Here is a 57671-nt window from a genome sequence, read left to right as displayed (position 1 = left end):
GCCGAAGAGGTTGTCCACCACCAGGAACACCAGCTTCGGGTCGAACACGAAGAGGGCCGTGCCGCGCAGCGGCTTCAGGTGGATCATGTTGATGTTCGCGGGCACCGGCAGGTGCCGCACGAACTCGCCGTACTGCTGGATCTGGACCGGCCCCACCGAGATGTCGGGGCTGCGGCGCATGAAGTTCAGCAGCGCGCTGCGCAGGCCGCGCGCGAAGCGGTCGTTGATGACCTCCAGCGTGTGCATGCGGTTGCGCACCACGCGGTCGGGCGCGCCGAGGTCGTACGCCGGCAGGCCGTCCTTGGGAGGCACGGGCGCGGCCGTCTGGTCGATGTCCCCGCCGGTGACGCCCTGCAGGAGCGCATCGACCTCGTCCTGGGAAAGCACCTGTTCATAGGCCATGGGTCGCTGGTCCGAAGGAGAAGGTCACTGCACCACGAAGGTGTTGAACGACACGTTGGAGATGCCCAGGGGCGCCTGGCCGGCCGCCAGCGGCGCGTTCAGCGTCGTGCGGATTTCCTCGGCCAGCTTGGCCTTGCCTTCCGGCGTGACCAGGGTGTCGGGGACGCGGTTCGAAAGCAGCATCAGCAGGCGGCTGCGCAGCTCGGGCATGAACTCGACGATCTGCGCCTTGGTGTGTTCGTCGGGCACGCGCAGCGCCATGCCGACCTGCAGGAAGCGCGGGCGGCCTTCGGACTGCAGGTTGACGGTCAGCGGCTCGAGCGCCAGGAAGATCGGCTTTTCAGGCACGGGCGCCTTCGCCGTTTCAGGCGCGGAGGCCGCGTTCATGAAGCGGGGAACGAAGGTGTACGCGGCCGCGCCGGCGGCGGCGAGGCCGACGGCGACGATGAGCCCGATCACGAGCTTCGACGAGCGCTTGGAGGCTGGCGCGCCGGGGAGGGCGGTTGCTGCAGGAGAGGAGGTAGCCATGGTGGAGCGGTTGGAGGGGTCCGGTCTATTCTTTGCGAAGTCCCTCTCTGACGAACGGCCGAACAAGCGCACAAAGGCGTGTCATATCCGTTCATTGCCGGGCGCCGTCGGGGCGCCCGAGAGGGGAAGAGGGGCCGTGGCCCGGCGGCGTCAGGCGAAGGTGTCGACCCCCGCGCCCGCGGTGCCGGCAGTGCTCTGGCGCACGGGCGCCACGGGGGCGGCCTGCGCGGCGGGCGCGGTGCGGCCGGCGCCGGGGTAGCTCGAGGCCTGCTGGCGGCCGCCGTTTTGCTGCTGTTGCTGCTGCGCGAAGGCGGCGTCGTTGCCGAAGGGCTGGCGCGTGTCCGCGCCGACCGAGGCCTGGCCCAGGGTGATGCCCTGTTCCGACAGCGAGGTGCGCAGCTGCGGCAGCGCGGCCTCGACGGCCTTGCGCACGCTCTCGTGGGCCGACACGAACATCGCCTGGGCCTGGTTGTCGCCCAGCGACAGCGTGACCTTCAGCGGGCCGAGGCCGGCGGGGTTGAGGCTGAGTTCGGCCGTGTGCTGGCCGCTGGTGCTCATGCGGGCCAGCTGCTGGCCGAGAGCAGGCGCCCACTTGTCGCTGCCGACTTCGGGCGCGACGGTGTGCACCGGCGTGCGGGCGGCGGCGGTTTCGGTGGTGCGGTCCGCCGGCGCGGCGGTGGCGCCGGCCTGCTGCAGCACGAACGGCGTGGCCGTGTCCTGCGTGCCGGTTTCGTTGGCGCCGGGCTGGGCGGCCGTGGTGGCCGGCACGGCGGCGGCGGTGACCGATGCGCCGGTGTCGTCGGCGGGCTTGGACTGGGCGGCGCTCGCGAGCTGCTCGGCCGTGGTGGCGCTCACGGCGCGCGGCGCGGCACGGCCGCTGGCGGCGGTGCCGGTGGCCGGGCCGGCGGACGCGGCGGCAGGCCGGTTGGCCACGCCGGCGGTCTGTGCGGCGACGGCGGCGCGCACCACGTCCTGCAGCGCGGCGATCGGCGCAGTGGCCGTGGCAGCGGTGGTGTCCGCATTGGCGGCGCTCGGGAGGTCGGGCCTGGCGGCGGCCGGCCGGGTGCCGTCCTTGGCCGCGAGCGCGGCGTCGGGCGCGGCCTTGGCGTCGGCGGCCGTGGCGCCGGCCCCTGCGGCTGCCGCGTCGGGCATCAGCTTGGCGAGGGCGTCCTGCAGGGCCGGGTCGGCCGGGATGTCGGTGGCGGCGCCAGCGCCAGCGGCCGTGGCCACGCCGGTGGCCGCGGCCGTGCCGTCACCCTGGGCGTCCACGCGACCGGCGCGACCGGCGCGGCCCGCGAGGGTCAGCGCATGCAGCGGCGTGTTGGGCGGGGCCAGGAAGGCCAGGTTCGGCGCGGGCGGCAGCGCGTCTTTCGTGTCTTCGTCGGCGGCGGACTTGCGCCCGGGCTTGCGCTCGGCGGTGGCGGCGCCCGAGGCGGCGTCGGCCGTCTTCGTTTCCTGGCGGTTGCCGTGGCGCGAGCGCTCCAGGGCCGCGCCGAAGCCGCGGCCCTGCGCTTCGTCGGCGTCGCTGCGGCTGCGCGCGCCCGCTTGCGAGACGGCCTGGCCGCCGGCGTTCGGCGCGACGGGGGGCATGATCATGGGTGGCATGTCGGTTCCTGGAAAGTCAAAGGGTCGTGTGCGAGCTGCGGTCGAAGAACTTGCGCGCGGCGCGTTCGTCGCTGTCGCGCTGCTCGCGCTTGTTCGCGGCCATCGTTTCCTGCGCGCGCACGCGCTCGGCCAGGGTGTCGAAGGAGCTCAGGCGGCGCTTCTGCTGCTGCCAGTCGACGCGGCCGTTGTCCAGCCGGGTCTCGGTCTGCGCGGCAATGGCGCGCTGCTGCTCGATAGCGCCGTCCAGCGTGCCCAGGAAGTTGCGGTAGTTGCGCCACTGCGAGGAGGGCAGGCCGTCGCGCATCAGCGCGTCGAGCTGGTCGTGGTAGTCCTGGCGGTACTGCAGCAGCAGCTCGAGCTTCTGGTTGGCGTTCAGGTGCGCGCTCTGCAGCGCGCCGAGGCGGCGCGCCGCGTCGTCGGTCTGCGTGTGGGCCAGGTCGATCAGCATGCCGAGGGGGAGCTTGCGGGTCATGGAAGAAATCCTTGCGTGGTATCTCTGGAATCGGGTGGGCGGCGCGCGCCTCAGTGGCGGCGCTCGGCCGTGAACAGGCCTTCGAGCTGCGCGATGGCCTCGGCATAGGCCGTGGGCTCGTGCATCGACTGCTGCAGGAAGGCCTCGATGCGCGGGTACATCGCAATCGCCTGGTCCAGCTGCGTGTCATGACCGGGCGCGTAGGCGCCGACGCTGATCAGGTCGCGGTTGCGCTGGTAGCGCGAGAGCATCTGCTTGAAGCGGCGCACCGTTTCGAACTGCGTGGACGGGATCAGCGCGGTCATGGCGCGGCTGATGGAGGCCTCGATGTCGATGGCGGGGTAGTGCCCGGCCTCGGCCAGCGTGCGCGACAGCACCACGTGGCCGTCCAGGATGGCGCGCGCCGAGTCGGCAATCGGGTCCTGCTGGTCGTCGCCCTCGGACAGCACCGTATAGAAGGCGGTGATGGAGCCGCCGCGGCCCTGTGCGTCGCGCGCGCCGTTGCCCGCGCGTTCCACCAGCGCGGGCAGCTTGGCGAACACCGACGGCGGATAGCCCTTGGTGGCCGGCGGCTCGCCCACGGCCAGCGCGATCTCGCGCTGCGCCATGGCGTAGCGGGTGAGCGAGTCCATGATGAGCAGCACGTCCTTGCCCAGGTCGCGGAAGTACTCGGCCAGGCAGGTGGCATAGGCCGCGCCCTGCAGGCGCAGCAGCGGCGAGTTGTCGGCCGGGGCCGCCACCACCACGGCGCGGGCCAGGCCTTCCTCGCCCAGCGTGTTCTCGATGAAGTCCTTCACCTCGCGCCCGCGTTCGCCGATCAGGCCGACCACGATGACCTCGGCGCTCGTGTAGCGCGCCATCATGCCCAGCAGCACGCTCTTGCCCACGCCGGAGCCGGCGAACAGGCCCATGCGCTGGCCGCGCCCGACGGTGAGCATGGCGTTGATGGCGCGCACGCCCACGTCGAGCACCGAGTCGATGGGCGCGCGCGTGAGCGGGTTGACGGGCGGCGAGCTCAGCGGCACCTTGCGCGCGATGTCCAGCGGGCCGAGCCCGTCCAGCGGGCGGCCGGCCGCATCGACCACGCGCCCGAGCATGCCTTCGCCCACGGGCAGGCGCTTGGTGTGGGCGTTGCCCGCGCCGCTCATGCCCGGCTCGATGGTGACGGGCCGCGCGAACACGCGCGCGCCGGGCACCAGGCCGGCCACTTCGGTCTGCGACATCAAAAACAGGCGGTCGCCGGCGAAGCCGACCACTTCGGCCTCGGCGTAGCGCTGCGCGTTGCCCGCCGGCAGTTCGATCAGGCAGTCGCTGCCCACGGGCAGCTGCAGGCCCACCGCCTCGAGCACCAGCCCCACGGCGCGCGTGAGGCGGCCCGAGGCAGTGGTGGTGGTGACGTGGGCGACGCTGCCGCGCGCCTTGTCGAGCGCGGCGCGCACGGTCTGCAGGTGGGGGTTGGGGGCGACGGTCTGCATCGGGAGGGAAATGGGTGTCTGGAGCGTCCGGGGTGGCTGGGCGGGTTCAGGCGAATTCAGGCGGATTCGGTGCCGTCGCGCAGCGCCGAGGAGACGCGCTTCCAGCGGGTCTCCAGCGTGCCGTCGAGTTCGCCGTTGGCGGACTGCACGCGGCAGCCGCCGCGCGTCAGGGTGTCGTCGGCGCGCACCTGCCAGCCGGCGGCCTCGATCTCGTGGCCCAGGCTGTTCTTCACCAGCGCCACGTCTTCCGGGTGCAGCAGCAGGCGCGGTTCGCCGCGCAGGGCCGGCTCGGTGTTCAGCAGGTCGCGCACCAGCGGCAGCACCCAGGCGGGCTCGGCCGTGAGCGTGCGGTGCACCACCTGGCGCGCCACGTCGAGTGCCAGTGCGAGCACGGTGTCGGCCAGCTCGCCTTCGGCCCGGCGCAGGGCGTCGGGGAAGGAGCGGGTCAGCGCGCGCAGGCGCTCGGCGTGCACGGTGGCGGCGGCCAGGCCGGTGGCCAGGCCTTCGGTGTGGCCGGCCTTGCGGCCTTCGGCGAGGCCGTCGGCCCGGCCTTCGGCTTCACCGGCGGCGCGGGCGTCCTTGCGGATGCGGGCGAGCTCGGCGAGGTCGATCTTCGGTGCGGGGGGCGCGGGCGGCGGCACGGGCACGGCGGTGCGGGCGGCGCTGGCGGCCTTGCGGCTCGCGGACGGCGGCCTGCCGTCGAGCGTGCCCATCTCCCAGCGTTCCCAGGCAGACAGCACGGGCTTGGGGCCGGCCGCGGCCTGGCGGGCCGCGGCGTGGATGGCGGCCAGGCGTTCCGGCGAGCCGCCGAAGAGCGCCGAGGCGTCGTTGACGTTGGCGTTGGTGCCGTTGGCACCGCCGTAGGAGCGGGGGTCAGACAAAGTCATCGGTGCCAGGCGCCGCAATCACGATTTCGCCGGATTCCGCAAGGCGGCGTGCCACCTGCAGGATCGCCTTCTGTTCGGTCTCGACCTGCGACACGCGCACGGGACCGCGCAGCTCCATGTCCTCGCGAAGCGTTTCCGCGGCGCGCTGCGACATGTTGTTGAGGAACTTGTCGCGCAGCTCCATCGGCGCGCCCTTGAGCGCGATGATGAGCGAGTCGCTCTCGATGTCCTTGAGCAGGCGCTGGATGCTGCGGTCTTCCAGGCCCAGCAGGTTCTCGAACACGAACATCTCGTCGACGATGCGCTGGGCCAGCGCCTCGTCCTGTTCGCGCACATGGGCGATGGCTTCCTCTTCCTGCGTGGTGCTCATCAGGTTGACGATTTCCGCCGCCGTGCGCACGCCGCCCAGTCGGCTGCGGCGCAGGCCCTGGCCGGCCAGCATCTCGCTGAGCACGTCGGTCAGTTCGTTCAGCGCCGAAGGCTGCACGCCGCCGAAGGTGGCCACGCGCATGATGACGTCGTGGCGCAGGCGCGTGGGCAGCTTCTCGAGCACCTCGGAGGCCTTCATGCGGTCCAGGTGCACCAGCAGCGTGGCAAGGATCTGCGGATGCTCGTCGCGGATGAGCTCGGCCACTTCGCCGGCTTCCAGCTCGTTGAGCCGCTCGATGCCGCCGCGCGGCTCGTCGGGCTGCAGGATGTCTTCCAGCAGGTTGCTGGCGCGGTCTTCGCCCAGCGCCTTCTTCAGCACCGCGCGGATGTAGCTGGTCGAGCCCAGGTGCAGGGCCGACAGCTGCTCGGTTTCCTGGCGGAACTCCGACAGCACGGCGGCCAGCTCTTCCTTGGAGACCGAGGTCAGCTTGGACATCGCGAGGCCCAGCGCCTGCACCTCGGAGGTGGGCAGCTGGTGCAGCGCGGCGGCGGCGCGGTCTTCACCGAGCGCCATCAGCAGGATGGCGCTCTTGCGGGTTCCCGATTCACTGTTCATTGTTGTTCATCCAGTGTTGGATCAGGGCTGCGACCAGCTTGGGATCCTTGTCGGCGATCTGCTGCGCGTACTCCATGTCGGCCTTCTTGCGGTTGGCCTCGCGTTCACGCAGGGCTTCTTCCTGCGACGGGCCCGAGGCTTCCGGCGCGGCGGCGGGGGCGGTTTCGTCGGGTTCCGGTGCCAGCGCGGGCGCCGGCGGCGGCGGTGCATGGCGGCGCACCAGCGGACGGATCACGGCGAGCCAGGCGAACAGTGCGAGCAGCGCGTACAGCAGGTACTGGCCGAGCGACTTGCCGATCTCGATGTTCTCGCGGTCCTTCCAGAACGGCACCTCGGGGCCGGGGCCGCTGTCGGCGTCGCGGGCGAAGGCGCTGTTGACCACGTTGAGCGAGTCGCCGCGGTCCTGGCTGAAGCCCATGGCTTCCTTCGCGAGGTTGCGGATCTGGTCGAGCTCGGCCGGCGTCAGCGCGCGGCTGGTGTTCTTGCCGGCACCGTCCACGCTGTCGCGGTTGTTCACCACCACGGCCACCGACAGGCGCTTCACGCCGCCGGCGGCTTGCTGCACGTGGCGGATGGTGCGGTCGAGTTCGTAGTTGGTGGTGGTGTCCTTGCGGGTGCTGCTCGGGCCGGTGGCGGCGGTCGAGGCCGTGGACGCCGTCGTGCCGGGAGCGGCACCGGGCGTTCCCGGTGCGCCCGGGGTTCCGGGTGGCGGGGTGCCGGGGGCGTTCGGGGCGCGCGGGCCGACGATCGGCGCGGTCGGGTTCACCGGCGGCTGGTTCGACAGCGCGCCCGGCACGCCGCCCGGAGGCCCGCTGCCGTGCTGGGCCGACTCGCTGCTCTGCTGGCTGCGCACGGCGGCCTGCGAGGGGTCCTGGTTGGGCTTGTATTTCTCGTCGGTGTGCTCGACCACCGAGAAGTCGATGTCGGCCGCCACCTGGGCGCGCACGTTGCTCGCGCCCACCAGCGGCTGCAGGATGGCCTCGATGCGGCGGATGTAGCCGGCCTCGATCTCCTGCGCATATTTGAGCTGGCTCACGTCCAGGCCGCGGTCGGCGCCGCGCGCCGACGACAGCAGGTTGCCGCGCTGGTCGACCACCGTGACGCTCTTGGCGTCCAGGTCGGGCACGCTGCTGGACACCATGTGCACGATGGCGCTGACCTGGCCTTCGTCGATGCTGCGACCGCGCATGAGCGTGAGCACCACCGACGCCGAGGGCTTCTTCTGCTCGCGCACGAAGAGCGACGGCTTGGGCAGCGCCAGGTGCACGCGCGCCGCCTCGATGGTGCCGATCGACTCGATGGAGCGCGCCAGCTCGCCTTCGAGGCCGCGCTGGTAGTTCACCTGCTCGGCGAACTGGCTGGTGCCGAACTTCTGGTTGTCCATCAGTTCGAAACCGACCCCGCCGGCCTTGGGCAGGCCCTGCGCCGCGAGCTTCAGGCGCGTTTCCGCCACCTTGTCGCCCGCGATCAGGATCGCGCCGCCGCCTTCGGCGAACTTGTAGGGCACGTTCATCTGCTGCAGCGACGCGATGATCGCGCCGCCGTCGCGGTCCGACACATTGGTGTAGAGCACCTTGTAGTCGGGCGCGCGGCTCCAGAGCATGAACGCGGCCGCCGCGGCCACCACGGCCGCGGCGCCGACGATCATCGGCAGCTTGGGCTGGGCGCGCATGCGTTCCAGGATCGGCGGCAGGCCGTTGCCGGAACCGTTGCCAGCTGTCGCCATGTCGCCCGTGGGCACGGCTGTGCTCATGGGTGCACCTTCGTCAGGGCTTGGCGGCCACCAGGGGCCGATGCCGGGTTTGGAGAGGAGATTCGGTGTTGAGAGTTCATTCCGGAGGGCCGGTCGAGTCGTCCACGGCCTGTTCGTTTGGCGACGATTGTCAACAGTCAAATGGAATTCGAATGGCCGAACAGCCGGGGTTTTCTGCCTCAGTTGCACCCTTGAATCGGGGTCTTCCCTTGATACGCTGCGGGCCAGCCGGAGGACTTGCGTCCTCCTTGTCAAGTCACGCAGAAGTGTTCACACAGGAAGAAGAGATCCCATGTCGATCAGCGCCATCGAATCCGTCTTGCAACAGATGCGCGTCACCGCGCTCAACACCGGCATCGCCCCCTCGACGGGTGCGGCGGGTGCGCCGGCCGAGGCCGGCGGTTTCGCCGCCGAGCTCAAGCGCTCGCTCGCCAACATCAGCGGCGCCCAGCAAAACGCCTATGCCCAGGCCGAGTCGTTCGAACTGGGCAAGCCCGGCGTCGCCCTGAACGACGTCATGGTCGACCTGCAGAAGGCCAACGTGGCGTTCCAGACCGGGCTGCAGGTGCGCAACCGCCTGGTCACCGCCTATCAGGAAGTGATGAACCTGCAGGCCTGACGCCGGCCGACGGGGTATTTCGAGGCGATGTCAAAAATTCTTGCGGACTGCCTAAAGTTTTCCGGGGGGGCGTCGATAACTGATTCAACGACGGCTTGTGTCCCGAATCGGACCTGGTAGGCGTTGAAGGCTTCGGCCGGATTTCCCACAACTTTGTCATCTGGAGTTTTCATGGCATCCGTCATCAATACCAACTCGCTTTCCCTGGTCACGCAAAACAACCTCAACAAGTCGCAATCGGCGTTGAGCACGGCCATCACGCGCCTGTCTTCGGGCATGCGCATCAACAGCGCCAAGGACGACGCTGCCGGCCAAGCCATTGCCAACCGTTTCACGGCCAACATCAAGGGCCTGACGCAAGCAACGCGCAACGCCAACGACGGCATCTCGATCGCTCAAACGACCGAAGGCGCACTGACCGAAGTCAACAACAACCTGCAACGCGTTCGTGAACTGTCGGTGCAAGCCGCCACCGGCACCAACTCGGCCAGCGACCTGGACTCGATCCAGTCGGAAATCGGCCAGCGCCTGGACGAAATCAACCGCGTGTCGGAACAGACCCAGTTCAACGGCGTGAAGGTCCTGTCGGCCAACGCTGGCAAGCTGACCGTGCAAGTCGGCGCGAACGATGGCGAAACCATCGACATCGACCTGCAGGAAATCAGCGCCAAGACCCTGGGTCTGGACGGCTTCAACGTCAACAACACCGGTTCGAAGAACAAGGGTGCCACCGCTTCCGACCTGCTGGTCGCCGGCTTCGCCGCAGGCACGACCGCCAACGGCGTCACGCCTTACACCCGCACGCTGACCACGGCCGCCAACGGCGCCACCGCCAACGACGTGCTGGCCAAGATGCAAGACACCGGCACGGTCGCGATGACCGGCGGCGCAACGTACACGTACAGCGCAGCGACCAAGAGCTACACGGCCACGGAAGCTGCTCGCAGCCAAGCCAACACGCTCGCCTCGCTGACCCCGGCAGCTGGCACCAGCGTGACCGCCACGGTCAAGCTCGGCACCCACTCGATGGACGTCAAGATCGACAGCAACGGCACCCTGACCGACGCTGCCGACGGCTCGGCTCTGTACCTCGACACTTCGAAGAACCTGACCAAGACGGGCACCGGCACGACGACCGCCGCCACGCTGTCGGCAGTGCTCGAGCAAGCCACCGGCATGTCCGCTGCTGGCGACTCGATCACCATCGGCGCAACCGGCGCTTCCTACACCGTGGTGACGGCTGCTGCCGGCGCCAGCACCTTCAAGGTTGCCGGTGAAAAGGCCACGGCCGACGAAGTGACCGCCAAGATCAACGCTGGCGCTGGCGCCATCGACATCGACGGCGCAGGTGCTACCACGGCCTACGCAGTGGCAGCCGCTGGCGGTGCAGTGACCGGCGCCTACATGGGCGTGAGCGGCCTGACCACCACCGCCGCCGAATCGATCAACCTGAACGCCAACGGCGTGGTGACCGACGCGCAAGGCAGCACGGTGTACGCCGACTCGGCCAAGGCCGGCAAGCTGACGACCAACGCCGTCAGCGACGCAAAGTCGACGGTCGACCCGCTGAAGGCACTCGACGCCGCTCTGTCGAAGGTCGACAAGCTGCGCAGCTCGCTGGGCGCGGTGCAGAACCGTTTCGACTCGGTGATCGCCAACCTGGGCACCACGGTGACCAACCTGTCGTCGTCGCGTTCGCGCATCGAAGACGCTGACTACGCCGTTGAAGTGTCGAACATGACGCGCGCTCAGATCCTGCAACAAGCTGGTACCTCGGTGCTGTCGCAAGCCAACCAGACGACGCAAGGCGTGCTCTCCCTCCTGCGTTAATCCACAACCTCCAGTTAGCGAAAAGGAAAGCCGGATCCCCTTTGCAAGGGGGGATCCGGCAGGCGCAGGTTCCGGGAGCAAGCCCGGGGTTGCCTGCGCTGTGCTCTGTGGCCATGCCCGAAGGCGAGGCCCCAGAGCACAGCGAAACCGCCAGACCACAAGGTAGCAAACGATGTCGAACCCCGTGCCCTCCATTCCCGCGAAGGAAAGCCCCTGGACGCAGCTGCTCGCCGGCCGCGCCGGCGGCGCGGGTGCGAGCGCGGCGGCGTCGTCCGCCGCGGCGGAAGGTGCCGTGGACGAGGCCACGCCGGTGCAGGTCGAGCGGGCCGTGCACGAGGTGAACGCGGCGCTGGTGCTGCGCGAGGTCGGCCTGCAGTTCGAGGTCGACAAGGACACCGACAAGCTCATCGTGAAGGTGGTCGACCGCGCCAGCGGCGAAGTCATCCGCCAGATCCCGAACGAAGAGGTCGTGCGCATCGCCAAGCTCATGCGCGAAGGCAACGGCCTGCTGGTCGACCAGTCGGCCTGAGGCCGCGCGCGAGACCTTCATCCCCGGCAGAACAAGCAATACAGGAACACATCCAAATGGCAACGATCAGCAGCCTCGGCGTTGGCGCCAACCTCGACCTTGCGAGCTTGCTCACGCAGCTCCAGACCGCCGAGAGCCAGCCGCTCGTGGCACTCCAGGCCAAGGCCAAGAGCTACACCAGCAAGCTGTCGGCCTACGGCACGATCCAGAGCGCGCTCAGCACGCTGCAGACCGCCGCCAAGAAGCTGGGCGACCCGGCGCTGTTCCAGAGCGTGACCGGCACGCCGACCGTCAGCGGCATCCTGGCCGCATCGGCCACCGACGTCAGCGCCGCGGGCAACTACACCATCGACGTGCAGCAGCTCGCGCAGGCGCAGACCGTCATCAGCGCCGGCCAGGTGGACACCAAGACCCCCATCGGCAACGGCAAGATCACGATCGACTTCGGCCAGATCGCAGGCGGCACGCTCAACGCCACCACCGGGCAGTACACCGGCGCCACCTTCACGGCGGACGCCAGCCAGCCCGCCAAGTCGATCACCATCGACCCGACCAACAACACGCTCGAAGGCATCCGCAACGCCATCAACGGCGCCAGCGCCGGCGTGACGGCCTCCATCGTGAACGACGGCAGCGGCACGCCCAACCGCCTGGTGCTGACGTCCTCGACGACCGGCGAGAAGTCGAGCATGCGCATCTCGGTGGCCGGCGACGCCACGCTGCAGAACCTGGTGGGCAACGACCCGGCCGGCACGCAGAACCTCAAGCAGACCTCGGTGGCGCAGAACGCCAAGCTGAACGTGAACGGCATCGACGTCACCAGCGCGACCAACACCGTGAAGGAAGCCATCCAGGGCGCCACGCTCACGCTGGTGAACACCGGTAAGACCGGCCTGTCGATGAAGGAAAACACGGCCGGCGTGAAGACGGCGATCACCGATTTCGTGAACGCCTACAACGCGCTGCAGAGCACCGCCAAGTCGCTGACGTCCTACGACCCCGACACCAAGACCGGTGCGGCCCTGGTGGGCGACAGCACGCTGCGCAACCTGCAGACGCGCATCCGCCAGGCGCTCACCACGCCGCAGGCCGGCGGCGCCAACGACATGAAGGTGCTCACCGAGATCGGCGTGGCCTTCCAGAAGGACGGCACGATCGCCATCGATTCCACCAAGCTCGACAAGGCCCTGTCCACCAACCTGAAGGGCGTGGCGAACCTGTTCTCCAGCGCCACCGGCAGCACCGGCGGCTACGGCAAGCAGATCGACGCGATCGTGACCGACCTGAACACCGGCGCCCTGAAGGTCGCCAGCGACGGCGTGACCTCCACCATCAAGGAGCTGGACACCCAGTACGACGCCGTGCAGACGCGCGTGGACTCCACGGTTGCCCGCTACAAGGCGCAGTTCACGCAGCTGGACGTGCTGATCAACAGCATGAACAACACCAAGACCTACCTCACGCAGCAGTTCGACGCGATGTCGAACAGCAGCAGCAAGTAAGCACACCCCGCCAGACCAGCGACACGGAGCAGCCGATGTACACACCTCACAACCTTCGCACCGGCGCCGGTGCCTATGCGCGCGTCGGCGTGGAAACCAGCGTGATGAGCGCGTCGCCGCACCAGCTCATCGTGATGCTGTTCGACGGCGCGAAGTCCGCCATCGGCATGGCCCGCTTTCACATGACGGCCGGCGAGACGCAGGCCAAGGGGCAGGCGATCTCCAAGGCCATCGGCATCGTGGAAAACGGCCTGAAGGCCGCGCTCGACGCCACGGCCGGCGGCGAAGCCGGTGCCGAACTCGTGGGCAACCTCTCTTCGCTGTACGACTACGTCGTGCGGCGACTGTTCCAGGCGAACCTGCACAACGACGTGCAGGCGCTGGACGAAGCAGGACAACTGCTTGAAAACGTCGCTTCCGCCTGGCGGGAGATCGATGACGGAAGCCACGGCTGAGCCGCGGCTGCATTACATGACTACAAAGACAGGGAACAACATGGCAGTCCGGAGTGAGGTCGTTCATTGTTATGAGGAGCTTGCAACCCACATCGCGCAGATGCTGGCGTTGGCTCGCGCCAAGGATTGGGGCAAGTTGCCCGAGCTCGAGGCGCGCTGCGCTGCATTGGTCGAACGGCTGCGGGCCATCGAGCCGCTGGAGACGCTGGACGCCATCCAGGTCGAGCGCGTGCTCAGTCTGCTGGACCGCATCCGCGTGGACCAGGCCGAAGTGTCGGGCCTGATCAAGCCGCAGATCGAGGACCTCGTCAGCCGCATGGGCAGCCTGCACAGGCAGAAGAGCCTGGGCCGCGCATACGGGCCCACGCACTGAGCCGTCCCTGACGGACCGCACGGCCTCCCGCATCTCCTGACCCTTCACCCGAACCACCACTCCCATGACTGCACTCGCCGGACTGATCGACGCACTGCTGGCCGCAAGGCTCGCACCGCGCCTCGACGTGCTGGGCATCAAGGGCGAGGCGGCCATCGGTGCGCCGGGACCGGCAGTCCCGGTCGCCAGGGTCGAGAACGATGTGCGGCTGCCTTCGAACGCCGCGCTCGATCGCCAGATCCCGGGCGCGCTGCTGGGCGGCACTGCCCACCTGGGCGGCGGCGCGCCGGCGTCCGTGGCCACGCGGCTGTCGGTGGCGGCACGCGTCATCGGCGCGGTGCTGGCCGACCTGCAGGCGGAGCCGGGCCCGGTGCGCGGCGCGTCGCCGCTCATGGCGTCGCGCCAGCAACCCGCCAACGCCGCGGCGCTGGCCGGTGCGCTGGCGAGCACGGTGGCCGACAGCGGTCTCTTCTATGAATCGCATCTGGCGGAGTTCGCGGCCGGTGGCCGCTCGCTCGCACAGATGGCACTGGAGCCGCAGGCGCGCTGGGCCGGGCCCGTGGTCGCGAAGCCGGTGGTGACGACGGCGAACCCGTCGGGCACGGCGAATGCAGCGGTTGCCGCGGCTGTGCCCGGCGCAGCCGATGCACCGCAGGCCGCTGCCGCAGTGGCGACGGCTGTTGTGTCACAAGGCGATGCGACGCTTGCCGCAATGCCCGACACCAGCGCTTTCACAGGCAACACCAGCCAGGGCGGCGCCCCGGCGAACGCATCCGCAACGCAGGCAGCGCCCGCCAACACCGGTGCGCCGCATGGCGCCGCGCCGGCCGCCGAACCGGCGGCGCCCGCCGCGGCGGTCGAGGCCTCGCGCCTGCAGGCGGCCTACCGCCAGGGCGAAGGCGTGCCCGCGGGCAGCACCTTCGACAGCGCCTCGCCCGCGCACCGCGCCGGCGAAGCCGCGCGGCAGTCGGACATCTCCGCGGTGGCGCAGGCCGCGCGCGGCAACGAAGTCATTCATCCGCAAGCCGTCACGCTCGTGCACCAGCAGCTCGACCTGCTGGCCGGCGCCGTGTTCCGCTGGAGCGGCCAGGCCTGGCCCGACGTGCCGATGACCTGGTCGATCCAGGCAGAACAAGAGCAGGCGAAGTCCGACGCGCGCGAAGGCGCGGGCGCGGACGAAGAGGGCGCGCGCCGCTGGTCGACCACCGTGTCGCTGCAGCTGCCGCGCCTGGGCGAAGTCGACCTGCGCGTGAGCGTGGCCGGCCCCTCGGTGCAGGCGCACCTGTCGGCGCGCGAGACGGCCACGATGGCACGGCTGCGCGGCGACGCGGGCCAGCTCGCGCGGCGCTTCGAGGCCGCGGGCCTCCAGCTCCAGCAGTTGCAGGTCACGGCGAAAGCCGGGACCGAGGCCGTGGCGCAGGCGGAGGCCGCATGAGCGGCGCGCTGAACCAGGGCATGGACAACCGCAACAGCGCGGTGGCCCTGTCGTACGCCGACAAGGGCAAGGCGCCGGTCGTCGTGGCCAAGGGCTACGGCGTGGTGGCCGAATCGATCATGCGCGAGGCGCGCGAGAACGGGCTGTATGTGCACTCGTCCGCGGACCTCGTGAAGCTGCTGATGCAGGTCGACCTCGACCAGCAGATCCCGCCGCAGCTGTACCTGGCGGTGGCCGAGCTGATGGCCTGGATCCATGGTCTGGAAAGCCATGAAGCGAATTAAATCTTCCCGTGGTCAATGCAAAGTCATGAGCATTTCATTTGAATCGGCAATTACGCCGTCCAGTGAATCCATGAATGCTCATAGTCTTTATTTATGTGTAATTGGTCATGAATAAATTATTGCTGATAAGCGATGTTTGTAACGACTGGTTGCACGATTGCCACGCCGCCGTTTTTCGCGAAAAGCAGCACTCCTCAGAGGGAACGTGTCGCTTTCGTGTCAGACACGTCCTACTTTTTTTGTCGCGATTTCCTACAAAGTTCGTCGAAGTGTAAAACTTTGTGTATATAATGTATACACGATTGATTAGAACCAAAGTGGACTGGAAATCGGAAATGGAACAAGACGTGGAAAACATCAATTTCAGTGCTGGCGGCGTAATGTCGAAAGAAATCGGCGAGATAAATCTGGCCTATATGCTGCTCGCGCAGAAGCTGGTCAAGCAGGACCGCGCGGAGGCCATGTTTCGCCTCGGCGTCGGGCGCGAGCTCGCAGATCTGCTGGCGAACATGTCGCTCAGCCAGATCGTGAAGCTGGCGGCTTCCAACTTCCTGCTGTGCAGCTTCCGGCTGGACGACCAGCCGATGTTCGCGGTGGTCGGTGAAGGCAAGGAGCCCGCGCTTCAGCAGGCCCACATGTCGATCCTCATGGCGGCACGCCAGGCCCAGGCGCAGACCCCGATGCGTGGCGTGAGCGCGGCGGCCGCATGATCCGCAAGAGCGTCCTTGGCGAGGTCCGGGAAGTGCAGCTCGCTGTCGAGCTGATCGGACTGGGTGCGCGGCTGCAGTTTCTCGAGGCGGCGGTTGCGCTGAGCCGGGAGCGGTTGATCCGCCTGTACAAGGAACTCAAGGGTGTTTCGCCACCCAAGGGCCTGTTGCCCTTCTCTACCGACTGGTACATGACGTGGCTGGCCAACATCCACTCGTCGATGTTCTACAACATCTACCGCTTCATGCTCGATGAGGCCGACGAGAACGAACTGCCCGCGCTCATCAAGGCTTACCGGCTCTACGTGGAGCAGATCGGTTCGCACGGCGGCGAGGTGGTGCTCGACTTCACGCGCGCCGAAACCATGGTGCGCTTCTTCGACAGCGACATGCTGCAGCTCAGTACCTGCAGCCGGTGCGGCGGCCACTTCGTGGCGCACGCGCATGACAACAAGAACGGATATGTGTGTGTTCTGTGCCGTCCGCCTTCGCGTGCGGGCAAGGCGCGCAAGCCCAAGGTCGCGGAAGTGCGCCGGGCAGGCCTGACGGTCGCTGCGCCCCTGATGGATCTCGGCGGCGCGGTGTAGGAAAAGCGCTCCGCGTCCGCTTGCGGACGTTCGGAGTTTGTTGATATGAAGCCTTCGGGCGATGAGGGGTAGCGCGTGCTGATTCTGGCTGGATATATCGTGGTGATCGGTGCCGTCTTCGGCGGCTACGGCCTCATGGGCGGGCACTTCGGCGTCCTCTTCCAGCCGGTGGAGTTGCTCATGATCGGCGGCTCCGCGCTGGGCGCGTTCATTGCCGGCAACAACGGCAAGACCATCAAGGCGACCATCAAGGAACTGCCGCTGCTGCTGCGCTCCTCCAAGCACAACCGCCAGCTCTACATGGACCTGCTCGCGCTCCTGTACGAGCTGCTGGCCAAGGCCCGCAAGGAAGGCATGATGAAGCTGGAGTCCGACGTCGAGGACCCCACCAAGAGCGAGATCTTCGCGCGCTATCCGAACATCCTGGCGCACGACGGCATCACCGTCTTCCTGTGCGACTACCTGCGCCTGGTCATCAGCGGCAACACCGATGCGCACGAGATCGAGGCGCTGATGGACCACGAGATCGAGACCATCCGCCACGAAGCCGAAGTGCCGGGCCACAGCCTGTCCCGCGTGGCCGACGCACTGCCCGCGCTGGGCATCGTTGCCGCCGTGATGGGCGTGGTGCACGCGCTGGCCTCGGCCAACCTGCCGCCCTCGGAGATGGGCGCGCTCATCGCCCACGCCATGGTGGGGACCTTCCTGGGCGTGCTGCTGGCGTACGGCTTCGTCTCGCCGCTGGCCTCGCTGATCGAGCAGAAGGTCGAAGAGGGCATGAAGATCTTCCAGTGCGCCAAGGTGACGCTGCTGGCCAACCTCAACGGCTACGCGCCGCAGCTCGCGGTGGAATTCGGCCGCAAGGTGCTGTTCTCGACCGAACGCCCGTCGTTCACCGAGCTGGACGACCACGTCCGCGGCGTCAAGGCGCGCTGACGCCCCTGGCGCAGACACAGCGAACGAGCAACGACCATGAGCGACGGCAAGCCCCAGATCATCATCAAGCACGTCCACAAGGGCGGGGGCGCCGCGCACCATGGCGGCGGCTGGAAGATCGCGTACGCCGACTTCATGACGGCCATGATGGCCTTCTTCCTGGTCATGTGGCTGCTGTCCATCTCGAGCCCCAAGCAGCGCGAGGGCATTGCCGAGCACTTCCGCATGCCGCTGCGCGTGGCGATGAACGGCGGCGACAAGGCCAGCCTGAGCGCCAGCATGATCCCCGGCGGCGGCGCCGACCCGATGCACGTCGAGGGCGAGGTCAAGTTCTCCGAGACCACCAGCGAGGACGAGGCCGACGCGAGCCGCCTGGCCGACATGAAGCGCCGTCTCGAGGAACTGATCGAGAAGAGCCCGATGTTCCAGCAGTTCCGCTCGCAGATCCTGATCGACATCACCACCGAAGGCCTGCGCCTGCAGATCGTCGACACCGAGAACCGCCCGATGTTCGAGCTGGCCAGCGCCCGCGTGGTGCCGCACATGCGCACCATCCTTCGCGAACTCGGCCCGGCGCTCAACGGCCTGCCCAACAAGATCACGCTGTCGGGCCACACCGACGCCATCGTCTACACCAACGGCGACAAGTCCTACGGCAACTGGGAGCTCTCCGCCGACCGCGCCAACGCATCGCGCCGGGAGCTGGTGATCGGCGGCATGACCGAGGGCAAGGTGCTGCGCGTGATCGGCCTGGCCGACAGCATGCACCTGGACAAGGCGGAGCCGCGCAGCCCCATCAACCGGCGCATCAGCATCATCCTGCTCAACCATCGGACGCAGGAACGCATCGAGCGCGAGAACAGCGTCGAACCCATGGGCACGCGCATCGGCAAGATTTCGTCGGCGAACGCCGGGGCGGTCGCCGTGCCCGCGGGCACCAGCCTGGTGGCGGCCAGGGCGAATGCCGTGCCGCGATAGCTACAGCGAACAGCGAGCAGCGAGCGAAGACGCACACAAGAAACCAAACGGCCGGCGCCAACACGCCGGTCCGGAGCACAACAGATGGACCTCAGTCAATTCACACAAGCATTCTTCGTCGAAGCCATCGAGCTTCTCGCCGAGATGGAGCAACTGCTGCTGGAGCTCGACGTCGCGTCGCCGGACAGCGAACAGCTCAACGCCATCTTCCGCGCAGCCCACTCCATCAAGGGTGGTGCCGCGACGTTCGGTTTCACTGCCTTGACCAACACCACGCACGTGCTCGAAACGCTCCTGGACCGCGCCCGCCATGGGCAGCTGAACCTGAGCGCTCCGATGATCGATGCATTTCTGGAAACGAAGGACGCCTTGCAAGAACAACTCACCGCCTACCAGGCCGGCAAGGAGCCGGATCCCGACATGGTCGCGCACATCTGCGGCGTGCTCCAGCAGCTCGCGCTGGAAAACGGCGGCGACGGCACCGCACCGCCCGTGGTGGCCGCGGCGCCCGCGCCTGCACCGGTCGCTGCTCCCGCGCCGGTTGCCGCCGCGAGCGCACCGCTGGGTGACGGCGTGCTGCGCGTGCGCTTCGCCCGCCTGTCCGACAGCGAATGCGACCTGCTCGCCGGCGAGCTCGCCAACCTCGGCAAGGTCGTCTCGCGCACCCGCACCAACGACCAGCTGACCGTGCTGCTGGAAACCACCTGCGACCCCGACGACATCGTGGCCGTGTGCTGCTTCGTCATCGACGAATCGCAGATCGACATCTCGCGCGATGCCGCCGGCGCCGCCGATGCGCAAGCCCCGGCCGCCGCGCCGGAGCCGGAACCCGTGGCCGTGGCCGTGGCTGAAGAGCCGGCCAAGGCGGAAGTGGTTGCCGCCGCCGCGCCCGCACCTGCGGCAGCTGCTGCAGCGGCCCCGGCCGCCGCCGGCGCCAAGGAGTCGAGCTCCATCCGCGTCGACGTCGAGAAGGTCGACCAGCTGATCAACCTCGTGGGCGAGCTCGTCATCACGCAGTCGATGCTCACGCAGGCCGCGACCATGCTCGACCCCGTGGCCTACGAACGCTTCCTGAGCGGCCTGGGCCACCTGGAGCGCAACGCGCGCGACCTGCAGGAATCGGTGATGTCCATCCGCATGATGCCGATGGACTACGTGTTCAGCCGCTTCCCGCGCGTGATCCGCGACGTGAGCGCCAAGCTGGGCAAGCAGGTGCGCCTGGACACCTACGGCAAGGAAACCGAGCTCGACAAGGGCCTGATCGAGCGCATCGTCGACCCGCTCACGCACCTGGTGCGCAACAGCCTGGACCACGGCATCGAGACGCCCGAAGTGCGCCTGGCCAAGGGCAAGGACGCCACCGGCCAGCTGCTGCTGTCCGCACAGCACCACGGCGGCAACATCGTGATCGAGGTGAGCGACGACGGCGCGGGCCTGAACCGCGAACGCATCCTGGCCAAGGCCATGCAGCAAGGCATGGCCGTGACCGAGACCATGCCCGACGAGGAGGTGTGGCAACTCATCTTCGCACCGGGCTTCTCCACCGCCGAGCAGGTGACCGACATCTCGGGCCGCGGCGTGGGCATGGACGTGGTCAAGCGCAACATCCAGGAAATGGGCGGCCACGTCGAGATTCACTCGCGCGGCGGCCAGGGCACCACCACGCGGATCATCTTGCCGCTGACGCTGGCCATCCTGAACGGCATGTCCGTGAAGGTGGGCACCGAGGCCTACATTCTTCCGCTGAGCTACGTGATCGAGTCGCTGCAGCCGCTGCCGGAGCACCTGCACTCCATCACCGCCGAAGGCCACGTGATCCGCGTGCGTGGCGAGTATTTGCCGCTGATCGAGCTGCACCGCGTGTTCGACGTGAGCGGCGCGCAGACCAGCCCGACACAAGGCATCCTGGTGATCGTGCAGGCCGACGACAGCCGCTTCGCGCTGCTGGTGGACGAGCTGCTGGGCCAGCACCAGGTGGTGGTGAAGAACCTGGAGACCAACTACCGCAAGGTGCCGGGCATCTCGGCCGCCACCATCGTGGGCGACGGCAGCGTGGCCTTCATCATCGACGTGGGCGCGATGCCGCGCATCCAGCGCGCGCAGGCCGCGAGCGCGGTCGCCTTGGCGGGTGCCGCGCGGAGGACCGACGCCATCGCTCTCTGACACCAAAGACGGAGACAGCTGAATGCGTTTCGATTTCTTCCGACGTGCCGGATCCGATGACTCGGCTCCAGGCAATGGCACCCACGCAGGCGCGCTCTTGTCGAGCGAGCCGGGTGCGAACGGCCATGTGGCCTACGAAATGCTGCTGGACGCGCAACGCCGCGTCATCGGCTACCGCATGGCATGGCGCGGCCCGGGCGACGAGCCCGGCGCGCGCACGGCCGCCGCGGTCGGCGTCAAGGCGCTGATGGACACGCTGGCCGTGCACCTCAACCCCGAGAACGCAGGCTGGCTGCTGGGCCCGCAGATGGTGTTCGTCGACGTCTCCGTCGACGCGCTGTTCCAGAGCGAGCTGCAGTCGCTGCCGGCGAACAACGTGGTGCTGTGCATCGGCTCGGACGACCTGCTGGACGCGGACATGCGCTCCATCCTGCTGTTCCTGCGCGAGCAGGGCTTCGGCTTCATGCTGTGCGGCGCCAAGGCGCTGCCCGACGACACCGAGCTGCGCGCCATCGTGACCCACTTCGAGGTGGAAGCGAACGACGCCGACACCGTGGCGCGCCTGCGCCAGGAGATCCTGCTGGGCCACCCCGAGGTGGAGCTCATCGCCGCGCACGTGCACACCTGGCGCGAGTTCGACGCCTGCGTGGCGCGCCGCGTCAACGTGTTCATCGACGGCGCCTTCGGCAACCCGCCGGTGCGCGAGGCCGAGGACGCGCTGCAGCCCGAGTCGCTGCTCATCGTGCAGCTGATGCAGATGATCCAGCGCAACGAGGACGTGCGCACCATCGAGGCCGCGCTCAAGCACGACGCGGCGCTCACCTACCGGCTGCTGCGCTACATCAACTCGCCCTCGGTGGGCATGGCGGTGGAGATCCACTCGCTGCGCCACGCCGTGGCCATGCTCGGCTATTCGCCGCTGTACCGCTGGCTGTCGCTGCTGCTGGCCACCAGCAACAAGGCGGGCTCGCCCTTCATGATGAAGAAGGCCATCCTGCGCGGGCGTTTCGTCGAGCTCATGGGCCAGGGCATGCTGCCGCCCAGCGAGTCCGACAACCTGTTCGTGGCCGGCATGTTCTCGCTGCTCGACCAGCTGCTGGGCGTGTCGATGGAAGGCGTGCTGCGCAAGGTGCAGCTGACCGAGGCGGTGCAGCAGGCCATCCTGTCGCGCGGCGGCCTCTACGGCCCGTTCGTGGCGCTGGCCGAGGCCTGCGAACTCGACAACGGCGAGGCCGCACGCCTGTCGGAAGCGCTCTTCGTGGGCGCGGCGCAGGTCAATGCGGCGCAGCTCGCGGCCCTGGTGTGGTCGCAGGATGCCGGCCCGGCCGCATCGGGTCCCTGAACATGCCCCCCGAAATCGCCTCGGAATTCGGCACGGAAGTGCCGGGCTTTTGCGCGTCTGATCGGCCCATTGGAAACAGTGGGCCCTATGTACATTGAAAGCCATGCTTACAGGGCAGCCGTGACTACCGAGTTCCTTTTCACCGACAGCGATTTCTCCCGAGTGCGCACACTCATCCACCGCCGCGCAGGCATCGCCCTGGGCGAACAGAAGCGGCAGATGGTGTACAGCCGGCTTTCGCGGCGCCTGCGGGAGCTCCAGCTCCCCGAGTTCACCACCTACCTCGACTGGCTCGAACAGCGCCCGGACGGGGAGGAGTGGCAGTTGTTCATCAACTCGCTCACCACCAACCTCACCTCGTTCTTCCGCGAGGCGCATCACTTCCCCACGCTGGCCGACCACGTGCGCAAGATCGGGCAGCCGGTCACCGTATGGTGCGCCGCGGCCTCGACGGGGGAGGAGCCCTATTCGATCGCCATCACGCTGATGGAGGCGCTGGGCGACAAGGCCGCGGCCTCGCGCGTGATCGCCACCGACATCGACACCGCGGTGCTGGCCAAGGCCTCCACCGGCGTGTTCACCACCGAGCAGGTGCGCAGCCTCGCCCCCGAGCGGCTGCGCCGCTTCTTCAACAAGGGCACCGGCGCCAACGCCGGCAAGGTGCGCATCCGCCCCGAGGTCGCGGCGCTGGTGAAGTTCTCGCGGCTCAACCTGCTCGACAGCTCGTGGGCGGTGAAGGAACCGGTGGACGCGATCTTCTGCCGCAACGTGATGATCTATTTCGACAAGCCGACGCAGAAGAAGGTGCTCGACCGCTTCGCGCCGCTGCTCAAGTCGCACGGCCTGCTGTTCGCGGGCCATTCGGAGAACGCGTCGCTCGTCAACCAGGCGTTCCGCCCGCTGGGCCAGACCGTGTATGAAGTGGCGCGCACCCGCACTTCAGGCGTTTCAGGCATGCCATGAACGCCACGCGCGCGGCCGCACCGGGCTCGGTGGCGAGCCATCACTACTTCGACCGCGACGTCGGGCTCATGGCCGTCAAGCTGCTGCCCTCCGAGTACTACGTGACCTCGAGCGACACCGTGCTGAGCACGGTGCTCGGCTCCTGCGTGGCCGCCTGCCTGCACGACGTGGAGGCGGGCGTGGCCGGCATGAACCATTTCATGCTGCCCGACGACGGCGAGAACACCTCCGTCACGCGCGACGCCGTGGAGTCGATGCGCTACGGCGCCTACGCCATGGACGTGCTGATCCGCGAGCTGGTGCGCGCGGGCGCGCGGCGCGACCGGCTGCAGGCCAAGGTCTTCGGCGGCGGCGCGGTGCTGGCCAACATGACCACGCTGAACATCGGCGACCGCAACGCCGACTTCGTGCTGCGCTACCTGCGCAACGAACGCATCGAAGTCGCGGCGCAGGACCTGCGCGGCAAGCACGCGCGCCGCGTGTGCTTCCTGCCGTCGACCGGCAAGGCGATCGTGCGCAAGCTGCGCGCGCAGACGGAAGTCCAGCAAGTCCAGCACGAGGAGGGCGAGCTGCTGCGCAGGCTCTCCGGCCTGCGCGCGGCGCCGGATTCGGACAGAACGGGCAATGTCCCGGCCATATCAGGCATCCGTGGGGTGCCCGTGGCAGCAATCAAAGGAAACCGGTGAGCGTCAAGAAAATCAAGGTGCTGTGTGTCGACGATTCGGCACTGATCCGCAGCGTGATGACAGAGATCATCAACAGCCAGAGCGACATGACCGTGGTGGGCACCGCGGCCGACCCGCTGGTGGCGCGCGACCTCATCAAGGTCACCAACCCCGACGTGCTCACGCTCGACGTGGAAATGCCGCGCATGGACGGGCTCGAGTTCCTCGAGAAGCTCATGCGCCTGCGGCCCATGCCGGTGGTGATGGTGTCGTCGCTGACCGAGCGCGGCTCGGAGATCGCGCTGCGCGCGCTCGAGCTGGGCGCCATCGACTTCGTGACCAAGCCGCGCCTGGGCGTGCGAGACGGCCTGCTCAACTACACCGAGCTCATCGCCGGCAAGATCCGCACCGCCGCCAGCGCGCGGATCCAGCCGAGCAAGCATGCCGCGGCCGTGCGCCCCGGCGGCGATGCGCCGCAGGAATCGCTGCTGCGCAGCCCGCTGCTGAGTACCGAGAAGCTGATCATCATCGGCGCCTCCACCGGCGGCACCGAGGCCATTCGCGAAGTGCTGCAGCCGCTGCCGCCCGACTCGCCCGGCGTGATGATCGCGCAGCACATGCCGGCCGGCTTCACGCGCTCGTTCGCGCAGCGCCTGGACGGCCTGTGCCGCATCAACGTGAAGGAAGCCGAGCACGGCGAACGCGTGCTGCCGGGCTATGCCTACATCGCGCCCGGCGGCTACCACCTGTCGCTGGGCCGCAGCGGCGCCAACTACGTGGCCCACCTGGACCAGGAGCCGCCAGTGAACCGCCACCGCCCGTCGATCGACGTGCTGTTCGATTCCGCGGCCAAGCATGCCGGCAAGAACGCCATCGGGATCATCCTGACCGGCATGGGCAAGGACGGCGCCGAAGGGCTGCTGCGCATGAAGCGCGCCGGCGCCCACACGCTGGCGCAGGACGAGGCCAGCTGCGTGGTGTTCGGCATGCCGCGAGAAGCCATCGCATTGGGCGCGGTGGACGACGTATCCCCCTTGAGTGAAGTGAGCCGCCGGGTCCTGGCGCATCTTCGTACGTTCGGCGAACGTACGAACCGAGTTTGAAAAACGACATGTTGGAGCTGGAAATATCGTGATCGACAAGAGCATCAAAATCCTGGTTGTGGACGACTTCCCGACCATGCGGCGCATCGTGCGCAACCTGCTGAAGGAGCTGGAGTTCCTCAACGTCGACGAGGCGGAAGACGGCGCGGCCGGCATCGAAAAGCTGCGCGGCGGCAACTTCGGCTTCGTGGTGTCCGACTGGAACATGCCGAACATGGACGGCCTGACCATGCTGCAGACCATTCGCGCCGACCCGGAGCTCAAGAAGCTGCCGGTGCTGATGGTCACGGCCGAAGCCAAGAAGGAAAACATCGTGGCGGCCGCGCAGGCGGGCGCCAACGGCTACGTGGTGAAGCCCTTCACCGCGGCCACGCTGGAAGAAAAGATCACCAAGATCTTCGAGAAGCTCGCCAAGGAGGCCGCGTGACATGAGCCAGATCGCCACGGAGGCTGCGGACTCCACCAACACCGCGGAACAACTGCTGGGCCGCATCGGCCAGCTCACGCGCCAGCTGCGCGAAGGCCTGCGCGAGCTCGGCCTGGACAAGGAAGTGGCCAAGGCCGCGCAAGCCATTCCGGATGCGCGCGACCGCCTGAGCTATGTGGCCGAGACTACGGAGCGCGCGGCGCACCGTGCGCTCAACGCCATCGACGTGGCGCAGCCGCTGCAGGAAGCACTGGCGGCCGACGCCAAGGGCCTGAGCCAGCGCTGGGACAAGTGGTTCGAGAACCCGATCGAGCTCGAGCATGCGCGCGAGCTGGTGCTGGACACGCGCGGCTACCTCGACGACGTGCCGCAGCGCGCCAGCGCGATCAACTCGCAGCTGATGGAAATCCTCATGGCGCAGGACTTCCAGGATCTGACCGGCCAGGTCATCAAGAAGATGATGGAAGTGGTCAACGACGTGGAGACGCAGCTGCTCCAGGTGCTGATCGACAACTCCCCGGCCGAAAAGCGCGTGGAAGCCGTGCACAGCCTGCAGAACGGCCCGCAGATCAAGGCCGGCAACCCCGACGCCGTGACCGACCAGGCGCAGGTCGACGACCTGCTGGAGAGCCTCGGCTTCTGAGGCCGCGCAGCGCCCGGCCGCCTCGGCCGGCCTGCGCTGATTGTGTGAAGAACAGGGCGATAAGGGCCCTGATCGACAGATTGTTCCGGACGACTGAATTCAATAATTTGGTCATGCGCAAGGCGTCCCTCGCCACAGCGGTTCGGAGCATGAATGTCAGAGGAAAGCGATCTCGAGAAAACGGAACCCGCCTCCGAGCGGCGCCTTGAAAAGGCGCGCGAGGAAGGCAACGTCGCCCGTTCCCGCGAACTCACCACGTTCGTGATGCTGGGCACCGCCAGCGCGGGCCTGTGGATCGCCGGCGAATCGCTCAGCCGGACCCTGGACGGCGCACTGCGCCGCGCGCTGCAGTTCGACCGCGCCAGCGCCTTCGACCCCTCCCACATGCTGACGCAGACCGCGCTCATGGCCATGCACGCGCTGCTGGCCATCGGCCCGTGGTTCGGCATGATGGTGGTGGCGGCCGTGGTCGCGCCGCTGATGCTCGGCGGCTTCATGTTCTCCACCAAGGCGGTGAGCTTCAACGCCGGCAAGCTCAATCCGCTGGCCGGCATCGGGCGCATGTTCTCCGCCCAGTCGCTGGCCGAACTGGTGAAGGCGCTGGCCAAGTCGGCGCTGATCGGCGGCGTGGCGTGGTGGGTGGTGTCGCGCGACATCGAGGCGCTGATGGCGCTGATGGCGCAGCCCGCCAGCTACGCGCTGCCGCACGCGACGATGCTGGTGGCCAAGCACTGCGCGCTGATCGCGGCCACGCTCTTCCTGGTGGCGCTGATCGACGTGCCGTTCCAGCTCTGGAGCTACTACCGCAAGCTGCGCATGTCGCGCGAAGACGTGCGCCAGGAGCACAAGGAAAGCGAAGGCGACCCGCACATCAAGGCGCAGATCCGTCGCCAGCAGCAGCAGATGGCGCGCCGCCGCATGATGACCGAGGTGCCCAAGGCCGACATCGTGCTGACCAACCCGTCGCACTACGCGGTGGCGCTGAAGTACCTCGACAGCGACATGCGCGCGCCGCGCGTGGTGGCCAAGGGCACCGAGCTGGTGGCCGCGCGCATCCGCGAGCTGGCCAAGGAACACAACATTCCGATTCTCGAAGCGCCGCCGCTGGCGCGCTCGCTCTACAAGCACACCAAGCTGGGCGCCGAGATTCCCGCGGGCCTGTACACGGCCGTGGCCGAGGTGCTGGCCTGGGTGTACCAGCTCAAGCGCTGGAAGAACGACGGCGGCGACGAGCCGCGCACGCCCACCGACCTGCAGGTTCCCGCAGACCTTCAATATTCCGAGACGGCTGACGCCGTGCAAGCCGCATGAACGCGATGACCAATTTCCTGCGGCTGCCGCCGAACATGTTCGGCGGCTCGCAGTTCAAGGGCCTGGCCGGGCCGGTGCTGATCATTCTCATCCTGAGCATGATGGTGCTGCCGCTGCCGCCCTTCCTGCTCGACCTGCTGTTCACCTTCAACATCGCGGTGTCTGTGATGGTGCTGCTGGTGAGCATGTACACCATGAAGGCGCTGGACTTCGCGGCCTTCCCGGCGGTGCTGCTGTTCTCCACGCTGCTGCGCCTGTCGCTGAACGTGGCCTCCACCCGCGTGGTGCTGATGAACGGCCACACCGGCCCGGACGCCGCGGGCAAGGTGATCGAGGCCTTCGGCCACTTCCTGGTGGGCGGCAACTTCGCCGTGGGCGTGATGGTCTTCATCATCCTGGTGCTGATCAACTTCATGGTGATCACCAAGGGCGCGGGCCGCATCGCCGAGGTGGGCGCGCGCTTCATGCTCGACGCCATGCCCGGCAAGCAGATGGCCATCGACGCCGACCTGAACGCCGGCCTCATCGGCGAGGAAGTGGCTCGCAAGCGCCGCCAGGAAGTGGCGCAGGAAGCCGACTTCTACGGCTCCATGGACGGTGCCAGCAAGTTCGTGCGCGGCGACGCCATCGCGGGCCTGCTGATCATGGTGATCAACATCATCGGCGGCCTGGTGGTGGGCATGATCCAGCACGGGCTGGACTTCTCGACCGCCGGCAAGACCTACACGCTGCTGGCCATCGGCGACGGCCTGGTGGCGCAGATTCCGGCGCTGGTGATCTCCACCGCGGCCGGCGTGATCGTCTCGCGCGTGACCACCGACGAGGACGTCGGCAGCCAGCTGACGGGCCAGCTCTTCTCCAACCCGCAGGTGCTGTTCCTCACGGCCGGCATCGTCGGCCTGCTGGGCATGATCCCGGGCATGCCGAACCTGGCGTTCCTGCTGATCGCGGGCGGCCTGGTGTGGCTGGGCCGCCGCCTGATCATGAACAAGCCGAAGGCCGCCGCGCAGGAGGCCGCCGCCGCGGCGCAAGCCGCCAGCGCCGCGCCGTCGGCCGAGATGGCCGAGGCCACCTGGGACGACGTGGCCATGGTCGACCCGCTGGGCATGCAGGTCGGCTACCGCCTCATTCCGCTGGTGGACCAGTCGCAGCAGGGCGAACTGCTGGGCCGCATCAAGAGCATCCGCAAGAAGATCGCGCAGGAGGTGGGCTTCCTGGTGCCGGTGGTGCACATCCGCGACAACCTCGAGATCAACCCCAACACGTACATCATCAGCCTGAAGGACGTGGAGATCGGGCGCGGCGAGGCCTACCCGAACCAGTGGATGGCCATCAACCCCGGCCAGGTAACGGGCTCGCTGCCCGGCACGCCCACGCGCGACCCGGCCTTCGGCCTGGCGGCGGTGTGGATCGACGCCGGTCTGCGCCAGCAGGCGCAGGTGTACGGCTACACGGTGGTCGATGCCTGCACCGTGATGGCCACGCACCTGAACCACCTGATCCAGACGCACGCCGCCGAGCTGCTCGGCCGCCAGGAAGTGCAGCAGCTGCTCGACCAGATCGCCAAGACCGCGCCCAAGCTCACCGAGGACCTGGTGCCCAAGGTGCTGTCGCTCAGCACGCTGCACAAGGTGCTGCAGAACCTGCTCGACGAGGAAGTGCCGATCCGCGACATGCGCACCATCCTCGACGTGATGGCCGAGCACGCGCCGAGCATCAAGGACCCGACCGAACTCACCACGCTCACGCGCCTGGCGCTGGGCCGCGCGATCACGCAGCAGCTGTTCCCGGGCGAGAGCGAGATGCAGGTCATCGGCCTGGACGGCTCGCTCGACGGCGTGCTGCAGCAGGCGCTCACCAGCAGCAGCGGCATCGAGCCCGGCATTGCCGACAACCTGCTGCGCCAGGCGCAGGCCGCCATCGTGCGCCAGGAGCAACTGGGCCTGGCGCCGGTGCTCGTGGTGCAGCACTCGCTGCGCGTGCTGCTTTCCCGTTTCCTGCGGCGCAGCCTGCCGCAGCTGAAGGTTCTTTCGCATGCGGAGATCCCTGATTCCCGCACCATCAAGATCACCGCCGCCATTGGAGGACGCACTTGACTTCCCAACACACCGACGTGCGCACGAGCGCACGCAAATTCGTCGCGGCCACCAGCCGTGAAGCCCTGCGACTGGTGAGGGAGGCGCTGGGCGCCGACGCCATCGTGCTCAGCCACCGCGTGCTTGCCGAGGGCGCGGAGATCGTCGCCATGGTCGAGGGCGAGGTGCAGGACGTGGTCGGTACGACCGCGCCAGTGACGCCCGCCGCGCCTGTAGTGGCTGCAGCGCCTGTCGCTGCCGCCGCGCCGGTCGAACCGGTGGCGCGCATTGCGCCGCTGTCGCCGGTTGCGCCTGCCGCGGTCGCCGTGCCCGTGGCACCCGCGATGCCTGCGATGCCTGCGATGCCCGTCGCGGCTGCGCCGGCCGGACGCCCCATGCCGCTGTCGCCGGTTTCCCCGGTTGCACACGCCGTGCCTTCGCCTGCAGCACCCGCTGCCCCCGCCGACACGGTGCTCAACGAGCTGCACTCCATGCGCGGCATGATCGAGGAACAGCTCGCCAGCGTCGTGTGGAACGACAAGCAGCGCCGCGACCCCGTGCGCGGCCGCCTGCTGCGCACGCTGCTCGGCGCCGGCTTCAGCGCGCGCCTGTCCAAGGCCATGCTCGAGAAGCTACCCACCGGCCAGACCTACGCCGAAGGCATGGCCTACGTGCGCTCGGAGCTGATCCGCGCCGTGCCCGTGCACGAAGACGAAGACGCGCTGTTCGCACAAGGCGGCGTGTATGCGCTGATGGGCCCCACCGGCGTCGGCAAGACCACCACCACCGCCAAGCTGGCCGCGCGCTGCGTGATGCGCTTCGGCGCCGACAAGCTCGCGCTGGTCACCACCGACAGCTACCGTATCGGCGCCTACGAGCAGCTGCGCATCTACGGCCAGATCCTCAACGTGCCGGTGTATGCCGTGAAGGACGCGGCCGACCTGCACCTGGTGCTGCAGGACCTGCGCGACAAGCACATGGTGCTGATCGACACCGTCGGCATGAGCCAGCGCGACCGCGCCGTGCCCGAGCAGATCGCCATGCTGGGCCAGAGCCCGCGCCCGGTGAAGCGCCTGCTGCTGCTCAACGCCACCAGCCACGGCGACACGCTCAACGAAGTGGTGCATGCCTACCGCCAGGGCAACGACCTGACCGGCTGCATCTTCACCAAGGTCGACGAGTCCACGCACCCCGGCGCGCTGATCGACACGGTGATCCGCCACCGCCTGCCGGTGCACTACATCTCCAGCGGCCAGAAGGTGCCCGAGAACCTGATGCAGGCCGACCGCGCACAGCTGGTGGACAGCGTGTTCCAGCCGCGCCAGCACAACGCGCTGTTCGTGCCCGCCGAGAGCGACCTGCAGGAAGAATCGGCCGCCGCCGGCCCGTCCGCGCAGGTGGTGCAGGCGCAAGGCGAAACAGACCGCATGCGCCTGAAGTACCAGAACCTGATCCGTGCCATGGCGCACGACGCGCAGGAACTCGCCACCACCGCCAGCGCGCTGGCCGGCGCGCAGATCGGTTTCGAGCGCGCACGCGCCCTCTGGCGCCAGTCGGGCGACGAAGAGATCGGCCAGAAGGCCGTGCTGCAGGACCTGGCCGTGCATGCGCGCAGCGAAGTGGCCGCAGGTTGCGAAACCCACGTGCTCGCGCTGTCGGGCCAGGTCGGCCTGCGTTCGAACGAAGGCGGCGACGCCTACGAATGCCACGGCAGCCTGCTGCTGTCGGACCGCACGGGCCTGCCGCTCGCGGCACCCAACCAGTGGCTCGCCACCGCCGCCACGCGCGGCATGAAGGACCCGTCTCGCAAGCCGGGCGCACGCCAGGCGCCCTGGCTGCGCCAGCAGGATTTCGGCGGCAAGGCGCTGGTGCATGTGCTCACGCGCCTGCCGGGCATCGAGGCCATGGTGCAGTGGCAGGCCGCCGGGCAGCGCTGGCTGTCGCGCGCGCCGGGCTCCACCGCCGTGATCGACGCACGCACCGGCACGCCCGACACGCTCGCCCGCATCGACTTCGAGTTCGGCGAAGGCCGGCCCGTGCAGTACCGCGGCAAGCCCGCCGTGCAGTGCGAGGCGCATGTGGACGTGGTGCTGCGCTTCAACAGCGCCGCCGCGGCGGCCGGTGTGGAGCGCGACGCCATGCCCGCGCTGCGCTGCGTGGCCATGCGCGTGCTCGACGCGCGCAGCGGCAACGTGCTGGCGCAGAGCTATGCGCTGTCGAACATTGGCGCCGAAGTGCCGGTCGCGCAGCTCGCGCAATGGCAGGGCTGGGCCAACGACGCCGAGCCGTGCTTCCGCCTGCTGCGCGAAGGCGTGCAGATGGTCGGCGGCATCGGCGAGCTGGGCGACCCCGACAACATGAAGCGGCTGCTGGTGGCGGGCCAGATGACCACCACCGTGTGGCGCCTGCTGCAGGCCGACGGCGAATGGGCCGACCGCGCGCGTGCGCTGTTGGGCCAGCTCACCGGGCGTGCGGTGCGCAACGGCCGCGCCATGAGCGGCGGCGCGCTGTATGCGGGCGTGGGCAAGCTCTTCCTGCTGCTGGAAGCGCTGGGAACGGAATCGACCGCGCCGGTGCAGGCACCGCGCGAAATGGAACAGCTGGGGTGAGGAGAACGCAATGAGCAAGCTGGTTGCCGATCAGGCGGACGGACTGCGGCGCCTGCTGGCGCCGACGCCCACGCGCGTGATCGCCGTGGCGGGCATGGGGCAGGGCGCCGGGGGCACCACGACCGCCATGAACCTGGGCGTGGCGCTGGTGCAGCAGGGAAGGCGCGTGCTGCTGCTGGACGAGCACTGCCCGAAGGAAGGCTCGGCCTGCGATGTCTGGGCCATGGACCCGCTCGGCAACCTCGCCGACGTGGCCGAGCAGCGCCTGACGCTCGGCAGCGCCGAGGTCGAGTCTGCGAGCGGCGTGCACGTGCTGCCGGCGCCGCCCGGCGTCGCGCATGCCGCGACCGACCCGCGCGCGCTGTGGCACGACGGCGTGGTCATCGTCGACGCGGCCTTCGACCGCGAGGGCCGGCTGTCGCCGCTCGCGCAGGCCGCGGACGACCTGCTGCTGGTGCTCAAGCCGCATCCGGCGTCGGTCACCTCCGCCTACGCGGGCATCAAGAACCTGCACTACGCGCACGGGCTGAAGCAGTTGCGTTTTCTCATCAACGGCGTGGTCGACATCGCAGCCGCGCAGCAGATCATGAACAACCTCGCCAATGCCGGCAGCCGCTACCTGGCGCTGTCGCTGCAGCCCGCGGGCATGGTGCGCTTCGATCCGCGCATTGCCGACGCATGGCGGCTGAAGCAGACCATCGCCGAGGCCTTTCCGGCCAGCCCGGCCGCCGTGGACTTCCGCCGCGCGGCCGACGACACGAGCCGCTGGCCGTGGCGCATGGCGATGCCGCTGGCCGCCTGAGCCGCCGACCCGGAACAACGGAAAAAAAAGGACGGCCGTGTACACCGCACAGGGAACCATCGAGAAATCGCACCTGCTGGCGCAGCATCAACCGCTGGTGCGCCGAATCGCGCTGCAGATGATGTCCAAGCTGCCCGCCAGCGTGGAGCTGGACGACCTCATCCAGGCCGGCATGCTGGGCCTGCTGGACGCGTCCAGCCGCTACCAGGACAACCGCGGCGCGCAGTTCGAGACCTTCGTCAGCCAGCGCATCCGCGGCGCCATGCTCGACGAGCTGCGCGCCAACGACTGGGGCTCGCGCGGCCTGCGCCAGCAGGCGCGCAGCGTCGAGAAGGCCATCCAGGCACTGGGCCACAAGCTCGGGCGCCAGCCCAGCGAGGGCGAGATCGCCAAGGAACTGAAGATCGACCTGGACGCCTACCAGTCGCTGCTGCAGGAGATCCAGGGCTGCCAGCTGCTCTACGTGGAAGACTTCTCCAAGGACGAGCCCGACAACCCCTTCCTGGACATTCACGCGCAGGACGCACGCCAGGACCGCCGCGGCAGCGACGACCCGTTGGAGCAGTTGCTGGAAAGCGGCTTTCGCCACCAGCTGGTGGACGCCATCTCGGCGCTGCCCGAGCGCGACCAGCTGCTGCTGAACCTGTACTACGACGAAGAACTGAACCTGCGCGAGATCGGCGCCATCCTGGAGGTGAGCCAGTCGCGCGTGTGCCAGTTGCACAGCCAGGCGATCAGCCGGCTGCGGGCGAAGCTGAAGGATCTGCTCTAGGGTTTGGACTTGTCGTCCTGCAGATACCACACCACGGCGCCTGCCGGTGTGTTCGCCGGACCCGGCATGGGCTTGCCGCGCTCGACATATTCAATCTGGTTGTTCAAGCGCGGGGCCTGCCAGTTGCCGCTGCGGGGGCAGGCGGCACCTGCGTATGCACTCGAGCGGCTGCGCGACGGAGCCCAAGGCTCCGGCCGCTTGGGCGGTTCGCCGTCGACGAGCCCGCCCCAATCGCTGTCCGCGTCGAAGCGCGTGAGCCAGCGTGCCGAGGTTCGAGGAGTGAAGATGTCGTCGCGAGAGAGGTTGGGTGGAAAGCTCACCATCCAGAGCCTCTCCAATCGCGCGGGCTTCAGCGCTTCGGCCAGTGCGCGCAGATGCGCCGGAACGCCTTCTTCAACGGGGTAGAGGGCGGGAGCCTCGCCCGCTTCGATCCACAGACCGTCTCCATCCACGCAGGATCTGATGTGGATGCCCGGTGTGCCCTGCAGACCAAGGCGCAGGGAGGTCAACCCGCCAAGACTGGACCGAGAGCGTGCGCGACATCGACGACTTCCTTGCAGGGAAAAGTGGTCGGCGCAGTCTGCGGATGCGATGGAGAGCACATAACAATGGTCACGTCCTCACTGGGCAACGAAGATTTGCGAAGCAACCGCGAAAAATCTCCGAGCGCCGAATAGACGTTGTCTGTCAACGAGCTGCGTCCCTTGCTGGCAACCGAGCGCCGTGGGAGCGGCAAGGCTTGCTTCCTTGCCAAAGCCTTCCAAAAAAACACCCCCCAGGCTGCACGCGGCACGCCCCATCGGCGACTACGCGCTCATCAGCTCCACCCACAGCGCGGCGCTGGTCCACCGCGAGGGCGACATCGAATGGCTGTGCCTGCCGCGCTTCGATTCCGCAGCCATGTTCGCCAGCCTGCTGGGCGACAAGCGCAACGGCCACTGGACGATGTGCGCGCGCGGTGCAGACGGGCGCAAGGCGCGCGTCACGCGGCGCTACCTGCCCGACACGGTGGTGCTCGAAACCACCATCCACACGGCCAGGGGCACCGCCACTGTCACCGACTTCATGCCGCGCCCCGCCGTGGACGGCACGCACGAGGTGGTGCGCATCGTGCAGGGCGTGCGCGGCAGCGTGGCCATGCACACCGAGTTCCGCATCCGCTTCAACTACGGCGAGTGGTGCCCGTGGATGGAGCGGCGCGACGGCGCCATCTACGCCACGGCCGGGCCCGACGCGGTGCGCATCAGCTCCGGCGTGCCGCTGGTCAACGAGAACTTCGCGAGCTGCGCCGACTTCACCGTGTCAGCAGGGCAGTCGATTGCGTTCAGCCTCGAATGGTTTCCCTCGCACCTGACACCGCCGGTGACGCGCGACGCCAACGCGCTGCTGGCGCGCACCGTGGCCGAGTGGAACGGCTGGACCGGCCGCTGCGGCTACCAGGGCGAATTTCGTGAACCGGTGATGCGCTCGCTGCTCACGCTCAAGGCGCTCACCTATGAGCCCACCGGCGGCATCGTCGCCGCGCCCAGCACCTCGCTGCCCGAGCTACCGGGCGGCGAGCGCAACTGGGACTACCGCTTCTGCTGGCTGCGCGACGCGGCGCTCACGCTGTACGCGCTGATCGGCTCGGGCTACGTGGAAGAAGCCAGCGCGTGGCGCTGGTGGCTGATGCGCGCGGTGGGCGGCTCGCCCGAAGAGCTGCAGGTGATGTACGGCCTGCACGGCGAACGCTCGCTCACCGAGCTGGAACTGGGCTGGCTGCCCGGTTATGAAGGCAGCAGGCCGGTGCGCATCGGCAACGGCGCGCACGGGCAGCGCCAGCTCGACGTGTACGGCTCGGTCATCGCGGCCTTCCACGCGGCGCGGCGCGCGGGACTGGCGGACATGGACAAGGTGTGGCCGCTGGAGCGCGCCATCGCCAGGCAGCTGATGGTGCTGTGGAAAGAGACCGACTGCAGCCTGTGGGAGGTGCGCGGCGAGCCGCGCCACTTCGTGCATTCGAAGATCATGTGCTGGCTGGCCTTCGACCGGATGATTGCGAGCGCGACCGAATACGGGCTCGAAGGCCCGGTGGAGCGCTGGCGCGAGGTGCGCGACGAGATCCACGCCGAGGTGTGCGCGCGCGGCTTCGACGCCGCGAGCAACTCCTTCGTGCAGTACTACGGCGCCGACGCGGTGGACGCGGCGCTGCTGTGGATGCCGCTGATCGGCTTCCTGCCGATCCACGACCCGCGCGTGCAGGGCACCATCGCGCGCATCGAGAAAGACCTGATCTTCAACGGGCTGGTGTACCGCTACCGCACCGAGAAGGGGGTGGACGGGCTGGAGGGCGGCGAGGGCGCGTTTCTGGCCTGCAGCTTCTGGCTGTCGAACGTGTACGTGGCCATGGGCAAGCTGCGCAAGGCGCGGGCCTTGTTCAAGCGCCTGCTGGCGCTGGGCAACGACCTGGGCCTGTTCGCGGAGGAATACGACCCGGTGGCGCAGCGGCAGCTGGGCAACTTTCCGCAGGCGTTCTCGCACATCGGGCTGATCAACAGCGCGCATGCGCTGGTGTCGGCGGCGGGCGGCGTGTGGGAGCTGGCGGACCTGGACGGCAAGCCGGTTGCACAGAAGAAAAAGAAGGCGGCTCCGGCGGCAAAGTCCGCCAAGCCTTCCACACCTTCAAAGGCCACCAAGCCCGCCAAGCCCGCCAAGGCCCTCAGGAAGACTGCGCGAGCGCGAACTCCTCGGCGCTGAACACCGTGTGGAAGACGGAGCCGTCGAACATCTCGAAGAGCTTCCTGGAGACCTCGCGGCTTTCGTAGCGCACGGGCGAGTCGAGCGCGGTGGCGATGTCCTCGCGGCTCGCGAAGCGGATCGACAGCACCATCGCGAGCTCGGGGTCGCTCACGTCGCTTTCGAGCTGGCGCAGCACGCGCACCTCGAGTGCGCCGGGAAAGCGGGTCCACAACGGCACGAGGCTGTCGTGCACATGCCGGTCGAATGCCTCTTCCATGCCGGGCTTGACCCGGCCCTTGAAGAACGCGCAGCGGATGAACATGGGTGTCTCTTTCGGGGTTGGAATTCGGTTGAAGGCCGTGCTTCAGTCGCGGGCGTAGCCGCTGAACTGCCGCATCATGGCCGCCGTGTCTTCGGCGCCGAGGCCGGCCGCGACAAACGTGCGGTGCAGCTCCGACACGGCGCCCGCAAGCGGCAGCGGCAAGCGCTCGGCCTGCGAGAAGGCTTGCACCGCCTCGAGGTCCTTCAGCATGTTGTCGATGCGGCCGGTGGGCGTGAAGTCGCGCGCGGCCATCCTGGGGCCGAACTCGCGCAGGATCTGGCTGTCGGCGCGCCCGCCGGCCAATGCCGCGGGCAGCTTCGACGCGTCGACACCGCCGGCCTCGGCCAACCGCACCGCCTCGGCCACCGCCTGGAAGCCGATGGCGCACAGCAACTGGTTGACCAGCTTGGTCGTCTGCCCCGCGCCGTTGTCGCCCATGTGCGTGTAGTTGGCGCACAGGCTGTCCATGACGGCGCGCGCGCGCTCCACATCGTGCGCGCTGCCCCCGGCCATCACCGTCAGCTGGCCGAGCAGGGCCTTGGGCGCGCCGCCCGACAGCGGCGCGTCGACGAAGCCCATGCCCGTGCGCTCGCGCAGCGACTGCGCCAGCCGGCGCGTGGCGGGCGGGTCGATCGACGACATGTCGATCAGCAGGCGCCGCGCATCGGCAGGCGCGGCCGCGATGCCGGCGTCGCCGAAGATCGCGCGCTCGACCACGGCCGCCGAGTTCAGGCTGGCGATGACGAAGTCGCTGGCCGCGGCCGCAGCCTGGGCGGTTGGCGCGGATGACGCGCCGCGCTGCGCGAGCGCCGCCACCTTGGCCGTGTCGAGGTCGAACACGCTCACCTCGTGGCCGCATTCGAGCAGCCGGCGCGCAATGGCCGAGCCCATGATGCCGACGCCGATCACGGCCACGCGCTGGCGGGGGACTGTCATGGGGAGGCTTTCGTCTGGAGAGTCGAAGGACTGGCGCCGCCGGTCAGCCGCGCGGCGATGTCGGCCACGATCTGTGGCACCGGCGTGTCGATGCTGGCGTGCAGCACGTCGGCCTCGTCGGTGCCGGGTTTTTCCAGTGTCCGCAGCTGGCTGTCGAGCAGCGCGGGCGGCATGTAGTGGCCGGTGCGCTGCTCCAGGCGCCGGCGAATGAGCGAGGGCGGGCCGTCGAGGAACACGAAGCGCAGGCCGGGCGACGCGGCGCGCAGGCGGTCGCGGTAGGCGCGCCGCAGCGCGGAGCAGGCCACCACCACGCCGTGCGGCGTGGCCGTGGCATCGGCATCGGCATCGGCATCGGCATTCGCCAGGCAGGCGCCGATGCGGTCGAGCCAGGGCCAGCGGTCTTCGTCGGCGAGCGGCTGGCCCGCGCGCATGCGCGCCACGGCGTCGGCCACGTGCAGGTCGTCGCCGTCGATCCAGGGCACGCCGAGCGCGCCGGCCAGTGCCGCGGCCACGCTGCTCTTGCCGGTGCCCGACACGCCCATGACCACCACGGGAAGGCGACGCGGCAACGGCGGCGCTGCTGGCGGCGCGGGTGGTGGCGAGGGCGGTGCAGCAGGCACTGTGTCAGAGGCTCGCGGTGATGCCGCCGTCCACGTACAGGATGTGGCCGTTGACGAAGCTCGATGCGTCCGACGCCAGGAAGATGGCCGCGCCGCCGAGCTCTTCCACGTCGCCCCAGCGCCCGGCCGGCGTGCGGCCCGACAGCCATGCGGTGAAGGCCTCGTCGGCCACCAGCGTCTGCGTGAGTTCGGTCTTGAAATAGCCCGGACCCAGGCCGTTGACCTGGATGCCGTGCTTGCCCAGGTCGATCGCCATGCCCTTGGTGAGCATCTTCACCGCGCCCTTGGTGGCGGCGTAGGGCGCGATGCCGGGGCGGCCCAGTTCGCTCTGCACCGAGCACACGTTGATGATCTTGCCGCGCTTGCGCTCGATCATGCGTTGCGCCACGAAGCGGCCCACGAAGAACACGCTGTCGATGTTGGTGGTGGTGATCTTGTGCCACGCGTCGATGGGGAACTCGGCGAACGCGCCGCGGTGCTGCATGCCGGCGTTGTTCACGAGGATGTCGATGGCGCCGATGTCCGCTTCGATGGCGGCCACGCCGGCTTCCACCGCGGCGGCGTCGGTCACGTCGAAGGCCACGGCCTCGGCCGCGATGCCCTTGGCGCGCAGGGCGTCGCGCGCCGCGGTGAGCGATGCGCCGTCGCGGGCATTGAGCACCACGCGCGCGCCGGCGTTGCCCAGCGCCGCGGCCAGCGCGAAGCCGATGCCCTTGCTGGAACCGGTGATGAGGGCGGTGCGCCCGGAAAGGTCGAACAGTTTCAAGAGGAGCTCCTGGGGGCGTGTTGGCGAATGGCGGGGATACGTTACCGGTATCTTTTGAAATCGTCAACCGGTGAAACCTGCGTAGCCATTTCATTCGGCAACAGGTTAAAGTTACCGGTATCTTATTTGCGATCCCCTTTTTTCCGTCACCCGCAGGAGACATCCGCTTGACCGCTACCGCATCCTCCCCGCACGTGCTGATGGCCGGTGCCTACCCGGAATGGGACATGGCGCCCCTGCAGGCGGCCTACACGCTGCACCGCCTCTGGGAGGCGCCCGACCGGGCGGCCTTCGTCGCCGAGCACGCGGGCGACATTCGCGCGATTGCCACGCGCGGCGAGCTCGGCGCCAGCGCCGAGCTGATCGCGGCCTTGCCCAGGCTCGAGCTCATCGCCTGCTACGGCGTGGGCACCGACGCCATCGACCTCGCCGCCTGCCGCGCGCGCGGCATCCGCGTGAGCAACACGCCCGACGTGCTCAATGGCGACGTGGCCGACGTGGCCGTGGGCCTCACGCTGGCGCTGCAGCGGCGCATTCCGGCCGGCGACCAGTTCGTGCGCAGCGGCGCCTGGGCCAATGGCGCGCTGCCGCTGGCCACGCGCGTGTTCGGCCAGCGCATCGGCATTGCCGGGTTCGGACGCATCGGCGGCACCATCGCGCGCCGGCTCTCGGGCTTCGACGTGGAGTTGGGCTACTTCAGCCGCAACGCGAAGGCCGACAGCCCGCACCGCCACTTCGCGAGCCTGAGCGCCATGGCCGACTGGTGCGACGTGCTCATCGTCATCCTGCCCGGCGGCGAGGCCACGCGCGGCATCGTCGATGCCGAGGTGCTGCAGGCGCTCGGCCCCAAGGGCTGGCTGGTGAACGTGTCGCGCGGCACCACCGTCGACGAAGGCGCGCTGCTGCAGGCGCTGCAGACGCGCAGCATCGCCGGCGCGGCGCTCGACGTGTTCCTCAACGAGCCGCGCATCGACCCGCGCTTCGCGGCGCTCGACAACGTGGTGCTGACCCCGCACCACGGCAGCGGCACCGAGCAGACGCGCCGCGCCATGGGCGAGCTGGTGCGCCGCAACCTCGAGGCCCACTTCGCGGGCCAGCCCCTGATCACCCCCGTTGCCTGAAGAGAAGGAACCATCATGCGTTTGCGTTGTATGTGCCTCGTGATCCACGCCCCCGACGACCTGCGGCTGGACGAACAGGACGCCGGCGAGATCGGTCCCGGCCAGGTGCTGGTGAAGGTCGGCATGGGCGGCATCTGCGGCTCCGACCTGCATTACTTTCACCACGGCGGCTTCGGCACCGTGCGCATCAAGGAGCCGATGGTGCTGGGCCATGAAGTGGCCGGCACCGTGGTGGCGGTGGCGCCGGGCGTGGACAGCGTGCGCATCGGCGACAAGGTGGCCATCAACCCGAGCCGGCCGTGCGGTGCCTGCAAGTTCTGCCTGGAGGGCCTGCCCAACCAGTGCCTGGACATGCGCTTCTACGGCAGCGCCATGCGCACGCCGCACGTGCAGGGGGCATTCCGCAACATGCTGCTGTGCGAGGCCACGCAATGCGTGAAGGTGGCCGAGCACGTGCCGCTGCGCCTGGCCGCGCTGGCCGAGCCGTTCTCGGTGGGCCTGCACGGCGTGTCGCGTGCCGGGCCGCTGCTGGGCAAGCGCGTGCTGGTGTCGGGCTGCGGCCCCATCGGCGTGCTGGCCATCGCCGCGGCGCGTGCGCACGGCGCGGCCGAGATCACCGCCACCGACGTGGTCGACGAGCCGCTGACCATTGCACGTGCCATGGGCGCCGACCAGGTCATCAACGTCGCGAAAGACAAGACCTGGGTGTCGCGCTATTCGCCCGACAAGGGCACCTTCGACGTGATGCTCGAATGCTCCGGCAACGAGCGCGCGCTGCGCGACGGGCTCGAGGTGATGCGCCCGCGCGGCGTGGTCGTGCAGCTGGGGCTGGGCGGCGACGTGAGCATTCCGCAGAACATGGTGGTGGCGAAGGAGCTCAGCATCTGCGGCTCGTTCCGCTTCCATGCGGAGTTTGCGCTGGCGGTGCGGCTCATCAACGAAGGGCGCGTGGACCTGTCGCCGGTGGTGACGCACACCTTCCCGATGCTGCAGGCGCGGCAGGCCTTCGAACTCGCGAGCGACCGGCAGAAGGCGATGAAGGTGCTGATCGACTTCGCGGACGTGGGCGAGCCTGTCGCGGCTTGAGGGCCTGAGCCGGGCGTTGGGCGCTGGGTCGGCTCAGCTCCCCGCCAGGGCGCCCGAAGCTTCCCCCACGGCCAGGGCCTTCGTCTGCTCGCGCGCATAGCGCCCCGGGGGCGAGCCGACATGGCGCGTGAAGGCCACGTTGAACGTGCTCGCCGAGCTGTAGCCCACGCGCTGCGCGATCTCGGCGATGCCTGCCTCCTGCCGCCGCAGCAGGCTCTTGGCCATCGCCATCCGCCAGGCCAGCAGGTACTCCATGGGCGATACGCCGACCGCGCGGCTGAACCGCTCGAAAAAGGTCGAGCGTGAAAGCGCGGCTTCTGCCGCCAGTTGCCCGACGGTCCAAGGATGCGCAGGGCTGTCGTGCATCTGCCGGATCGCGACCGCAAGGCGCGCGTCGGCAAGCCCGCGCAGCAGCCCCGCCGACGCCGCGGTGCCCGCCGTCGAGCGCAGCGCCTCGATGAACAACACCTCGAGCAGGCGCGCCAGGATGACCTCGCGCGCGGGCCGCTCCTCGCGCGATTCGTCGACCACCAGTTGCACAAGCGTTGCCAGCCGGTGCTCGCCGCGAACATGAACGAGCTGCGGAAGAAGCGCGGTCAGCATGACCGCATCGGGCGAGCCGAACACGCAGTAGCCCACCAGCAAACGAACGTCGGGCGGACCGCTCTGCTCGCCATGGCGCGTTTCGCCGGGCCGCACGGACACGGTCGACGGGTCGACGCCATCGGGTGTCGGCGGCTCGAGGCCCGACATCGTGAAGCCGTGCGCCGAGGGAACCAGCACGAAGTCGTTCGCCAGAAGAACGACGGCCTCGTGCCCGTCCACTTCGAGGCGGCATGAGCCCTCGAGGATGACGCAGTAGAACGGCCGCCCGGCTTCCGAGCGGCGAACGTGCCAGGCGCGCGCGCCGCTCACGACCTTGGAGAACTGGGCCGCCGGTTGAAGCAAGGTCACGACCTGGGTGAGTGGGTCTTGCATGCCTGGACTATCGAACAATGAATGCGGACTTTTGAAGGTAGAAAGTCCGGAGTTTGCACCTTATCGTTTCGGTACTGCAACCACTTCCCAGGAATTTCTCCATGCAAACCGTTCTGATCACCGGCTGCTCTTCGGGCTTCGGACTTGAAACCGCCCGGTATTTTCTGGCGCGCGATTGGCGCGTCATCGCCACCATGCGCACGCCGCGCGAAGACCTTCTGCCGCGCTCCGAGCACCTGCGCGTGCTGCCCCTGGATGTGACCGATCCGCAAGGCATCCGCCAGGCCGTCGAGGCCGCGGGGCCGATCGACGTGCTCGTCAACAACGCAGGCGTCGGCATCATGGGCGTGGTCGAAGGTGCTTCCATGGCGCTCGCCCGCGAGGTCTTCGAGGCCAACACTTTCGGCACCTTCATGACCACGCAGGCGGTGCTGCCTCAGTTCAGGCAACGCCGGTCGGGTGTCATCGTCAATGTCTCGTCGAGCACCACGCTGAAGCCGCTGCCCCTGCTGTCGGTCTACACGGCCAGCAAGGCAGCGGTCAACGCCTTCACCGAATCGCTCGCCCTCGAACTCGCGCCGTTCAACATCCGGGTGAACCTGGTCCTGCCGGGGCGCTCGCCCGAGACGCCGTTCAGCCAGAACGCGCGGCCGCGCATGGCAGGCGGCATTCCCGAGGCCTATGCCGACTTCGCCAACGGCGTCTTTGCTTCGATGGGGGATTCGTCTTCCCCGGTCACGCATGCGTTGGACGTGGCGCAAGCCGTGTGGCGGGCGGCGACGGACCCTTCGTGCCCGCTTCGCATTCCGGCGGGTGCGGATGCCGTGGCTTTGGCTGCGGGACGCTGAACTGAGGCAAGGGTGCGTGCCGGTTTTGTCCGGCCTCCCGTTGCAAGCGCTCTGGCTGCGCAGCCTTACTGGTATCTGCGCGGGGCCGAGGAGCAATCGGTTTTGGCATTCGCGCTGTCGTCGGTCGAGTGGGCCGGCTGCGCGTTCACCGATGGCGAGTGGATCTGCGGCGTGCTGGGTGTAGCAGGAGGCCGCTATGCGCCCCATGGCCGACACTGGCTGCCCCCGAAAGCAGTCACTCATTCAAGGGGCTGCATCGCGGCTTCCTGTTCGCCGGCCGGCATTGGCCAAAGTCTTGCCTCCAGGCCCCTGGGTCATCGAATCGTCAAGGCGGGGCGACGAGCCGCATACCTTCGCAGTGGTGCAAGGTGTCCGGCAGCGCCACCTGAGGCCTCTGGCAGGAGGAGCCTGGCATCAAGAACAAATCAGTTCGGCAACCAAATCGACGGCGTCGGGCCAAGGCCCATATCCTGATGCGGGGTTGAGGTGACCCACTTTGCCAAGATCGACCAGACTGCTTCCCCATCTGGAAGCCAGATCGGCGACCCGATCAAAGGTTGCAAGCGGGTCGCTGCGGCTTGCCGCGACGATGCTCCGAAATGGCAGCGTTGCCTTTGGCACGGGCAGCCAACCATTCTTCTCGAGAACGTCCATCGAGGAATGTCCATCGGGCATCGGTGTTTCGAAATCCGGCGGCGTCGCGAGCAGCGCCCCGTGGATCGCACGGTTGTAGCGCTTGGCCCATTGCACGGTGGTCATCACGCCAGCGCTGTGCGCAATGACGATGACAGGGCCTTCGATCCGTGTGATGACCGCATCGAGCGCGGCGACCTGCGCGCCGCACTTCATCCTGTCCTTGTCCAGTGGGGGCATGGTGATGGCATTCGGCAACTGCGCAGCCAGGAACGTCTGCCAATGCTCGGGGACGAAGTCGCGCAAGCCTGGAACGATGAGAAACGCCGGCTTCACAGGGATCGTTCGCTTAGTTGAGGTCAACCTTGAATTCCTTGATGATCTTGTCGATCCGCTCGAAGCCGTCCTTCTCGATCTTCTCCAAGGCCTCGATCGACTGTGGCTGCACCGGCTCGAGCCCGAAATCCGCCAGCCGCTTTTGCACCGGGGCAGCGGCCGCCGCTTTCTGCACCGCCGCCCGGATCTTCGCCACGACTTCAGGGGGAACACCAGCCGGCGTGATCACGACCGCCAGATTGCTGAAGCTGATCTCGGGGTACCCAAGTTCGGCCATGGTCGGCACATCCGGGAGCGCCGGCAGCCGCGTCGGCGAGATGACTGCAAGCGCGTTGAGCTTTCCGCCACGAATCAACGGCAGCGAGGTCGCAATGCCGTCGAACATGAAGGGCGTCTGCCCCCCCATGATTTGCACCAAGGCCGGCGGCGACCCGAGGAACGGCACATGCTGCAGATTGATGCCTGCGCGGGCTCCGATCATGAGACCCGCGTAGTGCGAGGCGGACCCGACCGCGTAGGAGGCAAAGGTGTTTTGCTGCGGATGGGTGCGCAGGTACGCGATCAACCCGTTGAGGTCCTTGGCGGGCAAGCCCGTGTTCGCCACGAGAACCAGACTGCTCCTGGCGAATGCCGCAACCGGCTTGATGTCCTTGAAGACAGAGAAGTTGGGTTTGATGACGTGCGGGATCTCGGTGAGGATGTTGTCGATGGCGATCATGATGGTCTGCCCATCGGCCGGCGCCCCCAGCAGTGAGCCAACGGCCACGTTGCCACCGGCCCCGCGCTTGTTGTCCACGATGAACGGAACACCCACGTCACGAGCGAGCTGATCGGCCAGGGCTCGAGCGACCACATCCATCGTTCCGCCTGCGACAGCGGGCACCACTACTCTGACCGGCTTGGTCGTCCAGGCATTCGCGCATGCGGTCATCGCGAGCAATGCGGCGCCGAGCGCCGCAGACCGCACATGTGAGGCGCCTCGAAGGAACTTGAACATCGTGTCTCCTTTGATTTTCATGATCTTGGTTGCAGCGAACACGCTGGGAAGTGCCGCACTCTTCGCCCATCGCCGCGATGGGCGATGGACGAGGGGCGATGCGGGCATCTGCTCAGACCACATTCCAGCTGGGTTGGCCGCGCTCGTTCTCTTTGCGGTTCGGCAGGTAGCCGACTTTTTGCAGTGTCTCGTCGACGGTCTTGTACTGCTCGCCGATCCGATAGATGCGACGTGCTTCGTCGGCCGTCGCGACTTCGCGATAGAGGCTGCGCGACATGCCGACCAGACGCTCGACCTGCTTGACCGACGAAAGGTGTTCGCCCTTGGCACCCCACAGCGTGTCCTCGATGCCGCAGCGCGCATGGAACCCCATGGCGATCGCCATCGTGGTCAAGGGGTGGACGTAGCGCATGAAAGACTCCACCGTGAACACGGCGTTCTCCGGCAAGCGATTGACCATCTCCAGCAGGTTGCGCGGATTGGGGCCTTCGGAGCCACCGCCGAGCTGAACCCAGTTCACGAGCAGCGGACCTTTGTAGATTCCGCGGCGGATCAGCCGCTCGATGGATTCGAGCTTGCCGATCTGGCCAACCATGAAGTGAGGCTGGATGCCGGCCTCCTGCAAGCGCTTGAGATGCTCCTCGACGAACAATGGACCCGCCTCGTAGGACATGTTGCGGTAGGCGTCATAGAAGGCGGGCTCGGCGATGGACGTGCCTGCGAACTCTTCTTTCGGATGCAGCTCGGTGATGTTCATGGTGGCGCTGTTGACCACGATCGTGACCTGATCCGGCTTGGGGTCGAGATCGGCAAGCATGTGGCGCGTGTCGTCCGACAGCCACTTGGCGGCCTTGCCTTCGCCTTCGGGTGCGAACGAGATCGATCCGCCGACCTGCAGGATCATCTTCGGCACGGCTTCGCGCAGGCGAGCCAGCATCTCGTTGAACATCGAAAGGCGCTTGCTTCCCTTGCCATCGGCTTCCCGCACGTGCACATGCAGCACAGTGGCGCCGGCGTTGTAGCAGTCCACAGCCTTTTGCACCTGCGCGTCCATGGTGACGGGGATGTCGTCCGAATCTCGCGGCAGAAACTGCGGACCGTAAGGGGCGACCTGAATGACCAGCGGTTGTTGGTTCTCGGGAAGCAGGGAGTCGTCGATGTATTGCATCTTTTTCCTCGTGGCGGTGACATGAAATCCGACGGCACGACACGAATCAGGATGGATCCGGCATGACGGCGACACAGCGCAGAGTGTGGGCGGGTGTGTGTCATGACGATGTACATTTGGGGTCATACGATTTCCATTTCGGGACATTCAGGGAAAACGCGCATGACGTACTTCGTACGCTCGACGGCCCTCACGAACTACGTGCGTGTCGCGCACGAGCTGGGCATCGACCCCCACAAGCACTTGAACAAGGCAGGCATTCGCCGGGCGGCATTGCTCGATCCGACGACGATGATTCCGGCGGATGCACTTCGCAGCCTCTTGACTGCGTCCGCCAAGAGCGCGGGCATCGAGGATTTCGGGCTGCGCATGGCGGAGACGCGGCAGTTGACGGATCTCGGGCCATTGGGGTTTGCGATTCAGGGCGCTCCCACGCTGCGCAAGGCTCTCGAATCCATGATCCGGTATCTGCGCCTCCAAAGCGAGACGGTCGTCATGGTCATCGAGGAAGTCGACGAGCTGCTGGTGATCCGCGAGAGCCTTTTGATCGAGGGGTCCATGGCACAACGGCAATCCATCGAGTTGGTTGTCGGCGGCGTCTTCCGGTTGCTGAAGCGATCTCTCGGCGATGCCTGGAAGCCGCGCAGCATCTGCTTTTCTCATTCCGCCCCCAAAGGGCCCACCCGGCACGCGCACGTGTTCGGCATGCCGGTTCTGTTCGACCAGGAGTTCGATGGGATCGTGTGCCGCGCGGTGGACCTCGAGGCGCCACTGGCCGCCTACGATCCCCTCATGGCGTCGGAGGTACAGGCGCATCTGGACTCCTTGCTGGAGAACGCGCACCTGTCGTTTGCCGAGGCTGTTCGCAGGCTCGTCTTGTCCATGCTTCCGTCCGGTACCTGTTCGATCGACAACGTTGCGCAGCACCTGGGCATGGATCGTCGTACCGTGCACCGAAAGCTGCTTCGTGAAGGCGAGACCTATTCGGCGATCTACGACGGCGTGCGCTCGGGCCTCGCCATACGTTTGGTCGAATCGAAGCACCGTTCCCTGGCCGAGATGGCGACGCAGGTGGGCTTCAGTTCCGCCAGCGCATTCGCGCGCTGGTTTTGCGGCCGCTTCGGCTGCACTACGACGCAGTGGCAGGCGCAGCGTGCTGCGGAGCCAATCCGAAAGAACAGCGAGGCATCGAGATGACACCGCAGAAAAACGCGAAGGAGCCGATCCCCGATGAAGCAGCCGGCAAGGCCGAGCTGAAGGGGAATGACAGCGCGAGCGGCTTTCAAGAGTTGCTTCTCAAGGTGACGCCGCCACGCGTGAGCCGCCAACTGATCTCGCGCCCGAGACTGCTGTCCAGTGCAGGAGCCCTGCGTGACCATGTGTCGTTCGCGGTCCAGGCTCCTGCCGGGTTCGGAAAAACCTCGCTTCTCTCGCAGTGGCGGCGCGAGTACCTGGCTTTGGGCGTCGTGGTGGCGTGGGTCTCAGCGCATGAAGCCGACGATCCACGGCGCCTGGCGCAGAGTTTGGCGCTGTCCGTGCGCGTGGCCGCGGGCCGTCCGGACTTTGGGGCCGAGCTGCTCGAAGCGGGGGCTCCCGGCGGGACCGAGGCCATGACACTCTTCCTGGCCGAGCTCGCGCATGCCGCCTGGAACATCGTGCTTATCGTCGATGAAGTGGACCGATTGCCAGTCTCCTCCCGCGAAGCGTTGATCTATCTCCTGCGCAACACACCTGTGAACACCCGGATCGTGATCGCGGCACGCGCAGATTGCCAGCTCGATCTTGATGACCTGATGGACTACGGAAAGTGCCTCGCGGTCGGTGCGGACGCCTTGCGGTTCCGCTTCGAGGAGACGCTTGAACTGGTTCGTACCCGACTTGGCACGGCAGTGTCGAGCGACACCGCAGCACGCCTGCACGAGCTGACGGAGGGTTGGCCACTCGGGTTGCAACTGGCGGTGGCTCTGGTGAGCGACGTATCCGATCCGGATGCCGAGCTAGACGCCTTGTCCAAACAGGGAGGCCGACTTCGCGAGCATCTGGTCAGCCGCCTGTTGGCCAACCTGGCGCCCGCAGACCTCGAATTCCTGACCCGGATCTCCATCCTCGATCCGTTGCATCCGCAGCTTTGCTGCGTGGTCGGCGAGGTCGATGACGCACGGGAGCGCCTGGAGCGGATGAGCGTGGACACGCCCATCCTCATCGCCGGTGAGAAACGGGAGTGGCTGCGCATGCACTCCCTGGCTCGCGATGCCTTGCAGTTGCAATTCGCGCGGCTGCCGGCAGACCAGCGCAAGGCATTGCACGAACGCGCGGCGCAATGGCTCATCGCGCACGGCCATGTCGAACCTGCAGCGTGGCATGCGCTCGAAGCAGGCCAGTACGAGCAGGCGTGCGACCTCGCCGAAACAAGCCTCTACGAATTCATCACGACGATCATGACGCGTGGCCGACTGGGGGTCGTGACGGAATGGCTGGCCATGTTGCCACCGGCCGCATTGGAATCGCGTCCACGTCTTCTCCTGGCCGCTGCCTGGGCGATGGCCTTGAGTCAACGCGACGTCGACGCCGGTCAGCTCGTGGCGCGAGTATTGGCGCGTCCGGATGTTGACGAAGCGGTTCGCTGCGAGTGTGCGCTGATCCTGAGTGGTGGCGCCCTGTTTGCCGACGACCCCGACCGGGCCGCAGGTTTGCATGCGCCATGGCCGGAAGACCCGCCGTTGCGCGATCCCTTGCTCCGCCAGATCTTTGCGAACCGCACTGCGTACTGCACGCTGCTCGAAGGAGACCCCGCGCTTGCGCGACTTCGGCAACAAAGGATGTCGCGTCAGGCAGCGGACGCCTTGCCCAGTTACCTCGAACTATGGGGAGAGTTCCACATTGCGATGACCCATGTATGGGAAATTCAGATGCAGCCGGCGGAACGCATGCTTCGCGGCATCCAACGTCGAGCAGAGTCGGAGCTTGCGCGCCGCAACCCGTTCGTGTGTCAGGTGGCGGCGCTGTTGGCAGCCGTACTGTGGGAGCGCGACGCTCCGGTGGAGGCCATCAACCTCCTCGCGAACAGGCTCGATGTCATCGAACAGACCGCATTGCCGTCGTGCCTTCTGCTGGCGTACCGGACCCTCGCAAGCATCGAGCTCGCCCGCGGAACCGAACAGCGCGCACTGGGACTGTTGGAGGCGATGGGTGCGGCAGGATCGGCCCGGGGCCTTGAGCGGATTCGAATCCTGAGCCTTTGCGATCAGGTTCGGCTGCACGCGAGGCGGTACCGAGCTCAGACCTGCGCGGACCTCTGCGTGCGTATCGACGCTGAGCTCGATGAGGCGATGCAACGCCACGGCCCGTTGTGGCACCGCATGGTCGCGCCTGCGCGCGCGCTGGCCTGGGCCTATGCAGCCGTCGCTGCGCGCGACTGGGAACGCGTGCTGGAACACCTGGAGCAAGCCGAGGGCGCCGCCCGCGCGCTGCGGATGGGCCGAGTGCATCTGGAGGTCATCGCTCTACGGTCTCTTGCACGGTACCGCAGCACCGGCACGGGCGACAACGCGATGCGGGAAGCCATCGACCTGGCCGCATCCCATGGCTTGCTGCGGATCTTCGAGGACGCTCATCCTGAACTGGGCGAGTGGGCTCGCGAGCTGTCGACTCCGTCGCCTTCCCCCGAAGACCTCCCGGGCGCGATGGGCCACGCCGCCATCGCGCTTCCCGATACGTCGTCTGTTGTCACAGGGCGACGCACCCCTGGAAGCACCGCGTTGACCCCCAAGGAACGCGAAGTTCTGGACCTGCTGGAGCGCAATCTGTCGAACAAGGAGATCGGCGTCGCGATGCAGGTGGGTGAGGAAACCATCAAATGGCACGTGAAGAACCTCTTCACCAAGCTGAATGCGAGCTCCCGCAAACATGTCGTCCTGCGCGCCCGTGTGCTCGGACTGCTGACGCCCGGTGACTGACCTGTCGACGGCGCGCCATCGCTCCACCTGACTGTCGCCCCCCTCTTCGTGGGGGGCAGACGGGGGGGAAGCGAGTTTCTATTCTTCGTTTCATCGGAATCCACTTGAGCGCTGCTCGGTTGACTGCACAACCCGATCGAAGTATCACGGAGACAAAAAAATGAAGACGGAATCGTCCACGCGGAGTGCCTCCATCGAGGTCCGTCCGCTGACTTGCACGATCGGCGCCGAACTGCGCGGCGTTGATCTGGGTACGGCGTCACGCGACCCGGCGCTGTGCCAGGAAATCCGGGAACTCCTCCTCAGACATCGCGTCCTGTTCTTTCGCGACCAGGACATCACGCGCGCTGAGCACACCGCCTTTGCGCGTCACTTCGGTGAGCTCGAGGACCATCCCGTGGCGAGCAGCGATCCTGATCACCCGGGCCTGGTCCGCATCTACAAGACACCGGAGTCACGCAAGGAGCGCTATGAAAACTCCTGGCATACCGACGCCACCTGGCGCGAAAAACCACCGTTCGGGTGCGTGCTGCGTTGCGTGGAGTGCCCACCGGTCGGTGGTGACACCATGTGGGCGAACATGGTGGAGGCCTATGCGCGCTTGCCCGAGGTCATCAAGGCGACGATCTCCGAACTGCGCGCACGTCACAGCATCGAGGCGACTTTCGGTGCGGCGATGCCGACGGTGGAACGCCTCGCGTTGAAGGCGCGCTACCCGGATGCGGAACACCCGGTTGTGCGTACCCATCCCGAGACCAACGAGAAGGTGCTGTTCGTGAATACCTTCACGACGCACTTTTCGAATTTCCATACGGCCGGCAATGTTCGTGTTGGCCAGGACTTCACTCGCGGCGGCTCCGACCTGCTGCAGTACCTGATCTCTCAAGCGGCCATCCCTGAGTACCAGGTGCGCTGGCGCTGGCGGGCCAACGACGTGGCCATGTGGGACAACCGGTCCACGCAGCACTACGCGGTCATGGACTACGCCCCCTGCCACCGAAAGATGGAACGCGCAGGAATCGTCGGCGACGCGACCTTCTGAATCACCTCCCCACACACAGTCAACAGGAGTAGACATGAACTTCATCGATGGGTCTCTGTATCCCGAGAACCAGGAAAAGCTCGTCATCACGGTCGCGCCCTATGGCCCGCAGTTCGAGGTCAGCGACTTCCCCGAAGACATCCCGGTCACCATGGAGTCGCATGTCCAGAAAGCCGTCGACTGCTACAACGCCGGCGCCACGGTGCTCCACCTGCATGTGCGCGAGCTCGACGGCAAGGGCTCGAAGCGCCTGTCGAAGTTCAACGAGCTGATCGCCGGTGTGCGCGAGGCCGTGCCCGACATGATCATTCAAGTCGGCGGTTCGATCTCCTTCGCTCCTGAAGCGGAAGGCGAGATTGCCAAATGGCTCTCCGACGACACGCGGCACATGCTGGCGGAGCTGACGCCAAAGCCGGATCAAGTCACGCTGGCCATCAACTCGAACCAGTTCAACATCATCGAAGCGATCTCGGATGCCGACGTGGCGGGCACCTCGTTCGCAGACCCGGTGAAGCGTCATGCCTACAGAGAAATGACCACGCCAGCCGGGCCGTTCTGGGTCGAGGAGCATGTCCGGCGCCTCACGAACAACGGCATCCAGATTCAATTCCAGCTGGGCAATATCAACTCACTGGAAACGGTGGAGCGAATGATGCGCCGCGGCGTCTGCAACGTGCCGCTGGTCATGACGTGGATTCCGATCGGCGGTGGTGCCGACGCGATGACGCCCTACAACATGACGAACTTCCTGAAGGCGACACCCGACGGTGCCGTGCTGACATTCGAAGCCCAGATGAACAACGTGCTGCCACTCAACATGATGGCGATTGCGCTGGGCCAGCATGTGCGTTGCGGCATCGAAGACACGATCTGGTGGCCTGATCGCTCACGCAGGATGAGCAGCGTGGAACAGGTCGAACAACTGGTACGCATCGCCAGGGAATGTGGTCGCCCAGTCGCCAATGGCAAGGAAGCGCGCCGGATCTACAAGATCGGCACCTTCTACAAGGACGCCGAAGAGACCTTGGCCAAGAACGGCTTCGCGCCCAACCGCAAGGCCGGACAAAAGGGCTTCCTGCAGCACGCCTGAGCCTGCTGCTGCCTTTCACTCACACCACCAGAGTCATTCCCATGCCCAAAGCCATCCGCCTTCACGCAATCGGCGGCCCCGAAGTCTTGCAACTCGAGAGCGCCGATGTCGGCGAGCCGCAGGCCGGTGAGGTTCGAATCCGTCACACCTTCATCGCGGTGAACTTCATCGATGTGTATCACCGGACCGGGTTTTATCCGACGAAGCTGCCCAGCGGTCTCGGCTCGGATGCTGTCGGCGTGGTCGAGGCCGTCGGACCCGATGTGACCGATGTCCGGGTCGGCCAGCGGGTCGGCTACATGATGGGCCCGCTGGGTGCATATTCCGATGTCCGGCTGGTCCCGGCCGCGGTGTTGATCCCGTTGCCCGATGAGATCTCGGAGCGCAGCGCTGCCACGCTGATGATGAAGGGACTGACTGCGCAGTACTTGTTCCGCCAGGTCTATCCGTTGAAAGGCGGCGAGACGATCCTGTACCACGCCGCGGCAGGAGGCGTGGGCCTCATCGCTTGCCAGTGGGCACGGGCCATGGGTGTCCACATGATTGGCACCGTCAGCACCGACGAGAAGGCCGAGATTGCCAAGCTCAGCGGCTGCGAGCACGTGATCGTGACCTCGCGCGAAAACATCGTCGAGCGCGTCAACGAGATCACCGACGGCAAGGGCGTGCCCGTGGTCTACGACTCCGTGGGCAAGGACACGCTCACTGCGTCGCTCGAATGCTTGCGGCCGCGCGGCATGCTCGTGAGCAACGGAACCTCTTCGGGGCCCGTGGTGATCAACACGCTGGAGCTGGCCTTGAAGGGCTCGCTCTTCGTGACACGACCGGCGATGGTGCACTACATCCATCCGCGAGCGCACATGCTCGAGATGGCCGGTGAGGTCTTCGACCTGGTCAAGGCGGGGAAGATCGTCAGCGAGCCCAGGCAGATCTATGCACTGGGCGATGCCGCCGAGGCGCATCGTGCCCTGGAGTCCCGCTCGACGACTGGTGCGACCGTCCTGGTTCCCTGACGCTCCCCAAGGGCTGCTTGCGACGAGTCGTCTGGCAGCTTCATCGATTTGCACGTACAGACATAACAACCGGAGACAGCCGTGGCATTTCAATCGTTTCGAGTTCGTGCGCTGGCAAGCCTGCTGTGCGCAACCACGTTTGCCGCAGCGCCCGGCGTGGCCAACGCATGGGGCGACAAGCCGCTGAGGATGATCGTTCCCGCGCCGGCCGGGGGCACCATGGATGTCGTGGCACGAATCCTTTCCGACGAGCTGTCGCACGAGATCGGGCAGCCTGTCATCGTCGAGAACAAGCCGGGCGCAGGTGGCGTGGTCGCGGTGCAAACCATGAGATCGGCAGCACCCGACGGCAACACAGTCATGGTCACCGCGAGCAATCTGCTGACGGAGACCCCGATCGTCATCAAGGTGAACTTCGATCCGATCAAGGACATCCGTCCTCTCGCGGTCGTGGCGCGAACGGGCCTTGTCCTGGTGGGATGGCCCGGCGTGCCGGCCAAGGACATGAAGTCGCTCGTCACCTATGTGAAGGCGAATCCCGGAACGGTTTCGTTTGCCTCGTACAGCACCGGCACGGTTTCGCATTTCGCTGGAATGATGCTCAACCGGAAAGCCGGACTGGACATGCAGCACGTGCCGTTCCCCGGTTCCCCGCCCGCGCTTGCGCAGGTCATGGGAGGCCAGATTCCGATCATGTTCGACGGCATTCCAACCTCGAAGCCACTGCTGGCGTCTGGAAAACTCAGGGCCTATGGCGTGACGTCCAAGTCGCGTTCATCGTTCCTGCCGGATGTGCCCACGCTGGCGGAACTGGGCTATCCAGAGCTGGCGTTCGACAACTGGGTCGGCGTTGTGGTGTCGGCCAGCGTTCCCGAGGACATCTCGGAAAAGATCCGCGCAGCCACGGTGAGGGCGACCGCGACGGCCAAGGTGAAGGAGCGCTTGACCACCCAAGGCTTCGAGCCGGGCGGAGATGCGACCCAAGCCCAGATGGCCCGGATGGTCAAGGACGACTACGAGCGAAACGCCGCCATCGTCAAGGACTTCGGAATCAAATTCGACTAAGGGCTCGACGTGACATCGCTGCGGCTGCCGCCGCCAAAGGTTCCGACGACAGGCCAGCGCGAGGTGCTGTTTCACGAGGGGCGCAGCTTCGTCGTCTTCAACATCGAAGGGCAACTGCATGCCATCGAGGACGAATGTCCTCATGCGGGCGCGGCACTGTGCACCGGGCGTCTCGCGGGTCACGTGATCCAGTGCCCCGCGCACGGGCTTCGCTTCGACGTGCGGGACGGCGCCATGCCGGGCAACCCGGGGCTTCGCGTCTCGGTCATTCCGGTGAGACGTGACGACGAAGGCCTCTTCCTCGAAGTTGCGGACAAGGGTCATGTCGCAGGGTCGCACTGCGCCGACGAGAAAAACCAGAAGGCAATCAGGACAATCATGAACGGACAAATGATGCAGCAGCCGCTGCTGATCTCTTCTCTGCTGATCCACGCGGAGCGCCACCACGGCGAACAAAGCGTTGTCTCACGCAGAGTCGAAGGTGACATCCATCGCTGCTCCTATGGGGAGATGGCCTCGCGTTCGCGCCGCATGGCCAAGGCCCTCGCCGCCCTGGGCGTCGGGCCCGGACAAGTCGCCAGTACGCTGGCGTGGAATGGCTATCGGCACATGGAGCTGTACTTTGCGGTCTCCGGGACCGGAGCCATCCTGCACACACTCAATCCGAGGTTGCACCCCGACCAGGTCGCGTGGATCGCTGACGATGCAGAGGGTCAGGTCCTGTTCTTCGACCTCACGTTCCTGCCGTTGGTCGAGGCAGTCGCGTCGCGACTGAAGACGGTGCGCCACTTCGTGGCGATGACGGACCGGGCACACATGCCGCAGTCTGCAGATGTCCCGGGCCTGCTTTGCTATGAGGACTTGATCGAGGCCCATGACGATCGGTACGACTGGCCGCGCCTGGACGAGGAGAGCGCTTCGTCGCTGTGCTACACGTCCGGCACGACCGGCAATCCCAAAGGCGTGCTCTACAGCCACCGGTCGACCCTGCTGCACGCGTATGCCGGTGCATTGCCGGACAGTTTGAACTGCTCGGCACGCGACGCAATTCTTCCGGTCGTTCCGATGTTTCATGTCAACGCCTGGGGCCTGCCATACATCGCAGCGATGGTCGGCGCCAAGCTGGTGTTTCCCGGCCCGAATCTCGACGGCCGGTCGCTGTACGAACTCATCGAGAGCGAGTGCGTCACGATGGCCGCCGGCGTGCCGACGGTGTGGCAGGGGTTGCTGGCACATGTGGAGTCCGTGCAGGGCAGGTTCAGCACGATGACTCGCACCGTGATCGGTGGGTCCGCATGCCCGAGCGCCATGCTGCGTACTTTCGACGAGCGATACGCCGTGCAGGTGATCCATGCGTGGGGCATGACCGAAATGAGTCCCCTCGGCACGGTTTGCACTTTGAAGTCGAGTCATCGGGATCTGGATCGGGAGGAGCGCTACGCCGTGCTCTCGACACAGGGCCGGCCACCGTTCGGCGTCGACATCAAAGTGACCGGCGATGACGGTGAGGAACTGCCGCGTGACGGCAAGGCCGCAGGGGAGCTCATGGTGCGCGGACCGTGGATCATCACGAACTATTTCAAGGGTGCGGGCGGGAGCCCCTTGGTCGACGGCTGGTTTCCCACCGGAGACGTCGCGACCATCGACGCCGAGGGCTACATGCAGATCACCGACCGCAGCAAGGACGTGATCAAGTCCGGCGGTGAGTGGATCGGCTCGATCGACCTCGAGAACATCGCGATGGCCCACCCGGGTGTGAGCATGGCTGCGTGCATCGCCGCGCGCCACCCGAAGTGGGATGAGCGGCCGCTGCTGGTGGTCGTGAAGAAGCCAGGGCAATCATTGACCCGCGAAGCGTTGCTCGGCTTCTATGAGGGAAAGATCGCCAAGTGGTGGACGCCGGATGACGTCATCTTCGTCGAGGCCATACCTTTGGGCGCTACCGGAAAAATGCAGAAAAACCTGCTGCGCGAGGCCCATCAGAACCATCTGTTGAGCCGGCCGCAGTAGCGGCGCGGCGTGCCTCGTGCGTGGCCGACGAGAGGCCCGCACCCTGCGACCTCGCGCTTGCCGCGACGCTCGCGCACCTCGGTTCGTGCCCGACTCGCATCTCGATGCTTGCGCAGATGGGCAGGAAGCACGGTGGTGGTTCCATGCCATTGCCGCGCCTCGGGGGCGGTGGACATGCAGCCGCCGCATTTCAATCGGTTGAGTGAGGAGACATAGAACATGAAGAAAATACTTCCGGTGCTGTCGGCGCTCGCGGTTGCGGGGACCGCGGCAGCGCAATCGTCTGTCACCCTTTTTGGCGTCGTCGATGCGGGGATCAGTCGCTACAGCACCAAGAGCAGCGCGTGGGGTCCTGTGCCGGCTCGCGATTCGAGCCAGAGGCAGACAGTGCTCTCGTCCTCCGGCAACAGCTCCAGCAGAATCGGATTTCGCGGGACGGAAGACCTGGGCGGAGGACTGGCCGCCGGGTTCTGGCTGGAAGCGCCTGTGGCCAACGACAGCGGTGCCAGCGGTGTCGCCGACTTCGGTCGGCGTTCCACGCTCAGCCTGTCGGGAGGCTTCGGCGAGCTTCGCTTGGGACGCGACTACACCGCTTCGTTTTGGAACGATGCGGTGTTCGACCCGTTTGGTGTCAACGGCGTGGGTACCAATCTCATCGCGGTCGTCAACAACAACCTGGCCGCTTCGAGAGCGCTTGCGACGGGCGGGTTGCTCAACGGTGCGCTTTCTGCCGGGACCGACAGCTACGTGAGGACCAGCAATGCGATCAGCTATTTCTTGCCGCCGCTGGCCAGCGGTGTCTATGGGCAGGCGCAGTACGCTTTCCCTGAAAACCTGAATCGCAGCGACACACCCGGCGGCACGCCGAGGCGAGGGCAATATGCGGGCGCTCGGGTGGGATGGGCCAGCGGTCCGGCCGACGTGGCGCTGGCCTACGGTCAGAGCACGCTCGACAGCGGCATTCATGGGGACGAAAAGATCAAGACGTTGAACGCCGGTGCGTCCTATGACTTCGGGGTGCTCAAGGCATTCGGTGACTGGTCCCGCGTGCGCGACGTGCAAGGCGGCGCTTTTCCCACCGTGCCCAGGCGCACGGACCGATACGACGGTTGGATGTTCGGGGTGAACGTGCCGGTCGGCGCTGGCACGATCCGTGGTTCCTTCGCGCGGGTCAAGTTCCAGAACGGCAATGGGCTTCCCGACAGCGGCGCCGCAGTCAACAAGCTGGCGCTGGGGTACGTCCACAACTTGTCCAAGCGCACCGCGCTGTATGCGAGCGTCACCCGCATCGGCATCCGGGACGGTCATAACAACCCCGCGGTGATGGGCGTCACTCCGCTCGTGTTGAGCATCCCGACCATCGTGCGCCAGGCCAGCTTCACCACCACTGGCGGATTGGAGCCGCGCTCGGCGGTGGGCTACGACTTCGGGATCCGGCACGCGTTCTGAGTCCGTGCGTCCCACGGCCGGTGGCTTCGCGTACCGACGCGCCGCCGGCCTGGGGAATTTCCTTTTCAATCGCAAGAGAATTTCATGATCAACAAGATTGCGCCCAAGCTGGTCGACGCGCTGGGCCATGTTTCCGACGGTTCCACAGTCCTCATCGGTGGGTTCGGGACTGCCGGTGTTCCTGACGAACTGATCCAGTGCCTGCTCGAGCAGGGCGCCAAGGACCTCACCGTCGTCAACAACAACGCGGGCAACGGCGAGACCGGCCTGGCGGCGCTGCTCAAAGCCGGCCGCGTGCGC

At 67.3% G+C, this 57671-nt stretch carries 54 protein-coding genes (1 of these 54 running past the window's edge); 37 read left to right on the top strand and 17 right to left on the bottom strand.

From position 1 onward, the window contains the following. The 8 genes from fliM to fliF all read right to left on the bottom strand — a co-directional run. Window positions 1-402, bottom strand: partial view of a flagellar motor switch protein FliM gene (gene fliM / locus BM013_RS27910; protein WP_093131148.1) — the start only. The gene continues 600 nt to the left of window position 1, outside the view; the window shows 402 of its 1002 coding nt (coding positions 1-402); its start codon is at window positions 400-402; the stop codon falls past the left edge of the window. 24 nt (window positions 403-426) lie between these two features. After that, window positions 427-930, bottom strand: a complete 504-nt coding sequence (gene fliL, locus BM013_RS27905) for a flagellar basal body-associated protein FliL (RefSeq protein ID WP_093131146.1) — start codon at window positions 928-930, stop codon at window positions 427-429. Window positions 931-1080: 150 nt separating this feature from the next. Beyond that, window positions 1081-2526 carry a flagellar hook-length control protein FliK gene (locus BM013_RS27900; RefSeq protein WP_093131144.1) on the bottom strand — a complete coding sequence of 482 codons (1446 nt, stop codon included), beginning with the start codon at window positions 2524-2526 and terminating at the stop codon, window positions 1081-1083. A gap of 25 nt (window positions 2527-2551) precedes the next feature. Beyond that, on the bottom strand, window positions 2552-3007 hold the full coding sequence (gene fliJ, locus BM013_RS27895; protein WP_093131142.1) for a flagellar export protein FliJ: 456 nt from the start codon (window positions 3005-3007) through the stop codon (window positions 2552-2554). 50 nt (window positions 3008-3057) lie between these two features. Beyond that, the gene (gene fliI, locus BM013_RS27890) at window positions 3058-4482 is read right to left on the bottom strand and encodes a flagellar protein export ATPase FliI (protein WP_093131140.1); all 1425 of its coding nucleotides are present in this window, start codon (window positions 4480-4482) and stop codon (window positions 3058-3060) included. 56 nt (window positions 4483-4538) lie between these two features. After that, a complete protein-coding gene (gene fliH / locus BM013_RS27885) occupies window positions 4539-5369 on the bottom strand; it encodes a flagellar assembly protein FliH (RefSeq protein ID WP_093131138.1) in 831 nt (276 codons plus the stop codon). Further along, window positions 5356-6354 (bottom strand): flagellar motor switch protein FliG, encoded by a 999-nt coding sequence (gene fliG / locus BM013_RS27880; protein WP_093131136.1) that lies wholly within the window; start codon window positions 6352-6354, stop codon window positions 5356-5358. The genes fliH and fliG overlap by 14 nt, the downstream gene beginning before the upstream one ends. Next, window positions 6344-8107 (bottom strand): flagellar basal-body MS-ring/collar protein FliF, encoded by a 1764-nt coding sequence (gene fliF / locus BM013_RS27875; protein WP_093131134.1) that lies wholly within the window; start codon window positions 8105-8107, stop codon window positions 6344-6346. Before fliF ends, fliG begins: the two co-directional genes overlap by 11 nt. A gap of 292 nt (window positions 8108-8399) precedes the next feature. Between fliF and fliE the strand changes: the two genes are divergently transcribed. The 24 genes from fliE to BM013_RS27755 all read left to right on the top strand — a co-directional run bounded on the left by fliE (window position 8400) and on the right by BM013_RS27755 (window position 33217). Further along, entirely contained in the window at window positions 8400-8726 is a 327-nt protein-coding gene (gene fliE, locus BM013_RS27870) for a flagellar hook-basal body complex protein FliE (protein ID WP_093131132.1), read from the top strand. A gap of 171 nt (window positions 8727-8897) precedes the next feature. After that, the gene (locus BM013_RS27865; RefSeq protein WP_093131130.1) at window positions 8898-10556 is read left to right on the top strand and encodes a flagellin N-terminal helical domain-containing protein; all 1659 of its coding nucleotides are present in this window, start codon (window positions 8898-8900) and stop codon (window positions 10554-10556) included. A 172-nt stretch (window positions 10557-10728) separates the two neighbouring features. Next, window positions 10729-11085 (top strand): flagellar protein FlaG, encoded by a 357-nt coding sequence (locus BM013_RS27860; RefSeq protein WP_093131128.1) that lies wholly within the window; start codon window positions 10729-10731, stop codon window positions 11083-11085. A gap of 56 nt (window positions 11086-11141) precedes the next feature. After that, window positions 11142-12587, top strand: a complete 1446-nt coding sequence (gene fliD / locus BM013_RS27855) for a flagellar filament capping protein FliD (protein ID WP_093131126.1) — start codon at window positions 11142-11144, stop codon at window positions 12585-12587. A 35-nt stretch (window positions 12588-12622) separates the two neighbouring features. Continuing rightward, entirely contained in the window at window positions 12623-13042 is a 420-nt protein-coding gene (fliS, locus tag BM013_RS27850; protein ID WP_093131124.1) for a flagellar export chaperone FliS, read from the top strand. A gap of 40 nt (window positions 13043-13082) precedes the next feature. Beyond that, a complete protein-coding gene (locus BM013_RS27845; protein ID WP_256220259.1) occupies window positions 13083-13415 on the top strand; it encodes a flagellar protein FliT in 333 nt (110 codons plus the stop codon). 64 nt (window positions 13416-13479) lie between these two features. Further along, on the top strand, window positions 13480-14850 hold the full coding sequence (locus BM013_RS27840; protein WP_093131122.1) for a flagellar hook-length control protein FliK: 1371 nt from the start codon (window positions 13480-13482) through the stop codon (window positions 14848-14850). Next, entirely contained in the window at window positions 14847-15134 is a 288-nt protein-coding gene (locus tag BM013_RS27835; RefSeq protein ID WP_177225584.1) for an EscU/YscU/HrcU family type III secretion system export apparatus switch protein, read from the top strand. The genes BM013_RS27840 and BM013_RS27835 overlap by 4 nt, the downstream gene beginning before the upstream one ends. A 335-nt stretch (window positions 15135-15469) precedes the next feature. After that, window positions 15470-15844, top strand: a complete 375-nt coding sequence (gene flhD / locus BM013_RS27830; RefSeq protein WP_256220258.1) for a flagellar transcriptional regulator FlhD — start codon at window positions 15470-15472, stop codon at window positions 15842-15844. Beyond that, window positions 15841-16428 (top strand): flagellar transcriptional regulator FlhC, encoded by a 588-nt coding sequence (gene flhC, locus BM013_RS27825; RefSeq protein WP_093131120.1) that lies wholly within the window; start codon window positions 15841-15843, stop codon window positions 16426-16428. Before flhD ends, flhC begins: the two co-directional genes overlap by 4 nt. 75 nt (window positions 16429-16503) lie before the next feature. Further along, window positions 16504-17364 (top strand): flagellar motor stator protein MotA, encoded by an 861-nt coding sequence (motA, locus tag BM013_RS27820; protein WP_093131118.1) that lies wholly within the window; start codon window positions 16504-16506, stop codon window positions 17362-17364. Window positions 17365-17400: 36 nt separating this feature from the next. Further along, window positions 17401-18342 (top strand): flagellar motor protein MotB, encoded by a 942-nt coding sequence (gene motB / locus BM013_RS27815; protein ID WP_093131116.1) that lies wholly within the window; start codon window positions 17401-17403, stop codon window positions 18340-18342. 84 nt (window positions 18343-18426) lie between these two features. Then, entirely contained in the window at window positions 18427-20505 is a 2079-nt protein-coding gene (cheA, locus tag BM013_RS27810; protein WP_093131114.1) for a chemotaxis protein CheA, read from the top strand. A gap of 97 nt (window positions 20506-20602) precedes the next feature. Continuing rightward, window positions 20603-21847 carry an EAL and HDOD domain-containing protein gene (locus tag BM013_RS27805; protein ID WP_256220257.1) on the top strand — a complete coding sequence of 415 codons (1245 nt, stop codon included), beginning with the start codon at window positions 20603-20605 and terminating at the stop codon, window positions 21845-21847. 87 nt (window positions 21848-21934) lie between these two features. After that, complete coding sequence (locus BM013_RS27800; RefSeq protein WP_093131110.1) at window positions 21935-22810, top strand: CheR family methyltransferase; 876 nt, start codon at window positions 21935-21937, stop codon at window positions 22808-22810. Continuing rightward, window positions 22807-23496: a chemoreceptor glutamine deamidase CheD gene (cheD, locus tag BM013_RS27795; protein ID WP_093131108.1), complete on the top strand. Its 690-nt coding sequence runs from the start codon at window positions 22807-22809 to the stop codon at window positions 23494-23496. Before BM013_RS27800 ends, cheD begins: the two co-directional genes overlap by 4 nt. Window positions 23497-23552: 56 nt before the next feature. After that, window positions 23553-24578: a protein-glutamate methylesterase/protein-glutamine glutaminase gene (locus tag BM013_RS27790; protein ID WP_371271223.1), complete on the top strand. Its 1026-nt coding sequence runs from the start codon at window positions 23553-23555 to the stop codon at window positions 24576-24578. 31 nt (window positions 24579-24609) lie between these two features. Next, entirely contained in the window at window positions 24610-25005 is a 396-nt protein-coding gene (gene cheY, locus BM013_RS27785; protein ID WP_172839779.1) for a chemotaxis response regulator CheY, read from the top strand. A gap of 1 nt (window position 25006) precedes the next feature. Next, window positions 25007-25648, top strand: a complete 642-nt coding sequence (gene cheZ, locus BM013_RS27780) for a protein phosphatase CheZ (protein WP_093131104.1) — start codon at window positions 25007-25009, stop codon at window positions 25646-25648. 153 nt (window positions 25649-25801) lie between these two features. Beyond that, a complete protein-coding gene (gene flhB / locus BM013_RS27775; protein ID WP_093131102.1) occupies window positions 25802-26959 on the top strand; it encodes a flagellar biosynthesis protein FlhB in 1158 nt (385 codons plus the stop codon). Next, the gene (flhA, locus tag BM013_RS27770) at window positions 26956-29055 is read left to right on the top strand and encodes a flagellar biosynthesis protein FlhA (protein WP_093131100.1); all 2100 of its coding nucleotides are present in this window, start codon (window positions 26956-26958) and stop codon (window positions 29053-29055) included. The genes flhB and flhA overlap by 4 nt, the downstream gene beginning before the upstream one ends. Next, window positions 29052-31643 (top strand): flagellar biosynthesis GTPase FlhF, encoded by a 2592-nt coding sequence (gene flhF / locus BM013_RS27765; RefSeq protein WP_093131098.1) that lies wholly within the window; start codon window positions 29052-29054, stop codon window positions 31641-31643. The genes flhA and flhF overlap by 4 nt, the downstream gene beginning before the upstream one ends. Before the next feature lie 10 nt (window positions 31644-31653). Beyond that, on the top strand, window positions 31654-32445 hold the full coding sequence (locus BM013_RS27760; RefSeq protein ID WP_093131096.1) for a MinD/ParA family ATP-binding protein: 792 nt from the start codon (window positions 31654-31656) through the stop codon (window positions 32443-32445). A gap of 37 nt (window positions 32446-32482) precedes the next feature. Continuing rightward, window positions 32483-33217, top strand: a complete 735-nt coding sequence (locus BM013_RS27755) for an RNA polymerase sigma factor FliA (RefSeq protein WP_093131094.1) — start codon at window positions 32483-32485, stop codon at window positions 33215-33217. Here BM013_RS27755 and BM013_RS27750 read toward each other — a convergent pair. After that, complete coding sequence (locus tag BM013_RS27750; protein WP_177225583.1) at window positions 33214-33726, bottom strand: type VI immunity family protein; 513 nt, start codon at window positions 33724-33726, stop codon at window positions 33214-33216. The two genes, BM013_RS27755 and BM013_RS27750, sit on opposite strands and share 4 nt — an antisense overlap. Window positions 33727-33964: 238 nt before the next feature. Between BM013_RS27750 and BM013_RS27745 the strand changes: the two genes are divergently transcribed. Beyond that, complete coding sequence (locus BM013_RS27745) at window positions 33965-35953, top strand: glycoside hydrolase family 15 protein (RefSeq protein ID WP_093131090.1); 1989 nt, start codon at window positions 33965-33967, stop codon at window positions 35951-35953. Here the strand turns inward: BM013_RS27745 and BM013_RS27740 are convergent. The 4 genes from BM013_RS27740 to BM013_RS27725 are packed head-to-tail and all read right to left on the bottom strand — an operon-like array spanning window position 35916 to window position 38579. Continuing rightward, a complete protein-coding gene (locus BM013_RS27740) occupies window positions 35916-36257 on the bottom strand; it encodes a putative antibiotic biosynthesis monooxygenase (protein ID WP_093131088.1) in 342 nt (113 codons plus the stop codon). The two genes, BM013_RS27745 and BM013_RS27740, sit on opposite strands and share 38 nt — an antisense overlap. Before the next feature lie 42 nt (window positions 36258-36299). Next, entirely contained in the window at window positions 36300-37193 is an 894-nt protein-coding gene (locus BM013_RS27735) for an NAD(P)-dependent oxidoreductase (protein WP_093131086.1), read from the bottom strand. Beyond that, complete coding sequence (locus BM013_RS27730; protein WP_256221717.1) at window positions 37190-37762, bottom strand: gluconokinase; 573 nt, start codon at window positions 37760-37762, stop codon at window positions 37190-37192. Before BM013_RS27730 ends, BM013_RS27735 begins: the two co-directional genes overlap by 4 nt. A gap of 55 nt (window positions 37763-37817) precedes the next feature. Next, window positions 37818-38579 carry a glucose 1-dehydrogenase gene (locus tag BM013_RS27725; protein ID WP_093131084.1) on the bottom strand — a complete coding sequence of 254 codons (762 nt, stop codon included), beginning with the start codon at window positions 38577-38579 and terminating at the stop codon, window positions 37818-37820. A gap of 167 nt (window positions 38580-38746) precedes the next feature. Between BM013_RS27725 and BM013_RS27720 the strand changes: the two genes are divergently transcribed. Both BM013_RS27720 and BM013_RS27715 read left to right on the top strand, forming a co-directional pair. Next, window positions 38747-39700: a 2-hydroxyacid dehydrogenase gene (locus tag BM013_RS27720; RefSeq protein WP_093131081.1), complete on the top strand. Its 954-nt coding sequence runs from the start codon at window positions 38747-38749 to the stop codon at window positions 39698-39700. 15 nt (window positions 39701-39715) lie between these two features. Further along, window positions 39716-40786: an L-idonate 5-dehydrogenase gene (locus tag BM013_RS27715; RefSeq protein ID WP_093131079.1), complete on the top strand. Its 1071-nt coding sequence runs from the start codon at window positions 39716-39718 to the stop codon at window positions 40784-40786. Between the two features lie 33 nt (window positions 40787-40819). Here the strand turns inward: BM013_RS27715 and BM013_RS27710 are convergent, their stop codons facing one another. Then, a complete protein-coding gene (locus BM013_RS27710) occupies window positions 40820-41764 on the bottom strand; it encodes an AraC family transcriptional regulator (RefSeq protein ID WP_093131077.1) in 945 nt (314 codons plus the stop codon). A 101-nt stretch (window positions 41765-41865) separates the two neighbouring features. Here BM013_RS27710 and BM013_RS27705 point away from each other — a divergent pair, with 101 nt between their 5' ends. After that, window positions 41866-42612, top strand: a complete 747-nt coding sequence (locus BM013_RS27705; RefSeq protein WP_093131076.1) for an SDR family oxidoreductase — start codon at window positions 41866-41868, stop codon at window positions 42610-42612. Between the two features lie 414 nt (window positions 42613-43026). On the opposite strand, the gene BM013_RS27700 is transcribed toward BM013_RS27705, so the two are convergent. The 3 genes from BM013_RS27700 to BM013_RS27690 form a co-directional block, all read right to left on the bottom strand. Continuing rightward, the gene (locus BM013_RS27700) at window positions 43027-43608 is read right to left on the bottom strand and encodes an RBBP9/YdeN family alpha/beta hydrolase (protein ID WP_093131074.1); all 582 of its coding nucleotides are present in this window, start codon (window positions 43606-43608) and stop codon (window positions 43027-43029) included. Further along, on the bottom strand, window positions 43595-44578 hold the full coding sequence (locus tag BM013_RS27695) for a tripartite tricarboxylate transporter substrate binding protein (protein WP_256220253.1): 984 nt from the start codon (window positions 44576-44578) through the stop codon (window positions 43595-43597). The genes BM013_RS27700 and BM013_RS27695 overlap by 14 nt, the downstream gene beginning before the upstream one ends. A gap of 112 nt (window positions 44579-44690) precedes the next feature. After that, on the bottom strand, window positions 44691-45746 hold the full coding sequence (locus BM013_RS27690) for a beta-keto acid cleavage family enzyme (protein WP_093131072.1): 1056 nt from the start codon (window positions 45744-45746) through the stop codon (window positions 44691-44693). 162 nt (window positions 45747-45908) lie between these two features. Here BM013_RS27690 and BM013_RS27685 point away from each other — a divergent pair, with 162 nt between their 5' ends. The 9 genes from BM013_RS27685 to BM013_RS27645 all read left to right on the top strand — a co-directional run. Continuing rightward, entirely contained in the window at window positions 45909-46943 is a 1035-nt protein-coding gene (locus tag BM013_RS27685) for an AraC family transcriptional regulator (RefSeq protein ID WP_093131070.1), read from the top strand. Continuing rightward, the gene (locus BM013_RS27680) at window positions 46940-49702 is read left to right on the top strand and encodes a LuxR C-terminal-related transcriptional regulator (RefSeq protein ID WP_093131068.1); all 2763 of its coding nucleotides are present in this window, start codon (window positions 46940-46942) and stop codon (window positions 49700-49702) included. The genes BM013_RS27685 and BM013_RS27680 overlap by 4 nt, the downstream gene beginning before the upstream one ends. 160 nt (window positions 49703-49862) lie before the next feature. Continuing rightward, window positions 49863-50744 (top strand): TauD/TfdA dioxygenase family protein, encoded by an 882-nt coding sequence (locus tag BM013_RS27675; protein WP_371281003.1) that lies wholly within the window; start codon window positions 49863-49865, stop codon window positions 50742-50744. 34 nt (window positions 50745-50778) lie between these two features. Then, entirely contained in the window at window positions 50779-51834 is a 1056-nt protein-coding gene (locus BM013_RS27670) for a beta-keto acid cleavage family enzyme (RefSeq protein ID WP_093131066.1), read from the top strand. Window positions 51835-51875: 41 nt separating this feature from the next. Next, window positions 51876-52847, top strand: a complete 972-nt coding sequence (locus tag BM013_RS27665) for a quinone oxidoreductase family protein (protein ID WP_093131064.1) — start codon at window positions 51876-51878, stop codon at window positions 52845-52847. 81 nt (window positions 52848-52928) lie between these two features. Next, on the top strand, window positions 52929-53912 hold the full coding sequence (locus tag BM013_RS27660) for a Bug family tripartite tricarboxylate transporter substrate binding protein (RefSeq protein WP_256221716.1): 984 nt from the start codon (window positions 52929-52931) through the stop codon (window positions 53910-53912). Between the two features lie 9 nt (window positions 53913-53921). Beyond that, window positions 53922-55922: a 3-(methylthio)propionyl-CoA ligase gene (locus tag BM013_RS27655; RefSeq protein WP_093131060.1), complete on the top strand. Its 2001-nt coding sequence runs from the start codon at window positions 53922-53924 to the stop codon at window positions 55920-55922. Window positions 55923-56141: 219 nt separating this feature from the next. Further along, a complete protein-coding gene (locus BM013_RS27650) occupies window positions 56142-57371 on the top strand; it encodes a porin (protein WP_093131058.1) in 1230 nt (409 codons plus the stop codon). A gap of 84 nt (window positions 57372-57455) precedes the next feature. Beyond that, window positions 57456-57671: CoA-transferase (locus tag BM013_RS27645; protein WP_305728019.1), on the top strand; the 216-nt coding region annotated here is incomplete at its 3' end.

Source organism: Variovorax sp. OK605 (genome assembly GCF_900115445.1).
Taxonomy (GTDB): domain Bacteria; phylum Pseudomonadota; class Gammaproteobacteria; order Burkholderiales; family Burkholderiaceae_C; genus Variovorax.
The sequence above is the reverse complement of the archived record's forward strand: the minus strand, read 5'-3'. Positions and strand labels throughout refer to the sequence as shown.

What these genes read in the sequence shown, in the direction of transcription:
- BM013_RS27735 (WP_093131086.1), bottom strand. Translation starts at nt 37,193, where the DNA reads ATGACAGTCCCCCGCCAGCGCGTGGCCGTGATCGGCGTCGGCATCATG.
- BM013_RS27800 (WP_093131110.1), top strand. Translation starts at nt 21,935, where the DNA reads ATGTACATTGAAAGCCATGCTTACAGGGCAGCCGTGACTACCGAGTTC.
- BM013_RS27670 (WP_093131066.1), top strand. Translation starts at nt 50,779, where the DNA reads ATGAACTTCATCGATGGGTCTCTGTATCCCGAGAACCAGGAAAAGCTC.
- BM013_RS27835 (WP_177225584.1), top strand. Translation starts at nt 14,847, where the DNA reads ATGAGCGGCGCGCTGAACCAGGGCATGGACAACCGCAACAGCGCGGTG.
- BM013_RS27690 (WP_093131072.1), bottom strand. Translation starts at nt 45,746, where the DNA reads ATGCAATACATCGACGACTCCCTGCTTCCCGAGAACCAACAACCGCTG.
- BM013_RS27900 (WP_093131144.1), bottom strand. Translation starts at nt 2,526, where the DNA reads ATGATCATGCCCCCCGTCGCGCCGAACGCCGGCGGCCAGGCCGTCTCG.
- BM013_RS27715 (WP_093131079.1), top strand. Translation starts at nt 39,716, where the DNA reads ATGCGTTTGCGTTGTATGTGCCTCGTGATCCACGCCCCCGACGACCTG.
- BM013_RS27685 (WP_093131070.1), top strand. Translation starts at nt 45,909, where the DNA reads ATGACGTACTTCGTACGCTCGACGGCCCTCACGAACTACGTGCGTGTC.
- fliL (WP_093131146.1), bottom strand. Translation starts at nt 930, where the DNA reads ATGGCTACCTCCTCTCCTGCAGCAACCGCCCTCCCCGGCGCGCCAGCC.
- BM013_RS27705 (WP_093131076.1), top strand. Translation starts at nt 41,866, where the DNA reads ATGCAAACCGTTCTGATCACCGGCTGCTCTTCGGGCTTCGGACTTGAA.
- fliJ (WP_093131142.1), bottom strand. Translation starts at nt 3,007, where the DNA reads ATGACCCGCAAGCTCCCCCTCGGCATGCTGATCGACCTGGCCCACACG.
- BM013_RS27740 (WP_093131088.1), bottom strand. Translation starts at nt 36,257, where the DNA reads ATGTTCATCCGCTGCGCGTTCTTCAAGGGCCGGGTCAAGCCCGGCATG.
- BM013_RS27680 (WP_093131068.1), top strand. Translation starts at nt 46,940, where the DNA reads ATGACACCGCAGAAAAACGCGAAGGAGCCGATCCCCGATGAAGCAGCC.
- cheZ (WP_093131104.1), top strand. Translation starts at nt 25,007, where the DNA reads ATGAGCCAGATCGCCACGGAGGCTGCGGACTCCACCAACACCGCGGAA.
- BM013_RS27675 (WP_371281003.1), top strand. Translation starts at nt 49,863, where the DNA reads ATGAAGACGGAATCGTCCACGCGGAGTGCCTCCATCGAGGTCCGTCCG.
- flhA (WP_093131100.1), top strand. Translation starts at nt 26,956, where the DNA reads ATGAACGCGATGACCAATTTCCTGCGGCTGCCGCCGAACATGTTCGGC.
- BM013_RS27650 (WP_093131058.1), top strand. Translation starts at nt 56,142, where the DNA reads ATGAAGAAAATACTTCCGGTGCTGTCGGCGCTCGCGGTTGCGGGGACC.
- fliI (WP_093131140.1), bottom strand. Translation starts at nt 4,482, where the DNA reads ATGCAGACCGTCGCCCCCAACCCCCACCTGCAGACCGTGCGCGCCGCG.
- BM013_RS27865 (WP_093131130.1), top strand. Translation starts at nt 8,898, where the DNA reads ATGGCATCCGTCATCAATACCAACTCGCTTTCCCTGGTCACGCAAAAC.
- fliH (WP_093131138.1), bottom strand. Translation starts at nt 5,369, where the DNA reads ATGACTTTGTCTGACCCCCGCTCCTACGGCGGTGCCAACGGCACCAAC.
- BM013_RS27860 (WP_093131128.1), top strand. Translation starts at nt 10,729, where the DNA reads ATGTCGAACCCCGTGCCCTCCATTCCCGCGAAGGAAAGCCCCTGGACG.
- BM013_RS27695 (WP_256220253.1), bottom strand. Translation starts at nt 44,578, where the DNA reads ATGTTCAAGTTCCTTCGAGGCGCCTCACATGTGCGGTCTGCGGCGCTC.
- motB (WP_093131116.1), top strand. Translation starts at nt 17,401, where the DNA reads ATGAGCGACGGCAAGCCCCAGATCATCATCAAGCACGTCCACAAGGGC.
- cheD (WP_093131108.1), top strand. Translation starts at nt 22,807, where the DNA reads ATGAACGCCACGCGCGCGGCCGCACCGGGCTCGGTGGCGAGCCATCAC.
- flhC (WP_093131120.1), top strand. Translation starts at nt 15,841, where the DNA reads ATGATCCGCAAGAGCGTCCTTGGCGAGGTCCGGGAAGTGCAGCTCGCT.
- flhB (WP_093131102.1), top strand. Translation starts at nt 25,802, where the DNA reads ATGTCAGAGGAAAGCGATCTCGAGAAAACGGAACCCGCCTCCGAGCGG.
- fliD (WP_093131126.1), top strand. Translation starts at nt 11,142, where the DNA reads ATGGCAACGATCAGCAGCCTCGGCGTTGGCGCCAACCTCGACCTTGCG.
- fliF (WP_093131134.1), bottom strand. Translation starts at nt 8,107, where the DNA reads ATGAGCACAGCCGTGCCCACGGGCGACATGGCGACAGCTGGCAACGGT.
- BM013_RS27710 (WP_093131077.1), bottom strand. Translation starts at nt 41,764, where the DNA reads ATGCAAGACCCACTCACCCAGGTCGTGACCTTGCTTCAACCGGCGGCC.
- flhD (WP_256220258.1), top strand. Translation starts at nt 15,470, where the DNA reads ATGGAACAAGACGTGGAAAACATCAATTTCAGTGCTGGCGGCGTAATG.
- BM013_RS27665 (WP_093131064.1), top strand. Translation starts at nt 51,876, where the DNA reads ATGCCCAAAGCCATCCGCCTTCACGCAATCGGCGGCCCCGAAGTCTTG.
- cheA (WP_093131114.1), top strand. Translation starts at nt 18,427, where the DNA reads ATGGACCTCAGTCAATTCACACAAGCATTCTTCGTCGAAGCCATCGAG.
- fliG (WP_093131136.1), bottom strand. Translation starts at nt 6,354, where the DNA reads ATGAACAGTGAATCGGGAACCCGCAAGAGCGCCATCCTGCTGATGGCG.
- BM013_RS27760 (WP_093131096.1), top strand. Translation starts at nt 31,654, where the DNA reads ATGAGCAAGCTGGTTGCCGATCAGGCGGACGGACTGCGGCGCCTGCTG.
- BM013_RS27790 (WP_371271223.1), top strand. Translation starts at nt 23,553, where the DNA reads ATGACAGAGATCATCAACAGCCAGAGCGACATGACCGTGGTGGGCACC.
- fliS (WP_093131124.1), top strand. Translation starts at nt 12,623, where the DNA reads ATGTACACACCTCACAACCTTCGCACCGGCGCCGGTGCCTATGCGCGC.
- fliE (WP_093131132.1), top strand. Translation starts at nt 8,400, where the DNA reads ATGTCGATCAGCGCCATCGAATCCGTCTTGCAACAGATGCGCGTCACC.
- BM013_RS27845 (WP_256220259.1), top strand. Translation starts at nt 13,083, where the DNA reads ATGGCAGTCCGGAGTGAGGTCGTTCATTGTTATGAGGAGCTTGCAACC.
- BM013_RS27840 (WP_093131122.1), top strand. Translation starts at nt 13,480, where the DNA reads ATGACTGCACTCGCCGGACTGATCGACGCACTGCTGGCCGCAAGGCTC.